52 protein-coding genes and 1 pseudogene (2 of these 53 only partly in view) are annotated in these 55,418 nt (G+C 73.0%); 30 read left to right on the plus strand and 23 right to left on the minus strand.

The window, feature by feature from the left end:
- Positions 1 to 2,289 carry the 3' portion of an AAA family ATPase gene (locus ACZ44S_RS05185; RefSeq protein WP_466924561.1) on the plus strand. Its footprint begins 300 nt before the window's first position, so 2,289 of the gene's 2,589 nt are visible here — the last part of the coding sequence; its start codon lies off the left edge, out of view; it ends in the stop codon at positions 2,287 to 2,289.
- 69 nt (positions 2,290 to 2,358) lie between these two features.
- Here the strand turns inward: ACZ44S_RS05185 and ACZ44S_RS05190 are convergent, their stop codons facing one another.
- The gene (locus ACZ44S_RS05190; RefSeq protein WP_466924564.1) at positions 2,359 to 4,392 is read right to left on the minus strand and encodes a LuxR C-terminal-related transcriptional regulator; all 2,034 of its coding nucleotides are present in this window, start codon (positions 4,390 to 4,392) and stop codon (positions 2,359 to 2,361) included.
- Positions 4,393 to 4,937: 545 nt separating this feature from the next.
- Positions 4,938 to 6,509 carry an IucA/IucC family protein gene (locus ACZ44S_RS05195; protein ID WP_466924567.1) on the minus strand — a complete coding sequence of 524 codons (1,572 nt, stop codon included), beginning with the start codon at positions 6,507 to 6,509 and terminating at the stop codon, positions 4,938 to 4,940.
- 103 nt (positions 6,510 to 6,612) lie between these two features.
- Between ACZ44S_RS05195 and ACZ44S_RS05200 the strand changes: the two genes are divergently transcribed.
- Genes ACZ44S_RS05200 through ACZ44S_RS05210 form a run of 3 tightly spaced genes read left to right on the plus strand, consistent with a single transcriptional unit; the run spans position 6,613 to position 10,241 of the window.
- Positions 6,613 to 8,118, plus strand: coding sequence for an IucA/IucC family protein (locus tag ACZ44S_RS05200; protein ID WP_466924569.1), 1,506 nt, complete (start codon positions 6,613 to 6,615; stop codon positions 8,116 to 8,118).
- A 45-nt stretch (positions 8,119 to 8,163) separates the two neighbouring features.
- Entirely contained in the window at positions 8,164 to 9,438 is a 1,275-nt protein-coding gene (locus ACZ44S_RS05205) for a VWA domain-containing protein (RefSeq protein ID WP_466924572.1), read from the plus strand.
- Positions 9,438 to 10,241, plus strand: coding sequence for a hypothetical protein (locus tag ACZ44S_RS05210; RefSeq protein WP_466924575.1), 804 nt, complete (start codon positions 9,438 to 9,440; stop codon positions 10,239 to 10,241). The genes ACZ44S_RS05205 and ACZ44S_RS05210 overlap by 1 nt, the downstream gene beginning before the upstream one ends.
- Positions 10,242 to 10,289: 48 nt before the next feature.
- Here the strand turns inward: ACZ44S_RS05210 and ACZ44S_RS05215 are convergent, their stop codons facing one another.
- On the minus strand, positions 10,290 to 10,919 hold the full coding sequence (locus ACZ44S_RS05215) for a winged helix-turn-helix transcriptional regulator (RefSeq protein WP_466924578.1): 630 nt from the start codon (positions 10,917 to 10,919) through the stop codon (positions 10,290 to 10,292).
- 80 nt (positions 10,920 to 10,999) lie between these two features.
- Between ACZ44S_RS05215 and ACZ44S_RS05220 the strand changes: the two genes are divergently transcribed.
- Together ACZ44S_RS05220 and ACZ44S_RS05225 are read left to right on the plus strand one after the other, a co-directional pair.
- Entirely contained in the window at positions 11,000 to 12,208 is a 1,209-nt protein-coding gene (locus tag ACZ44S_RS05220) for a pyridoxal phosphate-dependent aminotransferase (protein ID WP_466924581.1), read from the plus strand.
- A 36-nt stretch (positions 12,209 to 12,244) separates the two neighbouring features.
- Positions 12,245 to 12,571: a hypothetical protein gene (locus tag ACZ44S_RS05225; protein ID WP_466924584.1), complete on the plus strand. Its 327-nt coding sequence runs from the start codon at positions 12,245 to 12,247 to the stop codon at positions 12,569 to 12,571.
- 31 nt (positions 12,572 to 12,602) lie between these two features.
- On the opposite strand, the gene ACZ44S_RS05230 is transcribed toward ACZ44S_RS05225, so the two are convergent.
- Entirely contained in the window at positions 12,603 to 13,472 is an 870-nt protein-coding gene (locus ACZ44S_RS05230) for a helix-turn-helix domain-containing protein (protein ID WP_466924587.1), read from the minus strand.
- Between the two features lie 185 nt (positions 13,473 to 13,657).
- Here ACZ44S_RS05230 and ACZ44S_RS05235 point away from each other — a divergent pair, with 185 nt between their 5' ends.
- Positions 13,658 to 14,605 (plus strand): MBL fold metallo-hydrolase, encoded by a 948-nt coding sequence (locus ACZ44S_RS05235; RefSeq protein ID WP_466924590.1) that lies wholly within the window; start codon positions 13,658 to 13,660, stop codon positions 14,603 to 14,605.
- A gap of 22 nt (positions 14,606 to 14,627) precedes the next feature.
- The gene (locus ACZ44S_RS05240) at positions 14,628 to 15,119 is read left to right on the plus strand and encodes an SRPBCC family protein (RefSeq protein WP_466924592.1); all 492 of its coding nucleotides are present in this window, start codon (positions 14,628 to 14,630) and stop codon (positions 15,117 to 15,119) included.
- Positions 15,120 to 15,144: 25 nt separating this feature from the next.
- Here ACZ44S_RS05240 and ACZ44S_RS05245 read toward each other — a convergent pair whose 3' ends face one another.
- Entirely contained in the window at positions 15,145 to 16,050 is a 906-nt protein-coding gene (locus ACZ44S_RS05245; RefSeq protein ID WP_466924595.1) for an oxidoreductase, read from the minus strand.
- Between the two features lie 142 nt (positions 16,051 to 16,192).
- On the opposite strand from ACZ44S_RS05245, the gene ACZ44S_RS05250 reads away from it, so the two are divergent.
- The 6 genes from ACZ44S_RS05250 (at position 16,193) to ACZ44S_RS05275 (ending at position 20,729) form a co-directional block, all read left to right on the plus strand.
- Positions 16,193 to 17,065 carry a helix-turn-helix transcriptional regulator gene (locus ACZ44S_RS05250; RefSeq protein WP_466924598.1) on the plus strand — a complete coding sequence of 291 codons (873 nt, stop codon included), beginning with the start codon at positions 16,193 to 16,195 and terminating at the stop codon, positions 17,063 to 17,065.
- Complete coding sequence (locus ACZ44S_RS05255; RefSeq protein WP_466924601.1) at positions 17,062 to 17,694, plus strand: hypothetical protein; 633 nt, start codon at positions 17,062 to 17,064, stop codon at positions 17,692 to 17,694. Before ACZ44S_RS05250 ends, ACZ44S_RS05255 begins: the two co-directional genes overlap by 4 nt.
- 63 nt (positions 17,695 to 17,757) lie before the next feature.
- Positions 17,758 to 18,180: an acyl-CoA thioesterase gene (locus ACZ44S_RS05260; RefSeq protein WP_466924603.1), complete on the plus strand. Its 423-nt coding sequence runs from the start codon at positions 17,758 to 17,760 to the stop codon at positions 18,178 to 18,180.
- A 239-nt stretch (positions 18,181 to 18,419) separates the two neighbouring features.
- On the plus strand, positions 18,420 to 19,304 hold the full coding sequence (locus ACZ44S_RS05265; RefSeq protein WP_466924605.1) for a lysozyme: 885 nt from the start codon (positions 18,420 to 18,422) through the stop codon (positions 19,302 to 19,304).
- 104 nt (positions 19,305 to 19,408) lie between these two features.
- Positions 19,409 to 20,065 carry a peptidoglycan recognition protein family protein gene (locus tag ACZ44S_RS05270; protein ID WP_466924608.1) on the plus strand — a complete coding sequence of 219 codons (657 nt, stop codon included), beginning with the start codon at positions 19,409 to 19,411 and terminating at the stop codon, positions 20,063 to 20,065.
- A gap of 64 nt (positions 20,066 to 20,129) precedes the next feature.
- On the plus strand, positions 20,130 to 20,729 hold the full coding sequence (locus tag ACZ44S_RS05275) for a 3'-5' exonuclease (RefSeq protein WP_466924611.1): 600 nt from the start codon (positions 20,130 to 20,132) through the stop codon (positions 20,727 to 20,729).
- Here ACZ44S_RS05275 and ACZ44S_RS05280 read toward each other — a convergent pair.
- From ACZ44S_RS05280 to ACZ44S_RS05325, 10 genes are all read right to left on the minus strand, one after another.
- Complete coding sequence (locus ACZ44S_RS05280) at positions 20,698 to 22,083, minus strand: nucleobase:cation symporter-2 family protein (RefSeq protein ID WP_466924614.1); 1,386 nt, start codon at positions 22,081 to 22,083, stop codon at positions 20,698 to 20,700. The two genes, ACZ44S_RS05275 and ACZ44S_RS05280, sit on opposite strands and share 32 nt — an antisense overlap.
- A gap of 220 nt (positions 22,084 to 22,303) precedes the next feature.
- Entirely contained in the window at positions 22,304 to 23,683 is a 1,380-nt protein-coding gene (locus tag ACZ44S_RS05285) for an 8-oxoguanine deaminase (RefSeq protein WP_466924616.1), read from the minus strand.
- A gap of 138 nt (positions 23,684 to 23,821) precedes the next feature.
- A complete protein-coding gene (pucL, locus tag ACZ44S_RS05290) occupies positions 23,822 to 24,745 on the minus strand; it encodes a factor-independent urate hydroxylase (protein ID WP_466924618.1) in 924 nt (307 codons plus the stop codon).
- 6 nt (positions 24,746 to 24,751) lie between these two features.
- Positions 24,752 to 25,159 carry a hydroxyisourate hydrolase gene (gene uraH, locus ACZ44S_RS05295; protein WP_466924621.1) on the minus strand — a complete coding sequence of 136 codons (408 nt, stop codon included), beginning with the start codon at positions 25,157 to 25,159 and terminating at the stop codon, positions 24,752 to 24,754.
- Between the two features lie 5 nt (positions 25,160 to 25,164).
- Positions 25,165 to 25,680, minus strand: coding sequence for a 2-oxo-4-hydroxy-4-carboxy-5-ureidoimidazoline decarboxylase (gene uraD / locus ACZ44S_RS05300; RefSeq protein ID WP_466924624.1), 516 nt, complete (start codon positions 25,678 to 25,680; stop codon positions 25,165 to 25,167).
- Between the two features lie 144 nt (positions 25,681 to 25,824).
- A complete protein-coding gene (locus tag ACZ44S_RS05305) occupies positions 25,825 to 26,193 on the minus strand; it encodes a helix-turn-helix domain-containing protein (RefSeq protein ID WP_466924627.1) in 369 nt (122 codons plus the stop codon).
- The gene (locus ACZ44S_RS05310) at positions 26,190 to 26,441 is read right to left on the minus strand and encodes a YkoF family thiamine-binding protein (RefSeq protein ID WP_466924630.1); all 252 of its coding nucleotides are present in this window, start codon (positions 26,439 to 26,441) and stop codon (positions 26,190 to 26,192) included. The genes ACZ44S_RS05305 and ACZ44S_RS05310 overlap by 4 nt, the downstream gene beginning before the upstream one ends.
- Positions 26,442 to 26,597: 156 nt before the next feature.
- Positions 26,598 to 28,241 (minus strand): type 1 periplasmic-binding domain-containing protein, encoded by a 1,644-nt coding sequence (locus ACZ44S_RS05315; protein ID WP_466924632.1) that lies wholly within the window; start codon positions 28,239 to 28,241, stop codon positions 26,598 to 26,600.
- Positions 28,238 to 30,499, minus strand: coding sequence for a hypothetical protein (locus ACZ44S_RS05320; RefSeq protein ID WP_466924633.1), 2,262 nt, complete (start codon positions 30,497 to 30,499; stop codon positions 28,238 to 28,240). Before ACZ44S_RS05320 ends, ACZ44S_RS05315 begins: the two co-directional genes overlap by 4 nt.
- Entirely contained in the window at positions 30,496 to 31,302 is an 807-nt protein-coding gene (locus ACZ44S_RS05325; RefSeq protein ID WP_466924634.1) for a hypothetical protein, read from the minus strand. The genes ACZ44S_RS05320 and ACZ44S_RS05325 overlap by 4 nt, the downstream gene beginning before the upstream one ends.
- A 195-nt stretch (positions 31,303 to 31,497) precedes the next feature.
- On the opposite strand from ACZ44S_RS05325, the gene ACZ44S_RS05330 reads away from it, so the two are divergent.
- The 6 genes and pseudogenes from ACZ44S_RS05330 (at position 31,498) to ACZ44S_RS05355 (ending at position 35,783) form a co-directional block, all read left to right on the plus strand.
- Positions 31,498 to 32,328, plus strand: a complete 831-nt coding sequence (locus tag ACZ44S_RS05330; protein ID WP_466924637.1) for a TIM barrel protein — start codon at positions 31,498 to 31,500, stop codon at positions 32,326 to 32,328.
- Positions 32,329 to 32,357: 29 nt separating this feature from the next.
- On the plus strand, positions 32,358 to 33,248 hold the full coding sequence (locus ACZ44S_RS05335; protein WP_466924639.1) for a 2-hydroxy-3-oxopropionate reductase: 891 nt from the start codon (positions 32,358 to 32,360) through the stop codon (positions 33,246 to 33,248).
- Positions 33,249 to 33,338: 90 nt separating this feature from the next.
- Positions 33,339 to 33,686 (plus strand): annotated as a pseudogene (locus tag ACZ44S_RS05340) (catalase-related domain-containing protein); the annotation flags it as partial.
- 334 nt (positions 33,687 to 34,020) lie between these two features.
- Complete coding sequence (locus ACZ44S_RS05345) at positions 34,021 to 34,257, plus strand: hypothetical protein (RefSeq protein WP_466924642.1); 237 nt, start codon at positions 34,021 to 34,023, stop codon at positions 34,255 to 34,257.
- Between the two features lie 160 nt (positions 34,258 to 34,417).
- Positions 34,418 to 35,107, plus strand: a complete 690-nt coding sequence (locus ACZ44S_RS05350) for a TIGR04222 domain-containing membrane protein (RefSeq protein WP_466924645.1) — start codon at positions 34,418 to 34,420, stop codon at positions 35,105 to 35,107.
- A 121-nt stretch (positions 35,108 to 35,228) separates the two neighbouring features.
- A complete protein-coding gene (locus ACZ44S_RS05355) occupies positions 35,229 to 35,783 on the plus strand; it encodes an HAD-IA family hydrolase (RefSeq protein WP_466925171.1) in 555 nt (184 codons plus the stop codon).
- Between the two features lie 60 nt (positions 35,784 to 35,843).
- Here the strand turns inward: ACZ44S_RS05355 and gcl are convergent, their stop codons facing one another.
- On the minus strand, positions 35,844 to 37,628 hold the full coding sequence (gene gcl, locus ACZ44S_RS05360) for a glyoxylate carboligase (protein ID WP_466924647.1): 1,785 nt from the start codon (positions 37,626 to 37,628) through the stop codon (positions 35,844 to 35,846).
- A 203-nt stretch (positions 37,629 to 37,831) separates the two neighbouring features.
- On the opposite strand from gcl, the gene ACZ44S_RS05365 reads away from it, so the two are divergent.
- Genes ACZ44S_RS05365 through ACZ44S_RS05375 form a run of 3 tightly spaced genes read left to right on the plus strand, consistent with a single transcriptional unit; the run spans position 37,832 to position 39,553 of the window.
- The gene (locus ACZ44S_RS05365; protein ID WP_466924650.1) at positions 37,832 to 38,503 is read left to right on the plus strand and encodes a hypothetical protein; all 672 of its coding nucleotides are present in this window, start codon (positions 37,832 to 37,834) and stop codon (positions 38,501 to 38,503) included.
- Between the two features lie 43 nt (positions 38,504 to 38,546).
- On the plus strand, positions 38,547 to 39,092 hold the full coding sequence (locus ACZ44S_RS05370; protein WP_466924653.1) for a GNAT family N-acetyltransferase: 546 nt from the start codon (positions 38,547 to 38,549) through the stop codon (positions 39,090 to 39,092).
- Positions 39,089 to 39,553, plus strand: coding sequence for a GNAT family N-acetyltransferase (locus ACZ44S_RS05375; protein ID WP_466924656.1), 465 nt, complete (start codon positions 39,089 to 39,091; stop codon positions 39,551 to 39,553). The genes ACZ44S_RS05370 and ACZ44S_RS05375 overlap by 4 nt, the downstream gene beginning before the upstream one ends.
- An 82-nt stretch (positions 39,554 to 39,635) precedes the next feature.
- On the opposite strand, the gene ACZ44S_RS05380 is transcribed toward ACZ44S_RS05375, so the two are convergent.
- Both ACZ44S_RS05380 and ACZ44S_RS05385 read right to left on the minus strand, forming a co-directional pair.
- A complete protein-coding gene (locus ACZ44S_RS05380; protein WP_466924659.1) occupies positions 39,636 to 41,249 on the minus strand; it encodes an AMP-binding protein in 1,614 nt (537 codons plus the stop codon).
- Positions 41,246 to 42,919 carry an AMP-binding protein gene (locus tag ACZ44S_RS05385; protein ID WP_466924662.1) on the minus strand — a complete coding sequence of 558 codons (1,674 nt, stop codon included), beginning with the start codon at positions 42,917 to 42,919 and terminating at the stop codon, positions 41,246 to 41,248. The genes ACZ44S_RS05380 and ACZ44S_RS05385 overlap by 4 nt, the downstream gene beginning before the upstream one ends.
- Positions 42,920 to 43,059: 140 nt before the next feature.
- On the opposite strand from ACZ44S_RS05385, the gene ACZ44S_RS05390 reads away from it, so the two are divergent.
- The 3 genes from ACZ44S_RS05390 (at position 43,060) to ACZ44S_RS05400 (ending at position 47,845) form a co-directional block, all read left to right on the plus strand.
- Positions 43,060 to 43,890 carry a helix-turn-helix transcriptional regulator gene (locus tag ACZ44S_RS05390; RefSeq protein ID WP_466925174.1) on the plus strand — a complete coding sequence of 277 codons (831 nt, stop codon included), beginning with the start codon at positions 43,060 to 43,062 and terminating at the stop codon, positions 43,888 to 43,890.
- Positions 43,891 to 44,046: 156 nt separating this feature from the next.
- Positions 44,047 to 46,863, plus strand: coding sequence for an ATP-binding protein (locus ACZ44S_RS05395; protein WP_466924665.1), 2,817 nt, complete (start codon positions 44,047 to 44,049; stop codon positions 46,861 to 46,863).
- A 190-nt stretch (positions 46,864 to 47,053) separates the two neighbouring features.
- Positions 47,054 to 47,845, plus strand: coding sequence for a S1 family peptidase (locus ACZ44S_RS05400; protein ID WP_466924667.1), 792 nt, complete (start codon positions 47,054 to 47,056; stop codon positions 47,843 to 47,845).
- A 99-nt stretch (positions 47,846 to 47,944) separates the two neighbouring features.
- On the opposite strand, the gene ACZ44S_RS05405 is transcribed toward ACZ44S_RS05400, so the two are convergent.
- Positions 47,945 to 49,036, minus strand: a complete 1,092-nt coding sequence (locus ACZ44S_RS05405; protein ID WP_466924670.1) for a winged helix DNA-binding domain-containing protein — start codon at positions 49,034 to 49,036, stop codon at positions 47,945 to 47,947.
- A gap of 266 nt (positions 49,037 to 49,302) precedes the next feature.
- Between ACZ44S_RS05405 and ACZ44S_RS05410 the strand changes: the two genes are divergently transcribed.
- The 4 genes from ACZ44S_RS05410 to ACZ44S_RS05425 all read left to right on the plus strand — a co-directional run bounded on the left by ACZ44S_RS05410 (position 49,303) and on the right by ACZ44S_RS05425 (position 51,234).
- A complete protein-coding gene (locus ACZ44S_RS05410) occupies positions 49,303 to 49,662 on the plus strand; it encodes a hypothetical protein (RefSeq protein ID WP_466924673.1) in 360 nt (119 codons plus the stop codon).
- Positions 49,663 to 49,682: 20 nt separating this feature from the next.
- Positions 49,683 to 49,865: a hypothetical protein gene (locus ACZ44S_RS05415; RefSeq protein WP_466924676.1), complete on the plus strand. Its 183-nt coding sequence runs from the start codon at positions 49,683 to 49,685 to the stop codon at positions 49,863 to 49,865.
- Between the two features lie 87 nt (positions 49,866 to 49,952).
- A complete protein-coding gene (locus ACZ44S_RS05420) occupies positions 49,953 to 50,843 on the plus strand; it encodes a polysaccharide pyruvyl transferase family protein (RefSeq protein ID WP_466924678.1) in 891 nt (296 codons plus the stop codon).
- 70 nt (positions 50,844 to 50,913) lie between these two features.
- Positions 50,914 to 51,234 (plus strand): DUF3040 domain-containing protein, encoded by a 321-nt coding sequence (locus ACZ44S_RS05425; protein WP_466924681.1) that lies wholly within the window; start codon positions 50,914 to 50,916, stop codon positions 51,232 to 51,234.
- Between the two features lie 267 nt (positions 51,235 to 51,501).
- On the opposite strand, the gene ACZ44S_RS05430 is transcribed toward ACZ44S_RS05425, so the two are convergent.
- From ACZ44S_RS05430 to ACZ44S_RS05445, 4 genes are all read right to left on the minus strand, one after another.
- Positions 51,502 to 52,398, minus strand: a complete 897-nt coding sequence (locus tag ACZ44S_RS05430; protein ID WP_466924684.1) for a glycosyltransferase family 2 protein — start codon at positions 52,396 to 52,398, stop codon at positions 51,502 to 51,504.
- Entirely contained in the window at positions 52,395 to 53,276 is an 882-nt protein-coding gene (locus tag ACZ44S_RS05435; protein WP_466924687.1) for a glycosyltransferase family 2 protein, read from the minus strand. Before ACZ44S_RS05435 ends, ACZ44S_RS05430 begins: the two co-directional genes overlap by 4 nt.
- Positions 53,277 to 53,538: 262 nt before the next feature.
- On the minus strand, positions 53,539 to 54,516 hold the full coding sequence (locus ACZ44S_RS05440) for a glycosyltransferase family 9 protein (RefSeq protein WP_466924690.1): 978 nt from the start codon (positions 54,514 to 54,516) through the stop codon (positions 53,539 to 53,541).
- Positions 54,513 to 55,418, minus strand: partial view of a glycosyltransferase family 9 protein gene (locus ACZ44S_RS05445; protein WP_466924693.1) — the 3' portion only. The gene runs 87 nt beyond the window's last position; 906 of the gene's 993 nt are visible here — the last part of the coding sequence; its start codon lies off the right edge, out of view; its stop codon occupies positions 54,513 to 54,515. The genes ACZ44S_RS05440 and ACZ44S_RS05445 overlap by 4 nt, the downstream gene beginning before the upstream one ends.

A 55,418-nucleotide genomic window follows, 5' to 3' on the forward strand; every position in this document is an offset into this window, starting at 1 on the left:
TGGCTCATGGACCGGATCGGTGAGCTGGTCGGGGACGCGGCGCGCAGGCACCCCCTGGTGATCGTGCTGGACGACGCCCATCGCATCGACGACGTCAGCGCGCTGGCCCTGCGGGAACTCGTCCGCTCGCTCGCCTCGTCCCCGGTGCTCTGGCTGCTGGCCCGCCGGCCGGTGCCCGCGTCGGCGCTCGCCCAGCACGCCTTCGACTGGCTGGTCGACCACTGTGCGGTCCGGCTGCACGTGGGGACGCTGGACGACGAGGCGGTGGTGGAGCTGTGCACCGGCGTCCTCGGCGCCAAGCCCGATGCGTCGGTGCTCCGGTGGGCCGACCGCTGCCAGGGCAACCCGTGGTTGCTGAAGAACGTCCTGCGCGCGCTCATGAAGGCCGGACAGGTCGTCGTCCTGGACGGCACGGCCTCGGTGCTGACCGAGCGCGTGCCCGTGGGCGTCCGTACGGCGGTCGACAGGCTGCTGGCCGGCATGCCGCCCGCGGTCCGGCGGCTCCTGGAGCACGGTGGGCGGTCCGGCCGTCCGTTCACGGCCGAGCACGTGGCGGGCCTGCTGGGCGAGCCGGCCACAACGCTGTCCGCGGCCGCCACGGAGGCGGTGCAGGCGGGCCTGCTGCGCGGGGAGGGCGAGGAACTCGCGTTCACCCACGAGGTGATCGCCGAGGCGCTCCGGCTCGGGGGGTCCCCGGGGGACGAGTCCGCCGGGCGCTCCCCCGCCGTGCGGTCCTCCCGGTCCGGCACGCAGGACGTCCGCCCCGGTCCGCCGGCCGTCCCGCCCGCCGTGACGGGACAGCCGTCACCGCCGGAGAAGCGGGACGCCGTCATGGCGGCCCGGGCCGTCGCGGCACTGGCGGGTCACGGCGACGACGCATCCGGGGCACTGGCGCGCGCACTGCGTCTGCTCGTCACGGTGGGCCGGGACGCCGAAGCCTCCCGGCTCCTGGACATCGCCGTGCACCCCGGACCCGGCGCGCCGGCGGAGACGCGGCACGTGCTGGAGCTGGCGCAGAAGCTGCGCGGCGCCGACGGCCACGACCTGTCCGCCGTCCTGACGCGCCGGACGTCCGCACGGCAGGACGCGTGCCGGCCGGACCACGTGGGGCCGGACCGGACGGTCGTGGCCGCGCCTCAGCCGGCCCCCGGGGAGAGCCCGTTGTGGACCTGGCTGGTCCGGGCCCTCGTCGCGGTCGACCAGTTCGATGAGGCGGATGCCGTTCTCCGCGCTCTTGGTGAGGAGGCGGACCGCTTCGGCGAGGCCTGGTCGCAGTCACTGTGGCACGGCCACCGGGCCGAACTGATGGCGGCGGCGGGCAGGCTGGAGGAAGCACGCGCCGAGGCCGAGAGCTCGCTGCGGTCGGCGGAGCGGTCGCCGTCCGGGCACGTGGTGGCCGCGCGTCTGGTCCTGGCCCGCATCAGTACGCAATGCGACGACCTGGCCACCGCCAGCGAACAGCTGCGCGTGGTCGAGCACCTGGTGCCCCGGGATCCGGCAGCCGACAGGACCCGCCTGGACTGGGCGCTCGCACAGTTCCACGCGGCCAGCGGGCGCCCGGCCATGATGGTCCGCACGCTGATCGACGACGAGGTACGGACCTCGCCCGACCCGTTGCTCTTCGCCGAGGCTCACACCGCCGCCGCGACGCTCGTCCGCCAGGCCAGGCAAGCCGGACTGGGCGCGGAGGCCGAGCAGGCGGCAGCGTTCGCCCGGCGCATCGCCGAGCGCAACCCGGGGGTGCGGTCGCTGCGCGGCGGCGCCGAGCACGCGGAGGGCGTCCTGCGCGACGACGCGACCGCGCTGCACCGCGCCGCGGAGCTCCACCGGCTCGCCGGGCGTCCGCTCGCGGCGGGCAACGCGCTGGAGGACGCGGCACGGGTGGACCAGGGCACCGGGGACGGAAGCCGGGCGGTCCAGCTCCTCGAGTCCGCCCTCGACCTCTATCTGGACTGCGGGGCGACGCGTGACACGGCACGCGCGCAGAAGAAGCTGCGCCGTCTGGGCGTGCACCATGTACGCCGGCTCGGCGCCGGCCGGCCCAAGTCGGGCTGGGAGAGTCTCACGAGTGCGGAGTTGCGCGTGGTACGGGCGATCGTCGACGGCCGGACCAACCGTGAGGCGGCGAGCGTGCTGTTCCTGTCGCCCCACACCGTCGACAGTCACCTGCGGCGGGTGTTCTCGAAACTGGACATCAACAGCCGCGTCGAGCTGACCCGGCACTTCTTCGCTCACGAGGCCCCTGCCCCGGTGCCGGCCGGCGCCGCACGGTCCGGATCCACGAGCTGAATCCGTCCCCTGCCCGGCACCGGGCCGGCACGGTCATGCCCATGACCAATAAGGTCATGACACGTCGGATCAGAGGGCGTTCTCCTCACCGTCCATCGAGTAGACGGCGGCCCCACTCGAATAGGTAGCCGCCTGGCGCGCCAGCTCGACGCGGGTGTTGATCCCCAGCTTCCGGTAGATCTTCCGGAGGTGGTAGTTCACGGTGTGGGCCGACAGGTGCACCCGCCTGGCGATCTGGCGGTTCGTCAGTCCGACGCTCACCAGGTAGGAGATGCGCTGCTCCATCTCCGAAAGGCGTGACCAGCAGGTGAATTTCTGGAGCGACGAGGTGTCCTCGGACGAGGAAATCCTCTTCCGCCATTGCGCCGGGGCCTGGGCCGCGTACAGCTTGGCGAGCTCCTCGGTCGCCAGGGCGACGGAAACGGGGTCCGGGGATTCCACGATGATGTGTGCCAGCGCGGTCGTGTCGCCGTCGGCCAGTGCATTGGCGTGCATGGCCGTGAGGCCGACGATCGAGAAACCGGGATTGTCGCCCGCGAGGCCGTCCACGGTGTCGAGGACGGTGCGTCTGAGGTCGCTGTCACCGACATCGCGCGCCAGGCGGACGAGAAATGCCGCGGCGCTCGGATCCTCGATGTAGAGGGATCTCTGCGTCGGCAGATGACCGTAGGTGCCGGAGAGCAACTCGACAGCCGCCCGGGGTCCGTCCTTCTTGGCCGTGACCAGGATGTCCGTCCACGCGTACTGGGCGGACAGCAGCACGGCCTGACAGCTCGCCAGGTCGGCGTGCATCCGCTCCACGTGCTCGATCGCCGCGGGCAGGTCCCCCAGGTACAGGGAGATGGTGCCCAGCACGGAGGACGCCAGCGGCCGGAGCATGGGAACGGCCTCCCGCTCCCACGCGACGGTCGCGGCTTCCGCCTGCTGCCGCGCGTCGCCCAGCCGCTTGGCCTGGAGATGCACCCGGGCCCGCATGGCCGCGGGCGCGGCCGTCCAGACCGGTGCGGCCATGTCCCGCAGACCGGCCTCCGCGGCATCGAGCAGTGATTCGGCCCTGTCGAATTCCCGAAGGTTGGCGAACTTTCCGGCCAACGCGAGCTTCAGATGGAGCCCCCACACGGGGTCGACCTCATCGCCGTAGCGTACGGAGGTACGTCCGAGACTGAGCCCCTCGGACAGTTCCCCGGCTCGCCAGCGCATAGTGGAGAGAGTGGAGAGCGCCATCAACGCGGCGACGTCACCCGGCCGGGTGCCGCGCTCCCGAAGAATGCGCTCGGAGAGCGTGACGGCTTTTTCCTGCCCGAGCAGAAAAGAACCCAGGATCACCGACGCCTCGGCGTCGACCCGTTCCGCGTGCGAGATTCCCGGATCGGCGAGAACACTCTCCGCGAGGCGTACGCCGGCGACCGCGTCGCCATTCATGATCAGGCTGTGCGCCCTGGAGCACCGGCCATCGGCCCCGGCTCCGGCGCGTAATTCCGCCGGCCCACCGGCCGTCCCGCCGCGCACGTCGTTCTCCTGGGTGCGCCGAGAAAAAGCGCCTCTCGCCTCACGCTGCAACGCGCCGCGCGCAGCCGCGGGAATGGACTCGAAGACTCCTCGGAAGTGAACATCGCTCTGGAAAGCCAGTCGCTGTTCGGCCTCGACGACGAATCCGGAGACCAGAGCCTCGTCCAAGGGGGCGAGCAGACTGGCCGAGGACCGGTCCAGCATCCTGGACACGTCCTCCAGCATGAACGACCTGCCGAGCACCGCCGCGACCTTGAGGAACTGCTGACAGGCCGGGCTCAGCTCGGCCAGCTGACGGCTCACCGCGGTCAGCACACGACGCGGCACCCGGCGCACCGTGCACCGGACGACACCGTTGCGCCGCTCGACGAGCCCTTCCTCCGCGAGGCCGAGCGCGAACTCGACCAGCAGATGGGAATCTCCGCCGACACCCGCCGCGAATTCGATCAGTTCGTGGCCGACATCAGCCCCGAGAATCTCGGATAACACTTCCCTCCGGGATTCTTCGTTGAGCGTTTCCCTCGCCCACCGCCCGCTCGCGACGCACGTTGTCGCGTCCGATTCCCGGTACGTGCTTGTAGATTTCACCGACATGACCCAACCCCGATCACACTCGTGCAACTGAAAAGAACATGTCGAAATCGTTCAGCCGCGGCACATGAAAAGCGCTACGGAATTACGATCCCGAACGTCGAGTTCATCAATTGGTAGCGAGGACGCGCGATCAGCGTCGGACCGGTTCAAGGTATGCCATCGCCTGCCATGACTCACCCCCGTATACCGTCCGGCCCCCATGAGGACCGGAGCTCCAGCGCAGCCGTTTCTTACTCGGCAGTACTATTCGACTGAGTGTCAACAGCGACAGGCAGAGGCCTGCACCCTTCTACTCAAGACGGGCATTTGCGACTATCCACAGCTTGCCAACTATAGCACGGTGCAACGTTTCGGCCAGCTTTCCCGTAACGATCAATCCCGCACCGCGCGACGCTTCAACTGTTTACCGGAGAACCGGAGAGCCTGTGGTTTGCAAAGGCCCACTCCATTACTTTTTCGGCCGACGCCGCACGGGATACGACATGTCATGGAGAGACCGAATTGCGGTGACCTGCCGGAGTGCGGGGCGACCGCGGTCGGAGCGCTCACCCTCCGGTCGCGAGCGGGCTGGGCAGCGGGACATAGCGGGCGTCGGCGCCGTCCGCCGCGGTCCAGCGCAGGAGGAGGTTGGTCTTGGCGGGGAGGGTCGGGGCGGCGAGGAGGGCGGGGATCTCGGGGAGGTCGTGGCGGGCCAGTTCCCGGCGCACGGCGGGCCAGGGGTCGAAGCCGGGGTGGCGGTCGGCCAGGGCGGCGGCGATCTCCATGAGGTGATTGACGACCAGGCAGTACACCAGGCGTTGCCAGCCGGCCTCCCGGGACACCGGGGACACGGATACCGCGCCCACCGCGTCCGGGAGGAGTTTCACGCCCTCGGCGTCCCGGAACAGGGCCTGCACGGGCATCCCGTCGGGGTCCACCGCGATCAGCGTGTTCTGCAGGTGCGCCTCCAGGACGACCCCGTGCCCGGCGAAGGCCGTCAGCGCCGGGGGCACCACGCGGGACAGGTACGCCTCCCACCACGCGTCCGGGCGGGAGGCGCCGGCGAGCGGGTCCCCGGGGAAGCCCTCGGCGAGCGCGGCCGCCAGGTAGCAGGTGGTGCCGGGTGCCAGATGCCCGCGCAGTCCGTCGCGCACGACGACGGCCAGCTGTTCGAAGGCGAAGTCCGCGGTGCGGTGGCCCCGGTCGCTCAGCCAGGCCGGGGCCGCCGGGCCGTGGTGCGCGGCGAAGGCGGAGCGCACGGCCCGGTCCGTCGCACGCAGTCTCAGCAGGTCGTGGCGCCACAGCCGGCGGATGTCGTTGGTGATGCGCACATCGAGGCTGAACTTCAGGAACAGGTCGTCCCCGGGCGCGTACACGGTGCGGATCGCCGCGGTGGGCCAGACCGGGAAGCCGGTCGTGCCCAGCCGGATCAGCCGGCCGTCGGCGAAGGCGGGGGCGAGGTCGCGGGCCGCGAGGTCCAGTTGCCAGGGGTGCGCGGGCAGCAGACGGTAGCCGGGCGGGGCGGTGCCCAGACGGTCGAGGGCCGCGGTGTCGCCCTCCTCCACCACCGTGTCGGCGCGCACGCCCAGCAGCGCCAGCGGGAAGCGGGCGTGCGCCTCCGGCGCGTACGGCAGCCAGCCGGCCGCGGGGCCGCCGCCCCTCGCCTTGGGGGCGGGGTGGTGGGTGTGGCCGGTGAGCAGCGACTGCTCGGAGCGCAGATAGGCGTCGTCCGGCGGGGCGGCCCGGGCGCGGGCGTCGAGCAGGGCGGCCACGGCGTCCCGGCTGTCGAGCATCTCCGCGGGCAGTTCGTGATTGGACAGGCCGGTGTGCCGGCGCAGTTCCTCGGCGACGAGTTTCACCAGCTCCGTGTGGCCGACCCGGTGCCAGCCGCCCGCCGTGCGCACCTCGGGATCGGCGGGGCGGCGGGTGCCGCGCACCCGCAGCAGCCGGTCCACGCCGGGGAGGCGGTAGGTCCGGTAACCGTCGTGGGCCGGCCGGTCCGCATCGGGCAGGGGCCGGGCCACTTCGCGCAGCAGGCAGTTCAGCAGCGGTGCGGCCGCGTAGGCGTCGGCGCGCCCGGCGAGAAGGGCGCGGCTCGCCGCCGCGTCGTCTTCTGCGGGCGGGGGGATGAGGTCCACGCGTTCTGGTTCCCTACGGTCTGTCCGGCGGAGACGATCAGTATGTCTGTCATCGTCCCCCCCCCATACGTTCCATCCCGTGGGTACCCCGAGGAGTCCGCCCGTGCACCGTTCCCCCAGCGCCGAGGCCGAGATCGCCGCCGAGCTGACCGACGTACGGCCCGGTCTCGTGCCCGGGTACACGCGGGAGCTGCCCGGTGCCCGCGCGTCCGTCCTGACCCGGCTGTGGCGCGGTCTGGCCCATGAGCCGCTGCCGTGGATCGGGCGTCGCGAGGTGGTGGGCGGGGGGCTCACGCTGCGGCTGACGGACGGGCGGCGGCTGCGCGGACCACGGGCGGACCCCTATGCGACCGGCGCGTATGTCAAGGAGGTGCGGCTGGAGGGGACGGCGTACGGCGATCCGGTGCGGCTGATGACGGATCTCGCCGTACCGCACTCGGCGGCCTTCGCGGCCGAACTGGGGCACAGTGTCGCGTCGTTGGCGCTGTCGCGGGCGGAGCGGCGGATTCACCCGCAGGAGTGGCCCGGGCGGGACTGGGAGTGGGAGCAGCGGGTGGTGGACGGGCATCCGTTCCACCCCAACTGCCGTGCACGGCCCGGCTTCTCGGTGGCCGAGCAGCTCGCCTACGGACCCGAGCACGGGTCCCTCGTGGAGTTGGGGCTGGTGCCGGTGCCGGCCGGGGAGTGCCTGGTGACGGGCGTGTGGCCGGAGTGGCTGCGGGAGGCGGGACGGGTGGTGATCCCGGTCCACCCCTGGCAGGCGGCGCATGTGCTGAAGCGGACGGCCGAGCAGCGGGTCGCGGCACATCCGCTGATGGCGCTGCGCACCCTCGCGCTGCCGGACGGACCGCACGTCAAAACGGCACTGAGCGCCCGGCTGACGTCCTCCGTGCGGGACATCTCGCTCGGGTCGGTCGCCGCGTCGGCCGTGCTGTCGGACTTCGGTGAGGCGGTGGCGGCACGGACGGACGGGCTGCTGCACATCACCCGCACGCTGGGCGCGGTCGCGGCGGGGTCACCCGATCTCGCCGCGGTGCTGCGCGAGTCGCCCGAGGAGTACGCCCGGCCCGGCGAGCGGGTCGTCCCGGTGGCGGCGCTGGCGACCACCGGACTGACCCGCTCCGAGGCGTGGCTGGCGCGCTTCGCCGGGCTCGCCCTGAGCGTCGGACTGCGGCTTCTGGAGCTGGGGGTGGCGCTGGAGGCGCACGGCCAGAACCTGCTGGTGGTACTGGCGCCGGACGGGGATCCGGTGCGGCTGGTCTATCGCGACCTGGCCGATCTGCGGGTCGGTCCGGCCCGGTTGGCACGCTACGGCATCCCGCTGCCCGAGCTGCCCGCGCGGATGGTCACGGACGACGAACGCACGCTGCGCCGCAAGCTGTTCGGCTCGCTCGTCGCGGGCGCGCTGGCGGGTACGGCGGGTTCCGGTCCCGTCCTGCGCACGGCCCTGGAGAGTGCCGTACGGGATCTGCCGCGCACTCCGGACCTGGCCGCGCTGCTGCGCGAGCCGCTGCCGGCGAAGGCGCTGACGCTGATGCGACTGTCACCGCGGACGGCCGGTGACCAGTGGGCGGAGCTGCCCAATCCACTCCGTGACGGCCTCCTCTGACACCCCGTTTTGAAGCGCGGCACTCCTGATCAATAGGATCCGCCGATGATCAGAAGAAAACGGCCGGTGGCAGGCGTGTGCGCCCTGCTCGCCGCACTGACGGCCGGGCTCGCCCTCCCTGCCGGGGCGGCCGCCGATGAACCCACGGGCCAGGACGCGCCCAAGGTGAACCTCGTCCTCGATGTGAGCGGCTCGATGCGGGCCAAGGACATCGACGGGCAGTCCCGGATGGCGGCGGCGAAGCAGGCCTTCAACGAGGTGCTGGACGCCACGCCGGAAGAGGTCGAGCTGGGCATCCGGACGCTCGGTGCCGACTACGCCGGCGACGACCGCAAGGAGGGCTGCAAGGACACCGCGCAGCTCTACCCGGTCGGTCCGCTGGACCGTACGGAGGCCAAGACGGCGGTGGCCACGCTGGTGCCGACCGGCTGGACCCCGATCGGCCCGGCCCTGCTCAAGGCGGCGGACGATCTCGAGGGCGGCGACGGCTCCAAGCGCATCGTGCTGATCAGCGACGGTGAGGACACCTGCGCCCCGCTCGACCCGTGCGAGGTGGCCCGGGAGATAGCCGCCAGGGGCATCGGCCTGACCATCGACACCCTGGGCCTGGTGCCGAACGCCGAGCTCAGCCGGCAGCTCAGCTGCATCGCCGAGGCGACCGGCGGTACGTACACCTCGGTCGAGCACCAGGACGAACTCACCGACCGGGTCAACGAGCTGGTGGACCGCGCGGCCGAGCCGGTGGTGACACCGGTGGCGACGCAGGGCGCGGACTCGTGCGCGAAAGCCCCGACGCTGACGTCCGGTCTCTACACCGACCGTGAGGAGTTCGGCCAACAGCGCTGGTACCGCGTGGAGGTGCTGTCGGGACAGGAGCTGCGTGCCTCGGTGAGCGTGGCGGCGGACCGGGCCGTGCGGCCCGATCACGGCGTGCTGCTGCGTGCGGTCACGGTGCACGGCCGCGAGATCGTGCGCGGCGAGGCGGCGGGCAACGGCCGTACGGACATGCTCTCCACCGGCCTGCGTTACCCGAAGCCCGAACGGGACGACGACGACGGCGGCAAGCCCGCGGCCGAGGTCGTCTGCCTGGTGGTGACCAACGCCTTCTCGGCGGACTCCGGGGTGCAGACCACGCCGGGCCTTCCGCTGGAGCTGACCGTCGACGTCGTGGACGGTCCGGACGGCGCGGACGACGTGGCCTCCTTCGGTCTGGGCCGGGGCTGGTGGCTGCTCGGCGCGCTGATCCTCACCGGTTTCGTCGCCGGTCTGCTCTGGGGTTGGCTGTCCCGCTGGCGGTTCGCTGTCTGGAGGACCAACTGATGCGTGCCGTACGTGTACTGAGTGCCGCCCTGCTCATCCTCGGGCTGGCCGCGGCCCCCGCCGCGGCCGACCCCTCCCCCTCCCCCGGCGCGTCCGGGGACGACGGGGCGCCCACCCGCGCGGGCACCTCCTTCCGTACCGCGGCGGAGGTCGGGCAGGGGCGGACCGCCACCGCGCGTGCCTCCACGGGCGACTATCTGTACTGGTCGTTCCCGGCCGACGCAGGGCAGCGTCCCACCGTCCACGCGACGGTGAAGCTGCCGGAGAGCCACGCGGCGGAGACCTGGCAGATCGACGTGTACGACGGTCTGCGCCGCCGCCAGGCCTGCCAGTACGGCGCGCAGACCCGCACGGCCGGGACGGACGCGGCCTCCGTGGAGCTGGAGTGCGTGCTGCGCACGGTCCGCGCCTGGTCGGAGCCGTGGGCCGACGATCCGCTGCCGGGCACGTACTACGTCCGGCTCACGGCGCTGCGGCTGTCCACGGCCGACCTGGGCCAGCCGGTGAACGCCGAACTGCGCGTCGAGTCCCAGGACATGGGCGGCGCGGCGGCGGTGGACGGCGCGCTGTCCGAGCCGCTGGTGCCGGGCATCGCCTCGCGGCCGGAGGCGGAGTCCGACGACGACTCGCCGTCGGCCGTCCTGGCCGGTCTGGAGCCGGAGGACGGCTGGGCCTCCGGCTGGTGGTCCGACCGCTGGACGTGGACCGCAGTGGGCGGCGTCCTGGCCGCCCTCGCGGGCATCGCCGGCTACCGCCTGACCCGCGGCTCCGGACGCCCGCCCGGGGTACCGCCGACCGCGTGACCCACTCCCGGAAGGCCCGCCCCGTGCGGGCCTTCCCCCGTTTCCGGGTCAGATCTCCCGGAGGGCCTTGGCGAGCGGGCCCTCGCCCGTCACCTCGACGCGTCCCTCGCGGATCGCGGCGGTCAGGGTCAGTTCACCGCGGCTGACGGCCGTGCAGGTGGCGGTGTCCAGGCAGAGGAGGGCGTCCGGCTCACCGGGGGCGGGGCCGTCGCCGTAGACCGGGCCGGCCGTGGCGCCGGAGCGCAGGTGGAACCTGCCTTCCTCCAGGTGGACCTCGACGAGACCCGTTTCACCGTCCAGGGCCCGCAGCAGCGGCAGTGCGAACCAGTGCGCCCGTACCGCGTCCGTGGGGCGCCTCTCGCCCAGTTCGGGCTCGCCCCAGGCGCCGAGGGCCTGGAGGACGGGCAGCAACGCGGCGCCGCGCGGGGTGAGTTCGTAGACGTAGGCGGCGCCGGGCGGAGGGAGGCGGCGGCGGGTGGTGAGGCCGTCGCGTTCCATGTCCTTCAGCCGTGAGGCCAGTACGTCCGTGCTGACGCCGGGCAGGTCCGCGTGCAGGTCCGTGTAGCGCCGCGGGCCGGCCAGGAGCTCCCGGACGATCAGCAGGGTCCAGCGGTCGCCGACGACGTCGAGCGCGCGGGCGGCGGAGCAGTACTGGTCGTAGCTTCGGCGAGGTGGCATGCCCGCAGTCTAGACATGTCGTTGGACTTTCCAAGCACCCACTTGGTAAAACCAAGCAACACCAGAAACCGGAGGGACGCATGGAGTTCCGGCAGTCGAGCAAGCTCAGCGAGGTCTGTTACGAGATCCGCGGCCCGGTGATCGAGCACGCCAACGCGCTGGAGGAGGCGGGGCACAGCGTGCTGCGCCTGAACACGGGCAACCCGGCTCTGTTCGGTTTCGAGGCGCCGGAGGAGATCCTCCAGGACATGATCCGGATGCTCCCCCGGGCGCACGGCTACACGGACTCGCGGGGCATCCTCTCCGCCCGCCGCGCGGTGGCCCAGCGCTACCAGACGCTGGGCCTGGAGGTCGACGTGGACGACGTCTTCCTCGGCAACGGCGTCTCCGAGCTGGTGTCGATGGCGGTGCAGGCGCTGCTGGAGGACGGCGACGAGATCCTCATCCCCGCGCCGGACTTCCCCCTGTGGACGGCGGTGACCACCCTCGCCGGCGGCAAGGCGGTCCACTACCTGTGCGACGAGCGGTCCGACTGGTACCCCGACCTGGACGACATGGCCGCGAAGATCACGGACCGTACGAAGGCCGTGGTCGTCATCAACCCCAACAACCCCACCGGAGCGGTGTATCCGAAGGAGGTCCTCGAGGGCATCCTCGATCTGGCCCGCCGGCACGGCCTGATGGTGTTCGCCGACGAGATCTACGACCAGATCCTCTACGACGACGCCGTGCACCACTCGACCGCCGCGCTCGCCCCCGACCTGGTCGTCCTCACCTTCTGCGGTCTGTCCAAGACCTACCGCGTGGCGGGCTTCCGCTCCGGCTGGCTGGTGGTCACCGGCCCGAAACAGCACGCGAAGGACTATCTGGAAGGCCTGACCATGCTGGCCTCCATGCGGCTGTGCGCCAACGCGCCCGCCCAGTACGCCATCCAGGCCGCGCTCGGCGGCCGGCAGTCCATCCGCGAACTGACCGCGCCGGGGGGAAGACTGCGTGAACAGCGGGACGTGGCCTGGGAGAAGCTGAACGAGATCCCCGGCGTGAGCTGTGTGAAGCCGAAGGGCGCCCTGTACGCGTTCCCGCGCATCGACCCGGCGGTCCACAAGATCCACGACGACGAGAAGTTCGTCCTCGACCTGCTGCTCCGGGAGAAGATCCAGGTCGTCCAGGGTACGGGCTTCAACTGGCCGGCCCCCGACCACTTCCGTATCCTCACCCTGCCCCACGCCGACGATCTGGAGGCGGCCATCGGCAGGATCGGCCGGTTCCTGAGCGGATACCGGCAGTAGGGAACCACCGGCGGGGCGACCGCGTCGGATCATGACATGAGGGAACACGGAACCGGCTGTGCCGGCCTGCTCCTGGCGGCCGTGGGTGCCGTCACGGCCGTGCTCGTGTGGGCGCCGCGGGCGCGGGTCAGCGTCCACGGCGGGTTCGAGGGCATGCACCGCGACTGGAGTGTGTTCTACGTCGACCTGCCCCTCATCGCCGCCGGCGGGGCGCTCGTCCCGCTCGCCGCCTGGCTGCTCACCCTGCGCGTGCTGCGCCGCCCGTGGCTCGCGGCGGTGATCGCGTCGGGTGCGCTCGCGCTCGGGATCTGGGGGCTGCTGAGCTGGTGGACGCCCTACGAGCCGCCGGAGTACACCGGCTAGCGGTACGGCCGCCGGGCCGGGACGGGTCGGATCACGCGTTTCCCCCGCCGATGCCGCAGGCCTGGTGCAGTACCGTCAGCGCCGTGGAGGAGGCGGATCCGGGCTCCACGGTGAAGGCGACCAGGGACTGGTGCGGTTCCTGCGGGATGTGGAACGTCTGCTGGGTGACGGTCAGGTCGCCGACGACCGGATGGGCCAGGTCGTAGACGTCGCGACTGCACGGCTCCACGGTGTGTTCGGCCCACAGCTCGGCGAACTCGGGGCTGTGGATGGCCAGTTCGCCGACGAGCGCGGCGAGGGGGCCGTCATCGGGGTTACGGGCCGTCAGGATGCGCAGGTTCCCGACCACGGCGCGGGCCTTGGCGGGCCAGTCACGGTAGAGGGCGCGGGTGTGCGCGTCCAGGAAGACCAGCCGGGACAGATTGGGCCGGGTGTCCGGGTCGTCGGGCGCGGCGGGTTCCAGGTGTCCGGCGAGCAGGGCGTGCCCGGCCCGGTTCCAGGTGAGCACGTCGTTGCGGCGGCCCACGACGATGGCGGGCACGTGGCCCATGGCGGACAGCAGGATCCGCAGATCGGCGGAGGCGTGCTCCTTCGGGGGCGTGGCCCCTCTGTTCCGCTGACCCGTCGTCGTGGACAGCACGTGCAGGTGTTCCCGCTCGGCCGGGGTCAGGTGCAGGGCCGCCGCGATCGCGTCGAGGACCTCGGCCGAGGCGTTGAGCGACTGGCCCTGTTCGAGCCGGGTGTAGTAGCCGGCGCTGACCCCCGCGAGCATGGCGAGTTCCTCCCGGCGCAGGCCCGGCACCCGGCGCCGCTCCCCGTACCGGGGCAGGCCGACGTCGTCCGGACTCAGCCGTGCGCGCCGCGCCATCAGGAACTCGCCGAGCGGTGATCTGCGGTTCATGGGTGCCAGTATGCGCGGCCGCGGAGCCCGCCGCCTGTACCTGTCAGGGGTAGGCAGGAGCAGGTCTGGTCCCCCGTGGCGGCCGCCTCCAGAGTCGGTCGCAGGGAGCACGGCGAACGGCGGGAGCCACTCCGTGCCCCTGCTCACGCGCCGTCCGCGGCACCACCGATCGACGAGGTAGACACATGCCCATCCCCCCGCCGGAAACGGCCGGCCTCACCGCGCCCCTGGTCACCACGATCCGACTGGGCGACGTCGAGATCACCCGCGTCATGGAGTTCTCGGACATCTCGCCGATGACGACCGACGTGTTCTTCCCCGGCAGCACGCCGGAGGAGTGGCAGCGCCACGCCGCACTGCTGGATCCGCACCACTGGGACGCCCGCACCGACCTGACGCGCGTCGCCACCCAGACCTGGGCGCTGCGCAGCGAAGGCCGGGTCATCCTGATCGACACCGGAGCGGGCAACGGCAAGTACCGCCCGCTGCAGCCGATCTGGTCGTACCTGAACACGAACTACCTGGACAATCTCGCCGCGGCCGGCATCGCGCCGGAGGACGTGGACGTCGTCGTCAACACCCATCTGCACGACGACCACGTCGGCTGGAACACGCGGCTCGACGGACGCGACTGGGTGCCCACCTTCCCGAACGCGACCTACCTCATGCCACGGCCCGACGTCGAGTACTGGCATCCGGAGAACCTGCCGCGCACCCGGTTCGGCCGGGGGAACCAGAACGTCTACGAGGACAGCGTCGACCCGGTGATCGACGCCGGGCTCGTGAAGACCTGGGACGACTCCCATGTCATCGACGCCAACCTCCGGCTCGAAGCGGCTCCCGGGCACACCCCGGGCTCGTCGGTCGTCCACCTCGCCTCCGGGGGCGACCGGGCGGTCTTCGCCGGTGACCTGCTGCACGGCGCGATCCAGGTCCACGAACCCCACCTCAACAGCTGCTTCGAGGAGGACGAGGACGCCGCCCGCGCCGCCCGGGCACGGATGTTCGCCCACGCGGCCGACCACAACGCCCTCGTGCTGCCCGCCCACCTGCCCGGCCACGGCGCCTTCGAGATCAGGCGCGACGGCGCCGGGTTCGCGCTCTCCGGCTGGGCGCCCTTCTCCCTCACCTGATCCTCCGACTCGAAGGAACCCCATGTCCCGTACGACGCTCGACGTCTCCTCCTACGGGTTCACCCGGCACGTCCGGGTGGCAGCCCGCCCGAACCAGGTCTACGACCTGGTCAGCACGGTGTCGAACATCAGCAGATGGAGCCCCAACGCCCTGCACGCCGAGTACGAGGACGGCGCCGGGCCGCGTGAGGGCGCCTGGTTCCGCGGCCGCAATCGGAGGTCGGACCGGGAATGGGAGAGCCGTTCCCAGGTCACCGTGGCCGAACCCGGCGCCGCGTTCGCCTTCACCGTGCTCGGCTCCGTCCCCGTGCCCGTCGTGGAATGGCGCTGGACGTTCACCGCGCACGGTTCGGGAACCCTGGTGGCGCAGAGCTGGCAACTCCTCGCCGCCGACCCGGTCCTGGGCAGCACCTACGAGGACCTCGACCGGCTGCGCGACGCCACCGTCGACAGCGTCGAGGCCACCCTGACGTCGCTCGCCGCCTGGGTGGCCGGCACGATCACGGCCCGGTGACCGGCAGGAGCCGCTCGGCGACCGGTCACGGATACCCGACGCCCGTCAGTTCCTCGGCCACCGCCCAGAGCCGCCTGCCCACTGCCGGATCGGCCGCCTCCCGGCTGAGACGGGCCTCGCTGACCCGGCCGCGTGTCTCCCCGAACCCGGACGGGCCGAAGAACTGACCGCCCCGCACGCCGGGATCCGTCGCGGCGCGCAGTTGCGGCAGGGCGCCCTGCTCCACCGGCTGCGTGACCAGCAGGCCGGCCCGCGCGATCACCCGTCCGAGCCGGCCGCGGTGCTCCCAGGCGCGCGGAGTCAGGTTGGTGCGGGTGAGACCGGGGTGGGCCAGTGTGCTGACGACCGGTGATCCCGCGGCGCGCAGCCGCCGGTCCAGCTCGACGCCGAAGACCGTGGTGGCGAGCTTGGACCGGCCGTAGGCGGAAGCGGCCCCGTAGCCACGCTCCGACATCAGGTCGTCGAAGTCGAGGTGCGCGTTCCTGTGGGTGATCGAGCTGAGACTCACCACCCTGGCTTCCTTCGCCGCCTGCAGCCGGTCGAGCAGCAGGCCGGTCAGGGCGAAGTGCCCCAGCATGTTGGTGCCGATGTGCAGCTCGAAGCCGTCGGCGGTGGTGCGGCGCGGGCCGAGCAGCACCAGGCCGGCGTTGTTGACCAGCAGGTCGACCGCCGGATGGTCGCCGGCCAGGTTCGCGGCGAACGCGCGGACGGAGTCGAGCGAGGCCAGGTCCAGCTCGCGCACCTCCACGTCACCGCCCATCCGACGGGCGGCCTCCTCACCGGCGGCCGTGTTGCGGACCGCGAGCACGACACGGGCGCCGTGACGTGCCAGTTCCGTGGCGGTGACCAGGCCGAGGCCCGAGTTCGCGCCGGTCACGACGGCGATCCTGCCCTCCTGGTCGGGGATGCGGTCGGCGGTCCATCCGGCCATGGGCTGCTCCTGAGGGTGTCGGCGGGGTGGCGGCTGGGTGCACCGACGACGCTAGGAGCGGTGCGGGCCCGTTCGGTCGTTCCGGTTTTCCTGGGTCTGCGGGACCTACCCTGGAGGCCCGGCGGGCGGACACACTGGGGGCATGACCCATCCGTACGCCCGTGAGCTCGGAGATTTCCTGCGCGCCCGGCGCGCCCGGCTGCGCCCGCGCGACGTCGGTCTGGAGCCGGGCGGGCGACGCAAGGTCACCGGGCTGCGGCGCGAGGAGCTGGCCCTGCTGGCCGGGCTGAGCACCGACTACTACCAGCGGATGGAGCAGGGCCGGGAGGTACGCCCGTCCGACGACGTCCTGGACGCGCTGGCGGGCGCGCTCGGCCTCGACGACGCGGAACGCAGGCACCTGTTCGGCCTGGCCCGTGCCGCCCGCCGTCCGGTGCCCGCCCGGCCGGACCGCGGTCCGGAGAAGGTACCGGACAGCACACGGCGGCTGCTGCGGGTGATGGACACCCCGGCGGTGGTGCTCGGCCGTCACCTCGATCTGCTCGCCTGGAACCCGATGGCGGAGGCGTTGCTCGGCAGCCCCGACAGCTACCCGCCCGACCGGCTCAACATGCTCCTCCTGCTGTTCGACGACGTACTGACCGGCGAGCGGAGCTGCCCGGACTGGGAACGGCAGGCCCTGGACTACATCGGCATGATGCGCGCCGCCGTCGCCACCGACCCCACCCACCCGCGTGCCACCGCGATCATCGGCGAACTGAGCATCCGCAGCGCCGAGTTCCGGAGGCTGTGGGCACGGCACGACGTACGGGTCTCGGTCAGCGGCACCAAGACCTTCCGGGTCCCCGAGGTCGGCGACGTCGTTCTGGACTGGGACACCTATCCGCTGCCCGGCCGGCCGGGTCCGGTCATGCTGGTCCTCACCGCCGAGCCGGGCAGCGCCGACGCGGACCGGCTGCACCTCCTGGCGTCGCTGCGCGCGGGCCGCGCGGACGGGAAGGCGCCACGCCGATGACCCGACCGCTCACCGCCGCGCAGCGTCGCCTCATCGACGCCGCCGAGCCCGGCACCGGGCGGCTGCGGGGTACGCCCGCGCAGCTCGCCGCGCTGGTGAAGCGCGGGCTGGCGTTCCGGCATCCGAGGCCGCCGCACGATCACTTCCTGACTCCGGCAGGGCACCGGGCCCGGGAGGCGGGAACGGAGACGGAGGCCGGGACGGCGCCGGAGCCGGCCCCGACCGGGGTGTTCGCCGCGCGGGTCGGCGGCGATTCCTCCGCGCCCGAGGGGCCGGCCCGGCTCAGGGAGGTGCGCGGTGCCTGGCAGGGGATGCTGGAGCTGCGCCGGATGACCAATCCCGACGGTGCCACCGACCGGCCCTGCGGCTGGGAGCGTGCGCATCTGGTGCAGGCCGCGGCGCTCGCCCTGGAGGCCGCCGGGCACCGGCCGGCCGGTGCGGACGACGGGGTCGGCGGCTACCGGGTGCGGGAGACGCCGCAGCCGGAGGCCGTCGCCGTGTACGAGCCGGACGGCGAGGCGCTGCGGGCCTGCGCGGTCACCCTGGAGGGGGCCGGCTGGCAGGCCGGGGAGTACACGGAGCCGAGGACGCGGAGGCGATATCTGCTGGCCTCCCCGCGCCGGGTGTGAGGCGCATGCCAGGATCGGCGGGTCGGGCAGCGACACCGAGCAGGCGTGAAGGGGACAGACGCAGTGAGTGAGCCGTTTTCCGTCCGGGTGACCGTGCGGGGGTACGAGACCGACGTGCAGGGCCACCTCAACCAGGCCGTGTATCTCAACTACGCGGAGCACGCGCGCTGGTCGCTGCTGCAGGCGGCCGGGATCACCCAGTCCGGTCTGATCGCGCAGGGGGTGGGACCGGTCGCCCTGGAGACCACCATCCGCTACAAGCGTGAACTGCTCGCCGGGGACGAGGCCGATGTGACCTGTGTCTTCACCTGGAGCGGCGGCAAGGTCTTCACCATCGAGCAGACGATCACGAAGGCCGACGGCACCGTGGCGGCCGAGATCACGGCGGTCGGCGGGCTGCTGGACCTCGAGCGGCGCAAGCTCGTGCCGAACCCTCAGGACGTCTTCCGGGGCCTGGCCAAGGACCCTGGCCTGTTCGGACTGTGACGGGCTTTCACTCTCTGAAAGTTTCCTCCGCCGGGTTGCCAAGTTTCCAGGCCATCCGCTCCTACAGTGGACCAGACCACCAGCAAGGAACGAAGGCTCTTTACAGCCCCGGAATCTACGTGCGTAACTAATGACGCGCGCACGTCAAACAGCCCGGAGCAGCACGGAACTGCCCAGGTGGCAGCGGCCGACGTCACCTCCTTCGCTCATCCCCACAGGTGTCAGGAGGAAGTCCCCCCATGTTCTCTCTCCCCAGATTCCCGGCCGGTCCCCGCAGACGGACCGCCACGGCGCTCGGCGTCCTCGGCGCCGCCCTCGCCCTCACGGCCACCACCGCCGGCGGCGCGTCCGCGTCCCCCGAGCCCGGCCGGGACCGGATCGACGTGAAACCCGGCGAGGCGTACATGGGTGTGGGCACCCGCATCCATGAGGGCGTACCGGCCGGAGAGCCGTCGACGGGCATCCTGGCCCCGACCGACGGTGTCCAGGGCATCGACGTCTCGCACTGGCAGGGCGGCATCAACTGGACCTCGGTGCGCGGCTCCGGGATCCAGTTCGCCTGGATGAAGGCGACCGAGGGCACCAGCTACAAGGACCCGAGCTTCAACACCAACTACCCCGCCGCCCACCGCGCCGGCGTGATCCGCGGGGCGTACCACTTCGCCCGCCCCAACGTCTCCAGCGGCGCCACCCAGGCGAACTACTTCGTCAACAACGGCGGCGCCTGGTCGCGCGACAACCTGACCCTGCCCGGCGTCCTGGACATCGAGCACAACCCCTACGGGGCCATGTGCTACGGACTGACCACCACGCAGATGCGCAGCTGGATCAACGACTTCTACACCACCTACACGTCGCGCACGAGCCGTGATGTCGTCATCTACACGACGGCGAGCTGGTGGAACACCTGTACCGGCAGCTGGACCGGCATGTCCGCCAAGAGCCCGCTGTGGGTGGCGCACTGGACCTCCGCGTCGTCCCCGACCATCCCCAGCGGATTCCCCACCTGGACGGTGTGGCAGTACACCAGCACCGGTTCGGTCGGCGGTGTCGCGGGCAACGTGGACCGCAACAAGTTCAACGGCTCCCGCGACCGGCTGCTGGCGCTGGCCAACAACACGTGACGGGGTAGGCCCCGGCACCTACGCGATCACATGGTGGAGCCGGCGGCCGCCCGCCGCGGGTTCCACCGCCTCCCCCACACCCCCACCCTCCACGAGGAGCGATCGTGCAACCCGAGAACGCCCTCCGGCGCCGACTCCTGATCGCCGGTGCGGCCGGTCTGGCCGCCACCGCGCTGCCGGGCACCGCGCACGCGCGGGACGCCGACGTGGTCGAGCCGGACATCGACGGCACCGCGGCCTGGGGCGCCCGTGCCCCGCAGGGCACCATCAGCGTGCTGCGGTACCGGCCCAGCAGGATCGTGATCCACCACACCGTGAGCACCAACTCCGCCGACTTCTCCCGCGCCCAGGCGCACGCCCACGCCCACTGGGTCCAGGACCTGCATCTGGACAAGAACGGCTGGGTGGACACCGGCTACCACTTCCTGGTCAGCCGGGGCGGCTGGATCACCGAGGGCCGGCACGGCAGTCTGCGGGCCCTCACCGGCGGGACGGCCTTCGTGCTCGGCTCCCACACCTCCGGGCAGAACGACCAGGCCGTCGGCATCGCCTGCGAGGGCGCCTACCACGCGGGCGCGGTACCGCCGGACGCCCAGTGGGAGGTCCTGGTGACCCTGTGCGCCCACACCTGCGCGCAGTACGGCATCCCCTCGGCGCAGATCCACGGCCACAAGGACTACGGCTCGACGCTCTGCCCGGGCGTGTACCACGACATGCTGCCGCGACTGCGGGACGAGGTGGCGGCGGCGCGGTCGGCGTGACACCGCCCGCCCGGCACCGAATTCGGATGCGGGAGCCCACCCCGGCCTGCGATCCTTCCGTGCCATGGCCCCACGACGCATCAGACCCAGCCTGTACATCTCCGTCGACATCGAGGCCGACGGTCCCATCCCCGGGCCGTACTCCATGCTGAGTCTGGGTGCCTCGGTGGCCGGTGTGCAGGACGCCGAGGGCTTCCGGGCGGCCGATCCCGAGGAGCGTACGTTCTACCGGGAACTGCGGCCCATCAGTGCGGAGTTCGTGCCCGAGGCGCTCGCCGTGAGCGGACTGGACCGGGACCGGCTGGGCGCCGAGGGCGCCGAGCCGGTCCGGGCGATGCGGGAGTTCACCGACTGGGTGGGCGAGGTGGGGGCGGGCGCCCAGCCGGTGATGTGCGGTTACCCGGCGTCGTACGACTGGACGTTCCTGTACTGGTACCTGATCCGCTTCACCGGTTCCAGTCCCTTCGGGCACTCGGGCTGTCTGGACATGAAGACCCTGTACGCCACCAAGGCGGGCCTGCCGCTGCGGGCGGTCGCGAAGGGCACCATGCCGCGCGAGCTCCTCTCGCGGCGCCGGCACACACACCATGCCCTGGACGACGCCATCGAGCAGGCCGAGCTGTTCGCCAACCTCATGGCGTGGCAGTGGCCTTCGCGCCCGTGAGCTCCTCGCCCGGTTCCATCGGATGGGTGACGTCGGCCGCCTCGCGACGGCCGTTGCCGAGGTGGTTGAAGACGAAGTTCAGCAGGACCGCCACCACACAGCCCGTGGAGATGCCGGAGTCCAGGACGATGCGGGCCGTCTCCGGGAACGAGTGGTAGAACTCCGGCGCGCTGATCGGGATGATGCCGACCGCCAGTGACACGGCGACGATCAGCACGTTGTTGTCCTTGTCCAGGCCCGCCTTGACCAGGGTCTGGATGCCGCTGGCCGCGACCGAGCCGAAGAGGACCACGCCCGCGCCGCCGAGCACCGGGCGCGGTACGACGGCGATCAGTGAGGCGGCCATCGGGCACAGTCCCATCAGCACCAGGAAGCCGCCGCCGGTGGCGACGACGTACCGGCTGCGGATCCTCGTCATCGCGACCAGGCCGATGTTCTGGGCGAAGGCGCTGCACATGAAGCCGTTGAAGAGCGGGCTGACCGCGGAGCCGAGGGTGTCGGCGCGCAGGCCGGCCGCGATGGTCCGCTCGTCCGCCGGGCGGTCGACGATCTCGCCCAGCGCCAGCATGTCGGCGGTGGACTCGGTCATGGAGACCACCATCACCACGCACAGCGAGAGGATCGCGGCGAGCTGGAACTGCGGTGCGCCGAAGTGGAACGGGGTCGGGAAGCCGACGATGTCCGCCTCGGCCACCGGGGAGAAGTCGGTGACGCCGAACGGGACGGCGAGGAGGGTGCCGGCCACCATGCCGAGCAGGACGGCGATCTGCTTGACGAAGCCGCGGGTGAAGCGGCGCAGCAGCAGGACGATGACGAGGGTGGCGCCTGCGAGGCTCAGGTTGGTCGCCGAACCGAAGTCGGGGGCCGCGGGGCTGGATCCTTGCGCCCAGCCGAAGGCGACCGGCAGCAGCGAGACGCCGATGAGCGTGATGACGGTGCCGGTGACGACCGGTGGGAAGAAGCGGACGGCCTTGCTGAAGAAGGGCGCCGCGAGGAAGCCGAGGAGTCCGGCGACGATCACCGCGCCGAAGATGACCGGCAGGGCGTCGTTCTTGTCGTCGGTGGAGGCGACGATCGCGGTCATCGGGGCGACACCGGCGAAGGTGACGCCGTTGACGAAGGGCAGCCGGGCTCCGATCTTCCAGATGCCGAGCGTCTGGAGGAAGGTGGCGAGGCCCGCGGTGAACAGGCACGCACCGGTGAGGAAGGTGAGTTCGGTGCCGGTGAGACCGATGGCCGCGCCGACGATCAGGGGTGGGGCGACGACGCCCGCGTACATGGCGGCCACGTGTTGCAGGCCGGTCGTCGCCATCTTGAGCGCGGGAAGTTTCTCGTCAACGGGGTGGTCGGCCACTGCGGCTCTCCTCCGGTCGGGTACACGGCTGGGTCGGGGACTGCCGTGGGTGTCAAGGAGGTGGTGCTTGTGGTCGTGCGGGACCGGCGGACGGTGGGTGTGACCGTCCCGGGGCGCACGCGTCCACGCGCGCCCCGGAGACGGCCTCCGCGGCCCCGGAAACGGGGTCCGCGATCACCGGCCGGGAGCCGTCCCTCCCGGCCGGTGACATCTACGGGATTCAGTTCTGCGCGGCGATCCGTGCCAGCCGCTGCGCCTCGGCGCGGGTGGCGCGGGCGATGTCGTCCTCGTCGGCCGTGAGCAGCCGCCCGTTCTCCACGATCTGCCGGCCGTTCACGAAGGACGCGGTGACCGGGGCCGCCGCGCCGAGGACCAGCGCGGTCACCGGGTCGGCGATGGAGGCGTGGGCGAGGGTGTCCATCCGCCACAGCACCAGGTCGGCGAGCTTGCCCGGCTCCAGCGAACCGATCTCGCCCGCCCGGCCGAGCACCTGGGCGCCGCCGTGGGTGCCGAGCCGCAGCGCCTGCCGGGCGTTCAGGGCGGCCTCGCGGTGGGGGCCGAGACGGTTGACGAGGAGCGCGTTGCGCAGTTCGGTGTGGAGTTCGCCGGACTCGTTGGACGCGGTGCCGTCCACGCCGAGGCCGACCGGGACTCCGGCCGCGAGCATGTCGGGGACGCGGGCGATGCCGGCGGCGAGCCGGGCGTTGGAGGACGGGCAGTGGGCGACGCCGGTCCGGGTACGGGCGAAGGCGGCGATGTCGGAGTCGTTCATGTGGACGCAGTGCGCCATCCACACGTCCTCGCCGAGCCAGCCGGTGGACTCGAAGTAGTCGGTCGGGCCCATGCCGAACAGCTCGTGGCAGAACTTCTCCTCCTCCACGGTCTCCGAACCGTGGGTGTGCAGCCGTACGCCGAGCCGGCGGGCCAGCTCGGCCCCGTCGCGCAGCAGCTCCGTGGAGACGGAGAAGGGCGAGCAGGGAGCGACGGCGACCTGCGTCATGGCGTCGAAGGAGGGGTCGTGGTGCCGGCGTACCGTCTCCTCGGTGGCGGCGAGCGCGTCGTCGAGGGGCTCGACGGCGAAGTCCGGGGGCAGTCCGCCGTCCTTCTCGCTGCGGTCCATGGAGCCGCGGGCGAGGGTGAAGCGCACGCCCATGTCGCGGGCGGCGCCGATGATGGCGGCGGACAGGTCGCCGGAGCCCTGCGGGAAGACGTAGTGGTGGTCCATGGCGGTGGTGACGCCGCCGCGGGCCATCATCGCGAGGGAGCCCCGGGCCGCGGCGTGCACCATCGGCTCGTCGATGCGCGCCCAGGTCGGGTAGAGGGCGACGAGCCAGTCGAACAGGTTGTGGTCGGTGGCCAGGCCCCGGGTGATCCACTGGTAGAAGTGGTGGTGGGTGTTGACCAGGCCGGGGGTCGCCAGGTGCCCGGTGGCGTCGATCCGGCGTTCGACGTTCTCCAGGCCCGCGGGGGCGGGGCCCGCGCCGAGCGTCTCGATGCGGTTGCCGGTGAGGACGAGGTGTCCGGAGGCGTACTCGGTGTCCTTCGCGTCGACGGTCGCGATCGCGCAGTTCTCGATGACGATGCGCCGGTCTGCTGCCATGGTTCGTCCTTTTCACGTACGTGGAGTGGGCACGGCAGGACCCTGGGAGATTTGAGTGCCGTGGCCGGGGTGGTTCGGGTGGTGATTCGCTTCCCCTGTGTTCCCCGGCCACGGGTGCCGATATGTGGTGCGGTGCGGTCAGAGGTTGGTGAGGTCCACCGGGATCCGCGCCTCGCAGCCGTCGCGCAGCACGGTGCCCTCGATCAGGCCGTAGGGGCGGTCGGCGGCGAAGTACACCTCGTTGTCGTTCTTCAGCCCGAACGGCTCCAGGTCCACCAGGAAGTGGTGGCTGTTCGGGAGGGAGAACCGGATCTCGTCGATCTCGCTGCGGTTGTCGATGACCCGCGCGCCCATCTGGTACAGCGTCTGCTGCAGGGAGAGCGAGTAGGTCTCGGCGAAGGCCTGGAGCATGTGCTTCCTGACCTGCTCGTAGGACTTCTCCCAGTTCGGCATCTCCTGCTCGTCGTCGGTCCAGTTGAACCGCCAGCGGCCGGAGACCGAGGTGGCGAGGATCCGGTCGTAGGCCTCCTTGAGCGTCGTGTACTTGTCCTTGACGTAGCCCCAGAACTCGGAGTTGGTGGAGTTCATCACCGTGAGGTCCTTGAGTCCGGAGACGACCTCCCACCGCTCGCCGTCGTAGGTGATCTGCGTCAGCCGGGTCTCCTGGCCCTTGCGGACGAAGGAGTGCTTGACCTCGTCGGCGCCGATGAACGTCGAGTCGGCGTCGGAGGTCGCGATGCGCTCCCAGGCGTACTCCTCGATGCGGATGCGCGCCCGCTGGATGGGCTCCTGCGAGGTGACGAAGTGGCGGGCGAGGTGGATGCCGAACTGTTCGGCCGACTCGATGCCGTGCTCCTTGGCGAAGGCGAACACGGTGTTCTTGGTGGTGTCGGTCGGCAGGACGTTCGCGTTGGAGCCGGAGTAGTGGACCTCCTCCATGGCTCCGGAGAGGGCGACGGAGACGTTCAGGTCCTTGATGTGATGGGTGGCGCCGTCCCGCGTGATCTTTACGACTCGGTTCTCGGCCTTGCCGTACTGGTTCTGTCCCAGGATCGTGGGCATGGTGTGCTAGCTCCCTCGGTAAACGGAGTAGCCGAACGGGTTGAGCAGCAGCGGTACGTGGTAGTGCTCGCCCGGGACGACGGCGAACGTGATCGCCACCTCCGGGAAGAACACTCCGGCGCCGCTGTCCCGATTCGCGGGGGCGTCCTGCTGCGCATCGGCTTGCTGGTTCGCGTCTTTCTTCTCGAAGTACGGCTCCACGGCGAAGTCGAGCCGTACATGGGTGGTTCCCTCCGGCAGGGCCGGCAGGTCCTTGCACCGCCCGTCCGCGTCGGTCGCGGAGCCGCCGAGTGCCCGCCAGTCCGCGTCCCGGCCCGTGCGGGCAAGGAGGTGGACGGCGACGCCCTCGGCGGGGCGGCCGGCGCTGGTGTCCAGGATGTGCGTGGACACGGAGGCGGTGGTGTCGGTGCTCATGTGCGTCAGTCCTCTTCGGCGTCGACGAGACGGGCCAGGCGGATGCGGTTGATCTTCCCCAGTTCCGTGCGGACGATCTCGCGCTCCTGCTCCGGCCCGTTGCCGAGGCGTTCCTTGACGGCGTCGCGCATCTGCTCGCCGGTCCGGCCGGTGGCGCAGATGAGGAACACATGGCCGAACTTCTCCTGGTAGGCCAGGTTCAGTTCGAGCATCTCGGCCTTGAGCCCGTCCGGGGCGCCGGCCATGCCGCTCTGCTCCCGGGCGGAGGTCGGGTCCCCCGGTTTCGGGCGGCCGATCGGCGGGTGTCCGGCCATCGCCTCGTCCAGATCGGCCGGGGTCAGCTCGGCCGTGGCGGCGTCACTGGCGGCGTACAGGTCGTCGGCGGTGGCGAAGGGCCGGGCGGCGAGCAGCCGCCGTCCCCAGGCAGTGGAGGCGCAGGCCTCGTGGAGCGCGGCGAGCGCCGTGTGCTCCTCCAGGGCGTTGAAACGGGCCAGGCCCGGGGGCGTGGAAGTCGACGTCACGGGAGCCTCCGTGGCCGCGAGCGGCCGTGTGCTGCGAACGGGCGTGCCGACAGTGAACGCCGTCACGGACCACTCGTCAACAGTTTGTTGAAAATTCGCGCGTACACAGGGGAGCGGCCGCCGGGACGAGGGGCCGTGCGCGGGTCAGGCGCCCTTCTCGCGGTTGAGGTAGTTGTAGACCGTGAAGCGGCTGACCCCGAGCGCGCTCGCGACGGTCTCCACACCGTGCCGCACGGCGAAGGCGCCGCGCGCCTCGAGACTGCGTACGATCTCCTGCTTGGCCCTGCGGTCCAGGTCCGCGAGCGGCATGCCCTTGCGGCGCTCCAGGGCCGCGAGGATGTGGTCGAGGGAGTCCGCGAGCTGCGGCAGGCGTACGGCGACGGCGGGCGCGCCCTCCCAGGAGAGCACCACGTCGTCGGTCCCGGCCTCGTCCGGCGGGACCATCTCGCCGCCCATGGCGTCGACCAGCGGTTTCACCGCCGCGATGAAGGCGTCCTCACCGGTGCCGCTCACCGGTCGCCCTCCTCGACCACGTTGACCTGGAGCGAGACACGGGTGGCGCCGGCCGCGAGGCTGCGGCGCAGCAGCGCGTCGACGGCGGTGAGCACCGCGTCGGCCCCTCCCTCGGCGGTGTTGCCGAACGGTCCGACGTCCACCGCGTCCAGTTCGGCCGCCTCGATGACCTCCCGGGCCACCACGGCGTGCGCGGGTGCCTCGTCGAGGTCGAAGGGTTCGGTGGTGAACTCCACTCTCAGTCGCACTGTGCCCCCATGGCGTCGGCGGTGCCGGCGTACCCCGGTCGCTGCGACACGACCTTAACGGACTCCCCGCCGCGAACAGCAGGGATGCACGGGGCCGCGACGCCGACCGGGGCCGTCGCGTGGCGGCCGGGACCGGTGCGCGCCTCGGCCGGCCGGTCAGGGGCGCGGGCAGGTGTTCTCCCCCGGTTCCTGGTAGGTCCGGTACAGCGGGGACCTGTCGTGGCGTTCCTCGGGGAAGGTCACCACGGGGACCGGTTTGCAGACCGGCCACAGCCCCGCCGCGCGTTCCGTTCCGGCGCCCTCCCGCGCGCCGAGGGCCTCGTCGGCGAACGTGAAGACGCCGCTCGCGCCCGGCACGCAGCCGGCGGCGCAGTGCTCGAGGGGGCTGCCGCGGCGCAGTTCGTCGTAGACGTCGTTGTGGGTCACGGTGTCGATGTCGCTGTCCCGGGCCGCCGCCACGGCGGTGCCCACGGCGGTGAGCGCGTCGTGGTACATCACCGCGTAGCCGTCGTTGAGGGCGTCGGGGGCCTCCTCGGTGAAGGCGTCCTCGTAGGAGCCGGTGAAGCGGGCGAAGGCCTTCGGGACCTGTTCGTCGCCGTCGGCGGCGGCGCGCCAGCGGGGTGCGTCCACGGCGGCGGCGACGACGATCTCGATGTTGTTGCGCTCGGCGATCCGGCGCATCCCGGCGGTCTCGGTGACGGGATCGCGGCCGGTGCTGACGCGCAGGATGCGCAGCGGTTCGTCGTCCGGGCCGCGGTCGCAGGAGCTGGTGCGGTCGATGGTCTCCAGGAAGGGCGGCAGGTCCGCGTCGCGGCCCGCCAGGAACACGGTGCGGGCGTCGACCGCGCACATCGCGGACACCGCCCGCCGGAAGATCTGCGGGGTGCCCCGCGCCGGGCCCTTGATGCCCTGGTAGGTCTCGGTGCGCCGCTCCACCTCGTCGGGGGTGATGCCGTAGCGCGCGCCGAACTCGCGGCGGAAGACGCGGCGCAGATTGGCGACGTAGTTGTCGTCCCGGTCGTCGGCGATCATGAACGTGTTCCTCCGGTCGACCTCGTTGGCGCCCACGTAGCGCTGGAGCGCGTCGACGAACTGGTCGGTGGAGGGCGAGACCTTGAACAGGTAGGGGTGCTCCATGTCGCGGGAGCTGAGCACGGCGCTGACCGCCGGGATCCGCGCGGGGCCGAGGCCCTCCCGGACGGCTGCGAGGGTGGCGTCGTCGCTGTTGGGGAAGCCGACAGCGGCGACGACGGGCGCCTCGCCGCGGCGCCGCGCGGCCAGCTCGTCGGTCACGGGACGCCAGTGGCTCAGGTCCTCGCCCACGTTGGCGAAGAGCAGCTGGACGGCGGTGTCGCCGGTGGCGGGGCCGTGGTTGTGGGCGCGCTGGGCGACGTAGGCGCCCTGGAGGGAGTGCCGGATCAGCTCCTTCGACATGGCAGCGCCGGGGTCGCGCGAGGTGTACGGCATGACGACGGCGACGCTCACCACCGGCTTGCCCGAGCTGCGCGCGGCCCGGTTCTCGGACGCGATCCGGCCGAGCACGTCGTCGAGGCCGGGGGCGAAGGGGTACGCCTCCGCCGTGACGCCGACGCACTCCCGCCCCGGTCCGGTCCGGCGCAGCTGCCGGTCGTCGGTGCAGTAGTCGCGGTGCTGCCGGTAGCTGTCCAGGCCCCACCAGGTCCCGGCCGTGAGCAGGGCGGCGACCAGCGTCCACAGGGCCACCACGTCGACCAGGCCGAGCACCCGGAAGCGGAGCCGCCCCGGCAGCCAGCTCCAGGTCCGCCGGTCCAGCGGCCTCACCGGGCCGCTCCCGCGCCGGGCCGTTCGCCCTGCCAGCGGTGGTCCAGGGGCCAGTCCTCGCCGTTCCTGACCGAGCGGGGCCAGCGGACGGCGGCCTGGGCGAGCACCGCCCGGCCGGTCAGGTGCTGGGCGGACAGGAAGGACAGGTCCTGTCCGATCCGGTCGACCAGGGGCCGGTCCGCCTCGGCGAGTTCGTCCGCCGCGTACCACAGGGCGTGCAGCAGCCGGTTGACGGCCTGTTTCTCCAGGCCCGCGCCGGGGTCGGCGCGCAGCTGGACCAGGTCCCGGCTGCCCCGGGCGACCTCCTGGCACTGTTCGAACCAGGCGTCCCCCGGAGGTCGGGGAGCGTGGGCGACGGTGCGCAGGACGTGCAGCCAGTCGAAGGCGTCGCCGTCCTGGCGGAGGAACTCCGTGTGCAGCCGGTCGACGACCTCCCGCGTCTCGCCCGCGGCCAGCCTGTGCCACAGGAAGCGGGAGCGTTCGTCGCGTGCGGCGCGGCCGGTACGGCCCTCGGCGCGCTGCCGGTGGTGCTCGGCGAGCAGGGCGTGCGCGCCGGACCAGTCGACGCCCCGGCCGCCGCGGCCGCTGCGCATCTGGTGCACCAGCAGGGCGCGCAGGAAGCGGTCCGTGATGAAGGGCCGGCTGCCCGGTCCGCGCGACCAGCGCTCCCGTTCCAGCCGGGCGGCGGCGCCGTCGGCCGCGGGCAGTCCGTCGATCCGGCGGGGCACCCACCGCTCGGCCAGCCGCTCGGCGGCCTCCCGGTCCCAGGCCAGGGAGAACAGGCACAGCTCGTCGTGGTTCTCGCTGCCGACGAGGGTGTCGAGCAGCCGCCAGACGACGGACTCGCCGGCACCTCCGGGATGAACCAGATCGAGCAGTTCCTCGGCGGCCACCCACTCCTCGGTTCGGGCCCGGTCGACCACCGCCTCGCACAGTCTGCGGGCCCCCATGGGGTGGCCCCGGGTGAGGTCGTGCAGGGCGGTCGCGATGTAGGGGTCGAAGGAGGCGTGGTCGTCGCGCCGGAGCATCCGTTCCAGGTGCTCGCACTCCAGCGGCGGCAGCGGCAGGAGCAGCACGCCGGCGGAGGGCGCGGCGGAGGCGCGGGTCCAGCCGGAGTCGGTGCCGATGCCGGGCAGGGGGCGCCGTGCCGCCTCCGGGTAGGGGGCGTCCTCTCCGTGGGGGCCGTCGCCCCGGGGGTCCTCCGCGCTGTCGTCGCCGTGCAGTTCGGTGGCGATCACCACCGTCCGGTCGCGGGCTCCACCCGCCACGGCCCGCTGTTCCAGGAGCAGTTCGAGGAAGTCGCGCCCGGCGTCGGTGTGGGCGTTGTCGAGGAGCACCAGCGGGCGCGGGGCCCGGTTGGCGCGGCGGAGGGGGCCGTAGCGCACGTCCTCGAGGAAGGCGGCCGCGAGCATGCGCTCCACACCGCGCCGGAAGCCGCGGCCCTGGTGGAACTCCTGGCAGAGCCGGGCCACGAACGGTGCGCGTTCGGCCGCCGGTACCGGCCGGGGCTGTCCGGAGGCGCCCGGCGGCAGGCCGCGCAGCCGGTTGTCGGCCTCGCTGCGGTAGGTCTCGTACCAGGCGGTCAGTTTCCGGGCGGCGAGCGGGCGGCGCTGTCCGCCGAGGAAGGCGCGCACGGCCGCCTCGGGGAACCGGGCGGGGTCGGGCGAGCCGCCGTCGGGGAGTCCGGGCAGGGCGGGGCGGAAGAGCGCGTCCCACGTCGGGCGGGGGTGTGCGTCCGGCGGGACGCCCATCAGGGTGGCCGCGTGCCGGTCGGCCACCCGCAGTTCGCCGTCGTTGCCGGGGCGCCGGGCGGACACCACGGCGAGCAGTCCGGCGGTGGTGCGGGGGAAGCGCAGCCGTCCGAAGCCGGCGACGGGCCGGGAGAGCTGGGCGACGAGTTCGACGAGCATCTCCACAGCGTGGGAGTTGTTGGACGTCTCCGGTCCGACGCCGGCCCGCTCCTGCAGTTCGGCGCAGTTGATCCGGGCGAACGGCACCCGTGGCCCGGGCCAGGGACCGGTGTCGGGCGCGTAGGCCTGCTGGAGGTCGTCCAGCATGGCGCTCTTGCCGGTGCCGTGGCGGCCGCTGAGCAGCACCACGGGCAGGTCGTCGGCGAACTCGTGGTGCGGGACCCTGCGGTGGTGGTCGCGGCTGAGACCGACCAGTCGCGGCACCAGCCGGCGCAGCACGGGCTGGCGCGCGTACACCTCCGGTATCTGGTTGTCCCCCGTCGGGGCGGGGGCGTGGGGACCGGTCATCCCAGCCTCAGCATGGAGCTGATGATGTCCGAGACGATGCCGGACGCCATGTCCCTGCTCATGGAGCCCACCGACCTCGAGCCCGCCTGGGCGAGGTCCCGGCTGTGCCGCAGGAAGCGCTCCACGGTGCCGGCGTCGGGTGCGGCGCCGCCGCGCGAGGCCTCGGTGAGCGCCGCGGCGAGCTCGCGCACCTGCCGCACCTCGCTGTCGCTCTCCGACAGGTCGGGGCGGGACGCCTGCACCAGTCCGGCCAGCTGCTCGAAGGAGAGGAAGACCCCGGCGCGGTTCTCCATGACGCCGACGTGCACGGGAGCGGGCAGGTCCAGGTGGTCCCTGGCGTACTCCAGGTCCTCCAGGGCGAGTTGCCGTCCGCAGTAGAACGCCTCCGGGGCCCAGAGGAAGTCCTCCGCGCCGGATCCGCCGTCGTGGTACTGCCCGGCCCGGTCCCACCAGGCGAACAGGGCGGCCTTGGCGTAGCGGCGCCGGGCCTCGCGGTCGGCGTACGCCTCGTCCCAGGCGTGTGTCTCGGCGAGCCCGGTGGGGGTGGGGCTGACCAGGGGCGGCACGGCGCCGGAGTCGTTGTGGACGGCTGTCCAGCCGAGGGCGGTGAGGCGTTCCACGACGTACTCGACCAGTTCCAGGGTGCAGCGCTCGTGGTGGGCGTAGGCGGAGGCGGCCACCCGGCGTCCCTCGGCTCCCCCGGTTTGCTCGCGCAGCCACAGCAGGAACCTCGCCGACGCGGCACCCGTCTCGTCGTAGACCGGTGAGAGCCCGTTCGTCGGCACCGCTCTGGATCTGATCATCGCCGTCCCCCAACTCCCGTGACCAGCCATGGGCGTTCGCCTTCCCAGAACGGCGATGTCAAACACGTCATCCATGGCGTCGGGCCGCCGTCCTCTTGACAGCCGCTCCCCACCACGGGCAATCTTCCAATAAGCAGAAACGAACTTCCGCGATACGAAATACTCGAGAAGCCACCAGGAAGGAGCGCGACCCCGATGGGATCCGCAGAGCAGCGCTTCACCGTCAACCTGTCGATCCTCTTCACGGAACTCCCGCTCCTGGAGCGCCCCGCGGCCGCCGCCGCGGCCGGCTTCACCGCCGTCGAGCTGTGGTGGCCGTGGACCGACTCCCCCGCCCCCGAGCGGGCCGAGCAGGACGCGCTGCGGAAGGCGGTCCAGGACGCGGGCGTGCGGCTCACCGGCCTGAACTTCTACGCCGGACGGCTGCCCGGACCCGACCGCGGCGCCCTGTCCGTCCCCGGCGAGGAGTCGGAGCGGTTCCGCGCCAACATCGACGTGGCCGCCTCGTTCGCCGAGTCCCTCGGCTGCACGGCCCTCAACGCGCTGTACGGCAACCGGGTCGACGGCGTGGACCCGGCCGAGCAGGACGCGCTGGCGCTGGAGAACCTCACCCTGGCGGCCCGGGCGGCGGAGGGGATCGGCGCCGTCCTGCTGATCGAGGCGCTGAACAAGCCCGAGTCGCCGCTGTACCCGCTGGTGTCGGCGCCGGCCGCGATGGACGTCGTGGACAAGGTGAACGCGGCCACCGGACTGGACAACGCCCGGTTCCTGATGGACCTGTACCACCTGGCGATGAACGGCGAGGACCTGCCCGCGGTGATCGACCGGTACGCCGGGAGGACCGGTCATGTGCAGATCGCCGACAGCCCCGGCCGCGGCGCGCCCGGCACCGGTTCGCTGCCCCTGGAGGACCTGCTGGACCGGCTGCGCGAGGCCGGTTACGACGGCCTGGTCGGCCTGGAGTACAAGCCCGGCGACCGTCCGAGCGCCGAGGCCTTCGACTGGCTGCCCCGCGAGGCCCGCTGACCACACCCCCTTTACCGAGAGGCACCCTCATGAGCACTCTTCCCAAGGTCTCCTGGATCGGCCTCGGCATCATGGGCTCCCCCATGTCCGAGAACCTGATCAAGGCGGGCTACGACGTCACCGGCTTCACCCTGGAGCGGGAGAAGCTGGACCGGCTGACCGCCGCCGGCGGCACCGCGGCCGGTTCGGTCGCCGAGGCGGTGCGGGACGCCGACGTGATCATCACGATGGTTCCGGCGTCCCCGCAGGTCGAGGCGATCGCCTACGGCCCCGACGGCATCCTGGAGAACGCGCGGTCCGGCGCCCTGCTGATCGACATGTCCTCGATCACCCCGCAGACCTCCATCGACCTGGCCGCGGCCGCGAAGGACAAGGGCATCCGGGTCCTGGACGCCCCCGTGTCCGGCGGCGAGGCCGGGGCGATCGAGGCGGTGCTGTCCATCATGGTGGGCGGCGAGCGCGCCGACTTCGACGAGGCGAAGCCCCTGTTCGAGGTGCTGGGGAAGACGATCGTGCTGTGCGGCCCGCACGGCTCGGGGCAGACCGTGAAGGCGGCCAACCAGCTGATCGTCGCCGTGAACATCCAGGCGTGCGCCGAAGCCGTGGTCTTCCTGGAGAAGTCGGGCGTGGACCTGACGGCGGCGCTCGATGTCCTGGGCGGCGGGCTGGCCGGCTCCACCGTGCTGACCCGCAAGAAGGACAACTTCCTGAAGCGGGACTTCCAGCCGGGCTTCCGGATCGACCTGCACCACAAGGACATGGGCATCGTCACGGACGCCGCGCGCACCGTCGGTGCGGCGCTGCCCGTCGGCGCGGTGGTCGCCCAGCTGGTGGCGAGCCTGCGCGCCCAGGGCGACGGCGGCCTGGACCACTCCGCGCTGCTGCGCGCGGTCGAGCGGCTGTCCGGCGCCCGGGTCTGACCCACCCCTGAAGTCCTCCGGGCGGCGCCGGCGCCGACACCTGTCCTGTCGCGCCCAAGGCGGCGGCGCCGCCCGGAACCCGTCCTGCCCATGGCCGCCAACGCCCAGGGACGGCACGCCAAGAAATACGAGCCGAACTCCTACGACGGGCCCGTCGAGACCGGCTGCCCGCTGTCGGCGCCGCTCGCAGTGCACGGCCACACCGGCACGCACGAGGCGCCGCTGCACACCAAGGACGACGACTCCTTCCAGGCGGGCGAGCCGTACCGGCTGATGTCGGCGGACGAGCGGGCCCGGCCGGCCGCCAACATCGCCGGCGGCCTGTCCCGGGTCTCCCGCGACGACGTGATCGAGAAGAACCTCGCGCACTTCCACGCCGCCGACCCCGAGTACGGCCGGCGCGTGGAGGAGGCGGTGCGCGACCCGCGCGAGGACTGAGCACGACGACTCGCGCACGGCCCCTGACGGGAGGTCGGGGCCGTGCGCGCAGCCCGCGGCGACGCCGTACGGCCCGGATGAGGGGTGACCGTACGGACGCGGCGGGCGGGACGAGGGCGCCGCGGCGGCGTGCGAGCCAGTGCGGTGGTGAAAGCGGCGGGACCCCTTCTTCGACCTGAGGGGAGGGGCTCCGCGGCCGTCGCCGCCGCCGCGGTCCCTCGGCCGACAGGGCAGGGCCCCTGCCTTCCGGCGCCCGGATGCGAACGGTCCCGCATCCGGGCGCCTTCCGTTCCGCGGGGGTGCGGATCCGCCCGGTGCGCAGCAGCCTGGGGACATGGCACATCCAACGGAGCATCCGCACATCGTGGTGCACTCCCCGGCGCTGGACGGCTCCCGGCGGGTCACCTCGGACGACGAGACGCTGGGCATCGCCACGCACGTCGACGACGTGGGCGAGATCCTGCGGCTGGCCGACCTGTACGTCACGGACGTCGAGGAAACCGACCTCATCGAGTGGCAGGGCGGCGGCCCCGACGACTGGCCGGGGCTGTCGGAGCACCACGAGCACTGAGCGCGGGTACGGCAACGGCCGTAGGGCGGCTACGGCACCCTCAAATGAAGCTCTGAAGACGGCCCCGGGAGGCTTCGGCCGGTGCCGTGGGCGGGCACACTCCTCTCACACGGGGCCCGCCGGCACGGGGGCGGCGGGCCCCGGCCGAGGGGGTGCCGTCATGGCCGACACCGCAGGCGTCCGGGGGACGCCGCACGAGCTCGCCCTGCTCGCCGGAGGTCCGCGCGCCGCGGTCGTCGTCGCGGTGGTCTCGCTGCACCTGCGCGGCGCCGTCGAGGCGGGCGCACCGGGCACGCTGCGGGCGGTCGACGGGGACGCGGGGCGGGCCCTGCCGCCGCTTCCGCCGTTCGAACGGCTGGAGCAGGAGGGCGTACCGGACGACCTGCGGGCGACGTACCTGGAGAGCGCGGTGTACCACTGCCTGGACGAGCCCTCGGACCTGCGCTATCTGCTGCGGCACGTCGATGTCCGCTGGGCGCTGGCGGAGGTCCGCGTCGGGCTCGCGGAGGCGGGGATGCTGCGGTATCCGCTGCTGCTCGGCCCGACCACGGCGGCCCGCAGACGGCTGAGGACACTGCGCAAGGCGTTCCCGCTGCCGGCGAGCCGGCGCGGTCTGCCGGACGAGCGGCAGCTCATCGCCATCGCCCTGCACGGCGAGCCGGCGCTGCGCGCGCTCGTCCCCCGCTTCGCCCTCCGGGCGGGGCTGACCGAGCGGGTGAGCCTGCGGGAGAAGAGCCTGATCCGCCACTCACCGCGCGGCGGCACCTACGGCAGCGCCGGCCACCTCTACTGCGGAGGCGGCGGTGGCGGCTGCGGAGGTGGAGGCGGCTGCGGAGGCGGCTCGAACTGAGGCGCCGCCCGGGCCGGGCGGAACGCTGTGCTATCCAGGGCCGGTGACGACTTCCGGAATCTCCGCCAGGCCGTTCGACGCGGTGCTGTGCGACCTCGACAACGTGATCCGCTTCTACGACATGGCTCCGGTGGCCGAGCTGGAGCGTGCCGTGGGACTGGCCGAGGGCACCACGGCGCGGGCGGCCTACTCCCCCGAGGTGGACCTGCCGCTCCTCCTCGGCCGGATCACCACACCGGAGTGGGTGGACTCCATCGCCTCCGCGCTCTCCGACCGGGTGCCGCCGGCGCGCGCCCGGGAGCTGGGGCAGGCGTTCGCCGACGCCCCGTTCCGCGCCGACGACGTCGTGGTGGACCTGCTGCGCCGGGTACGGGGTCACATGCCTCTGGTGCTGGTGACCAACGCGACCCTGGAGCTGGAGGGCGACCTGGTGTCGATGGGGCTGGCGGATCTCGCGGACGACGTGGTCAGCAGCGCCCGGGTGGGAGTCGCCAAGCCCGACCCGGCGATCTACGAGATCGCGGCCGAGCGGGCGGGGACGGCCGCCCACCGGTGCCTGTTCGTGGACGACCGGCTGGAGAACATCGAGGCCGCCGTCGCGCTCGGCATGTCCGGTGTGCACTACCGCACGCCCGCCGACCTCCACAAGGTGCTGCACTTCCTGCCGGGCGCATGAGGGCGGGCAGGGGCGGTCCGTCACCGGGACGGGCCGCCCCTCGAAGGGGCGCGCGGCGGGTCAGGCCTTCAGGGGCCTCACCGACGTCGGGGCGTGGCCCGGCTCCGTCGCGAGGGGCTCGAACTCCACGACGTCGCCGATGTCGTTGGTCGTCGACATGGAGATGTTGGTGACGCGTTCCAGGATCGCCTCGACGACGACCGGCACGCGGAACTCGGCCGCGAGTTTCCTGGCCTGCTCCAGCGCCGCGCCCAGTTCGTTCGGGTCGGTGACCCGGATCGCCTTGCATCCCAGCCCTTCGGCGACCTTCACGTGGTCGACGCCGTAGACCCCCAGCTCCGGTGCGTTGACGTTCTCGAACTCCAGCCTGACCTGGAAGTCGATGTCGAACGCCCGCTGCGCCTGCCGGATCAGGCCCAGGTAGGCGTTGTTGACCAGGACATGGACGTACGGGATCCGGTGCTGCGCCCCGACCGCCAGTTCCTCGATCATGAACTGGAAGTCGTAGTCGCCGGAGAGGGCGACGACCTGTGCCTCGGGGTCGGCCTTCGCCACGCCGAGCGCGGCGGGGACGGTCCAGCCGAGCGGGCCTGCCTGACCGCAGTTGATCCAGTGCCGCGGCCGGTACACGTGCAGCATCTGCGCGCCGGCGATCTGGGAGAGGCCGATGGTGGAGACGTACCGGGTCTCCGGCCCGAAGACCTTGTTCATCTCCTCGTAGACCCGCTGCGGCTTGATGGGGATGTCGTCGAAGTGCGTACGGCGCTGGAGCGTGGCGCGCCTCTCCTGCGCGGCGGCCGCCCAGGCGGAGCGGTCGGGCAGGGCGCCCTCGGCCTTCCGTTCCCCGGCCACCTCGACGAACAGTTCCAGCGCGGCGCGCGCGTCGGAGGCGATGCCGTAGTCGGGGGCGAAGATCCTGCCGATCTGGGTGGGTTCGATGTCGACGTGCACGAAGGTGCGGCCGGCCGTGTAGACGTCGAGCTTCCCGGTGTGGCGGTTGGCCCAGCGGTTGCCGATGCCGAGGACGAAGTCGGACTCCAGGAAGGTCGCGTTGCCGTAGCGGTGCGAGGTCTGCAGGCCGACCATGCCGGCGTTGAGCTCGTGGTCGTCCGGGATGACGCCCCAGCCCATGAGGGTCGGAACGACCGGGACGCCGGTCAGCTCGGCGAACCGGACGAGCAGGTCGGACGCGTCCGCGTTGATGACGCCGCCGCCGGCGACGATCAGCGGGCGTTCGGCGGCGTCGAGCATGCCGAGCACCTTCTCGATCTGGGCGCGGGAGGCGGCGGGCTTGTAGACCGGGAGCGGCTCGTAGGTGTCCGGGTCGAACTCGATCTCCGTCAGCTGCACGTCGATCGGCAGGTCGATCAGGACCGGTCCCGGGCGGCCCGAGCGCATGAAGTGGAAGGCCTGCTGGAAGACGCCGGGGACCTGGGCGGCCTCGAGGACGGTCACCGCCATCTTGGTGACGGGCTTGGCGATGGAGGCGATGTCGACGGCCTGGAAGTCCTCCTTGTGGATCACCGCGGTCGGCGCCTGGCCGGTGATGCACAGGTTCGGGATCGAGTCGCCGGTGGCGGAGTACAGGCCGGTGATCATGTCGGTGCCGGCCGGGCCGGACGTGCCGATGCAGACGCCGATGTTGCCGGGGTGGGTGCGGGTGTAGCCCTCGGCCATGTGCGAGGCGCCCTCGACATGGCGGGCGAGGGTGTGGGTGATGCCGCCGGACGCCTTGAGGGCCGCGTAGAAGGGGTTGATCGCGGCGCCGGGGACACCGAACGCGTCGGCGACGCCCTCACGCTTGAGGATCTCAACTGCCGCGCGGGCAGCGGTCATTCGAGCCATCGAGTACTCCTGCTCCGACTGTCGGATTCGCACTCCCGTCGCGCCCCGCGGTGAGCGTTTTCCGTATTATGGAATATGACTTCTACCAAGCGGAATGAATGTAGGCCGGGCGGCCGGAGCGCGTCAAGAGAAGGGCAAGTGCCGGACACGGGCCCGCCGGTGGAGGACGATGGGCGGCGCCTCGAGAACACGGGAGTGGGGTCATGGCCCAGAGCGTGCCGGTGCGCTGTCCCGCCTGTCGGCGCTCGCACCGTTTCACGGCACCGTCGTACCCCTGCGCCTGCGGGGCGCCCGTCACCCCGCCGCTGGACCTGGACCAGGTGCCCGGCACCGTCGACCACCGGACCTGGCGGGAGGAGTGGGTGGCGCTGCGCTGCGGGGGCTGCGGGCTGCGCGGCGAGTGGCCCCGGCCCGAACTGGGCTGCCCCTGCGGGACGGTGCTGCGGATCCCGGTGGCGGGCGAGGAGGCCGCCGTCCCGGCCGGCCGGCCCGGGCGCCCCGCTTTCCGCCCGGTGCCGATCCGCACCGAGCGGGACGCGGTCACGGCGGCCGTGCTGTATCTGCGCCGGCTCGGCTACGAGGACATCCGGCGCGCGGACCAGCGGCCCCCGTCCGGCATCGGCCTGGCCGGGCGCGGCGTGCTCGCCCAGGTCGACCCGTCGGCGCGGCCGGCCACCTCGCGGGACGTGGAGTGCCTGTGGCTGACGGCGATGACGGAGTCCGCGGGGTGTGTGTACTTCTCCCTCGCCGGGTTCGCCGAGGAGGCCCGGGACCGCGCCGACACCCTGGGCGTTCCGCTGTTCCTGCTGGACCTCACGGGCACCCCGCAGCCCCTGAACGGCTTCGCGGACACGCTGGACGCCGACGGGTCCTGAAATCCCGGCGACGCGCACGCCGGAGGCGTCCGATACTCGTCGGATGCGCATCCGTCCCGCCGCTCCCGGCGAACTGCCCGCCCTCCAGGACATCGAACGGGCGGCCGGCGCCCCGTTCCGCGATGTCGGCATGCCGGACGTCGCCGACGACGAACCGCCCGCCCGTGACGTGCTGGAGCGCTACCGGCGGGCCGGCCGCTGCTGGGTCGCGGCCGGCGAGGAGGACGACCGGCCCGTCGCGTATCTGATCGCCGAACCGGTGGACGGCGCGCTCCACGTGGAGCAGCTCTCCGTCCACCCGGACGCGGCCCGCCGGGGCGTGGGCCGGGCACTGCTCGCGCACGCCGCGGTGCGGGCCCGCGAGGAGGGCCTGTCCGCGCTGACGCTGACCACCTTCGCCGACGTCCCGTGGAACGCCCCGTACTACGCGCGCCTCGGCTTCAGAACGCTGGCCGTGCCCGAACTCACCCCGGGGCTGCGCCGGATCCGCGCCGAGGAGGCCGCGCACGGGCTCGACCGGTGGCCGCGCGTGTGCATGCGCGTCGACGTGCCGCACAGCGGCGGGACGATCGCCGGGGCGTCGCAATGATGATCAGACCGGCACGCGAGCATGACCTTCCGGGCTTCCTGGGCCTGGCGGCCCAGGTCGAACAGTGGTTCGGACCGATGGTCGAGGAGCCCGGATTCCACGACGCGGTGCGCGCACACATCGCCGACGGCACGGCGCTCGTCGTCCCGTCCCCCGGACCGGACCTCCTCGGCGGACTGCTGTTCGGGGCCGAGGCGCCGACGTACCACGTGCACTGGCTCGTCGTCTCGGGCCGGGCGCGCGGCACGGGCGTCGGCCGCGCGCTGATGGCGGAGGCGATACGCCGGTGGGTGCGCGGCCCCGGCGAGATCGAGGTGGTCACCTTCGGTACCGACCACCCCGGGGCCGTCACCAGCGGCGCCCGCGTCTTCTACGAGCGGCTCGGCTTCACGCCGGCCGAGCCCACCGCTGCGGGCCCGGAGGGCGGCTCCCGGCAGATCTTCCGGCGAACGGTCGCCTGACGCGGGGCGCGCCAGGTGGTGTCCGACACATGAGCGCGGGAGAAGGAACGCCGCGACGCCGCGGGCATGTGCCGGACACCCCCTAACCCGACGCGTACCGCTCCCGCAGTTCCACCTTGCGCACCTTCCCCGACACCGTCATCGGGAAGGTGTCCAGGAGCCGGAGCCGGCTCGGGATCTTGTAGTGGGCCAGGCGGCCGTCGCAGAAGGCGCGCAGTTCCTCCAGGGTGAGCGGGTCGGCAGGGTCACGCGGGATGACACAGGCGAGCACCTCCTCGCCGTAGCGCTCGTGCGCCACCCCGACGACCTGGACGTCCGCGATCTTCGGGTGGGCGTACAGGAACTCCTCGATCTCGCGCGGGTAGATGTTCTCCCCGCCCCTGATGATCATGTCCTTGATCCGGCCGACGATCTCCACGTACCCGTCGTCCCGCATGACCGCCAGGTCCCCGGTGTGCATCCAGCGCGCCGCGTCGACGGCCTCGGCGGTCCTCGCGGGCTCGTTCCAGTAGCCGAGCATGACGCTGTAGCCCCGGGTGCAGAGTTCGCCGGAGGTGCCGCGCGGCACGGTGACGCCGGTGGCCGGGTCGACGACCTTGACCTCGATGTGCGGCAGCACCCGGCCGACGGTGCCGGTGCGGTGCTCCAGGTCGTCGTCCATCCGCGTCTGCAGGGAGACGGGGGAGGTCTCGGTCATGCCGTAGCAGATGGAGACCTGCTCCATGTGCATCTCGGCGACCACCCGCTTCATCACCTCCACCGGACACGGCGAGCCCGCCATGATGCCGGTGCGCAGCGAGGTGAGGTCGTACGAGGCGAAGCCGGGCAGGTTGAGCTCGGCGATGAACATGGTGGGCACGCCGTAGAGCGAGGTGCAGCGCTCCCGCTGGACGGCCTCCAGCGTGGCCCCCGGCTCGAAGGAGGGGGCGGGGATCACGATGCAGGCGCCGTGCGAGGTGGCCGCCAGGTTGCCCATGACCATGCCGAAGCAGTGGTAGAAGGGCACCGGCAGGCAGACCCGGTCCTGTTCGGTGTAGCCGATGGTGCGGCCCACCCAGTAGCCGTTGTTGAGGATGTTGTGGTGGGAGAGCGTGGCCCCTTTGGGGAAGCCCGTCGTGCCCGAGGTGTACTGGATGTTGACCGGGTCGTCGCAGCTCAGTCCCGCTGCGATGTCCGCGAGCCGGCCGGCGTCGACGCCCGCCGCGGCCTCGGTCAGCGCGTCCCAGGACGGGTCGCCGATGTGGACCGTCTCCCTCAGGTCCGGGCAGGACCCGCGCACCTGGTCCACCAGCGCCCGGTAGTCGCTGCCCTTGTGGGCGAGCGAGGCCACCAGCAGCGAGATGCCGGACTGCTTGAGCACGTACTCCAGCTCGTGCGCGCGGTAGGCCGGGTTGATGTTCACCATCACGGCGCCGATGCGGGCGGTGGCGTACTGCACGAGGACCCATTCGGGGCAGTTGACCGCCCAGATGCCCACCCGGTCGCCCGTCGCGACGCCCTTCGCCAGCAGCCCGCGCGCCACCTCGTCGACGGCGGCGCCGAACTCGGCATAGGTCCAGCGCCGTCCGGAGTCCACGTCGACCAGCGCCTCACGCCCGGGCCAGGCGGCGATCGCGCGGTCCAGGTTGGCGCCGATGGTGTCGCCCAGCAGGGGTGTCGCGGCGGTGCCGTGGGTGTACGACAGGGGTGCGGTCACCGGAAGTCCTCCTCGCGGTACTCGCCGGCGGAGCCGGCCGCCGTGGCCTCGCGCAGTTCGATGCGTCGGATCTTGCCGGACACCGTCTTGGGCAGCTCACCGAACTCCAGCCGGCGGATCCGCTTGTACGGGGCGAGCGCCTCGCGCGCGTACTCGAAGAGCACCTTCGCGGTGTCCGGGCCGGGCTCGAAGCCGTCCGCGAGCACGATGTACGCCTTCGGCACGGCCAGTCGCAGCTCGTCGGGGGCGGGCACCACGGCCGCCTCGGCGACCGCCTCGTGCTCCAGCAGGACGCTCTCCAGCTCGAAGGGGCTGATCTTGTAGTCGGAGGCCTTGAAGACGTCGTCCGCGCGCCCGACGTAGGTGATGTAGCCGTCCTCGTCGCGGGAGCCGATGTCGCCGGTGCGGTAGTAGCCGCCCGCCATCGCCTCGGCGCTGCGGTCCGGGTCACCGTGGTAGCCGGTCATCAGGCCCACCGGGCGGGCGGAGAGGTCGAGCGCGATCTCGCCCTCGGCGACGCCGGGCGCGCCGGAGACGGGGTCGAGCAGTTCGACCCGGTAGCCGGGGCTCGGGCGGCCCATGGAGCCGGTCTTGAGCAGCTGGCCGGGGCTGTTGGAGACCTGCACCGCGGTCTCGGTCTGCCCGAAGCCGTCCCGGACGGTGACGTTCCAGGCCCGCCGGACCTGCTCGATGACCTCGGGATTGAGGGGTTCGCCGGCGGCGACGACCTCGCGCGGCGGGGTGCTCAGCCGGGTGAGGTCGGACTGGATGAGCATGCGCCACACGGTCGGCGGGGCGCAGAAGGTGGTGACGCCGGCCCGGTCCATCTCGGTCATCAGGCGGGACGCGTCGAAGCGCGTGTAGTTGTGCAGGAAGACGGTCGCCTCGGCGTTCCACGGCGCGAAGAGGTTGGACCAGGCGTGCTTGGCCCAGCCGGGCGAGGAGATGTTGAGGTGCACGTCGCCGGGGCGCAGGCCGATCCAGTACATGGTGGCCAGGTGCCCGATCGGGTACGACGTGTGGGTGTGCTCGACCAGCTTGGGACGGGCGGTGGTGCCCGAGGTGAAGTACAGCATCAGCGGGTCGTCGGGGAGCGTGGGCCCGTCGGGCGTGAAGCGCCCGTCGGCGCCGTGGGTGTCGGCGTACGGCACCCAGCTCCCGCCCGCCGCCTCCCCCACCGCGATCCGCGTGTAGTCGCCGGGCACCTCGTCGAACTTCGCCGTGTCCGCGCCGCGGGCGATCACATGCCGGACGCGTCCGCGGTCGACGCGGTCGCGCAGATCGGCCGGACCGAGCAGCGGGGTGGCCGGGATGACGACGGCGCGCAGCTTCATCGCGGCCAGGGCGGTCTCCCACAGCTCCACCTGGTTGCCCAGCATGACCAGCACCCGGTCCTCGGCGGCCACGCCCCGCTGCCGCAGCCAGGTGGCGACCTGGTCGGACCGGCGGGCGAGCTGGGCGAAGGACAGCCGGGTCTCGTCGCCGTTCTCCTCCACGAGGTGCAGGGCCGTGCGGTCGTTCCCGTCGGCGATCGCGTCGAACCAGTCGAGCGCCCAGTTGAACCGCTCGGGCCGGGGCCAGGCGAAGTCCCGGTAGGCGGTGGCGTAGTCCTCGCGGTGTTCCAGCAGGAAGTCCCGGGCCCTGCGGAACTGCTCCGTCGCCGTCGTCATCTGTCCTCCTCGGTGCCGGACCTTGCCGGGCGGCTCCACGGCATCGTGTAATCCGTGATGCAGGTCTCACTACCCCCGAACGGGGGTGTGCGTCCGCACAGGAGCCGCGGTGAAGGGGCGAACAGGTGACAGCTGACCCGATGGGGGCGGACGGCGCGGCGGAGATCCGCGGGGCGCTGGTCCGGCTGCGGCGCGCCACCGGCCTGCCCGTGGCGTTCGGCGGACTGGTGGAGCCCGGGCGCCGGCAGGTGCGCATCAGCGAGCTGAGCGGCACCGCGACGCCCGCGCTCAGCGCGCTCGCGGTGACGCCGGGCAACGGTCTGGGCGGCAAGGCGGTGGCGCTCGCCCGGCCGTGCGCGGTGACGGACTACTCCGTCTCGCGGCAGATCAGCCACGAGTACGACGTCCCGGTCGCCGCCGAGGGTCTGCGCGCCGTCGTCGCCGTACCCGTGGTCGTACGGCGACGGGTACGGGCGGTGCTCTACGGCGCCCTGCGCGCCGCCCAGCCCCTGGGCGACCGTACGCTCGGCGAGGCGGTGCAGACCGCACGGGACGTGGAGCAGGCCCTGGTGGTCCGGGAGGATGCGGCGGACCTGCTGGCGGCGGTCCGTCCGCAGCCGGAGCCGGAGCGGGCCCGCGGGGCGGCCCGGGAGCAGGTGCGCGAGGCGCACGCGGCGCTGCGGGCGCTCGCCCCGCGCATCGCGGATCCGGCGCTGCGGGCCGAGCTGCTCGCGGCGTGCGCCCTGCTCACCGCCGAGAGCGCTCCGCCCACGGCGGTGCGGCTCGCCCCCCGCGAGGTGGACGTGCTCGCCTGTGTGGCGGCCGGGGCGACCAATGGCGCGGCCGCCGAGCGACTGGGGGTGACGGCGGAGACGGTCAAGGCGTATCTGCGCTCCGCGATGCGGAAGCTGGGGGTGCGGACCCGGGGGCAGGCGGTCGTCGAGGCCCGGCGGGCGGGGTGGTTGCCATAGTTTTGTGATGGTTTTCCCACGCCGGGCATTACCACCGGTACTCGTTCGGTTTTACCGTTGCCGCGCCGGCTGTAATTTGCCTCACTACACCGTCCGTCCGGAATTAAGGAGCCTGTTGCCTAATATTGGCCAGGACACGCCACACGGAGGGGAGCGGTGACCGTGCGACGGGACTTCAAGGAGCCTGCCAGGTACCGCCCCGACCTGGTCATCGGCCGGGAGGAGCTGTTCTCCGACGCGCGGGAGCAGCTCGCCCGAGGGGGCAGCGTGCTGCTCCACGGGCCCGCCGGAATAGGAAAGTCGACCGTGCTGCGGGCACTTGCGGCCGAAAACGCCGGTGCGGCGCGGACGGTGTTGCGCTGCTCGGCCACGGAGTCCGAATCGCATCTTCCGTTCCTGGCGCTGGCGGACCTGTTCGGTCTGGTCCTCGACGAGGTGGCCGCCCGGCTGCCCGCCGCCCAGCGCACCGCGCTGGAGTCGGCGCTCACCGGGCGCGGCGAGTCCACGCTCCAGCGGGACGGGCTCGCGCTGCGCCTCGCGGTGCTGTCCACGCTGCGCGCGCTGGCCGCCGAGGGCCCGGTGCTCGTCGTCGCCGACGACCTGCAGTGGCTGGACCCGGCCAGCGCCGAACTCCTCGGTTTCGCGGCCCGGCGGCTCGGCGACAGCCCGGTGCGGATGCTGTGCGCGGTGCGCACGGACGGTGAGGAGTACGACCACGACCGTCATCTGCGCGCCTGCCCGCCGGACACGCTCGCGGTGCGCCTGGGCCCGTTCTCCCGCACCCAGGTGTCGGCGCTGCTCGACCACCGGGGCTACACGGGTCTGTCCCGCTCCACGGTCCGCGACATCCACCGCACCAGTGACGGCAACCCGCTGTTCGCGCTGGAGCTCGGCCGCGCCCTCGCGGAGAGCCCCGCCCGGCCCCGCCCCGGCGAGCCGCTGCCGGTGCCGACGTCGCTGCGGGCCCTGGTCCTCAGCCGGCTGGAGATGCTGTCGGACGAGGCGCGCCGCACCCTGCTGGTGGCCAGCGCCGGCGCCCGTCCCACCCTGGCGCTGCTGCACGCGGCCGGCCGGGACAACGCCGAGGCCGAGACGGCCCAGGCCGCCGCCCTGGGGCTGCTGGCGACGGATGCGGAGGAGCCGGCCCTGCGCTTCGCGCATCCGCTGATCTCGGCCGCCCTGTACGCGGAGGCGCCGGCGCAGGAGCGCCGGGCCGTGCACACGGCGCTGTCCACGGCGGCCTCGGACCCCATCGAGCGGGCCCGCCATCTGGCGCTCGCCGCCACCGGAGCCGACCCGGAGGTGGCGGCGCGGCTCGCGGAGGCCGCGGCGCTGGCCCGGGACCGCGGGGCGCCCTCGGTCGCCGCCTCGCTCGGGCTGCTCGCCGCCCGGCACACCCCGGCCGACGGCGAGCCGGGTCCGGACGAGCGGCGGCTCCAGGCCGCCGAGGACGCGATCACCGCGGGCGAGGCCGACCTGGCCCGGGACATAGCCCGGGAGGTGCTGACGCGGGCGACGGTGCCGGCGGAGCGGGTGCGGGCGTGGATGGTGGTCATCGAGGCGGCCGGGCAGGCGCTCGGCGAGGTCGACGCGGTCTTCCCGCAGGTGCTGGCCGACGCCGGTGACGACCCCCGGCTGCTCGCCCTGGTCCACTACCAGCTGGCCTGGCGCGAGGTGGTGGTGGACGGCGACTTCGCCACGTCACGCCAGGAGGCCGCCCACGCGGCGGAGCTGGCCGCCCGGGGCGGGGACCGGCGCACCGAGCTGATGGCGCTCGCCTTCCAGTCCTCCACCGAGACCCTGATGGGCCACCCGGACGCTCCCGCCACGATCCGGCGGGCACTCCAGGAGCCGCAGGACCCCGATGTGGCCAGCCACCACAACGGCGCCGCGATGGCGAGATTCCGATGGCTGCTCATGAGCGACCAGCTGCCGGAGGCCCGTACGGCCATCACCGCGCTGCTGCGGGAGGCGCGGCGGCGCGGCATGGTCGAGAGCGAGGTGCACTTCTCGCGTCTGCTCGCCGACACCGAGCTGCGCTTCGGGCACTGCGGCCGGGCGCTGGACCTGGCAGGCGAGAGCCTGCGGCTGGCCCGGGACTCCGGGATCGGTGAGAGCGCCTCCGCCATGCTGGCCTCGCTCACGGAGGCGTCGGGCGGGGACGTGGAACGGGCGCTGGCGCTGGCCCGGGAGTCCGCGGACCACGCGGAGGTCGACGGCGACCAGCTGTACCTCTCCCTGGCCCTCGCGGCCCTCGGCTACGCCCAGTTGGTGGCCGGGGACGCGCAGGCGGCGGTCCGTTCGCTGCGCCGCGTGCGGGAGTTGGAGCACGGCATGGGCGTCAACGACCCGGCGCGGGGCCGCTGGCAGGGCGACCTCGCCGAGGCGCTGGTGCGGATCGGTGAGCCCGGCGAGGCACAGGAGCTGATCAACGTCACCCGGGTGCACGCGCTGCGGCTGAACCGGGCGAGCGTGCTGGCGGTGCTCGACCGCGCGGAGGCGCTGGTGCGGGCGGCGCGCGGTGAACACCAGGCCGCGCAGACGCAGTTGACGTCGGCTCAGGAGCGGCTCGCCAAGCTGGGGTTCGGTCTGGAGGAGGCGCGGGCGGCCTTCGCGCTGGCCCGGCTGCGTTCCCGGGGCGAAGGGCCGGGCGGGTACGAGGAGGCCGCCCGGCTGTTCCGGCGCTGCCGGGCGCTGCCGTGGCTGCGGCAGGTGGAGCGAGCGGTGGCCGCGGGGCCGGCGGAGGCGGATCCGGTACCGGCCTCCCCTCCGGCGGTGCTGGACGGACTCGCCTCGATGGAGCGTCAGGTCGCCGCGCTGGTCATGGAGGGCGCCACCAACCGGGAGATCGCCGGGCGCCTGTTCATCAGCGTGAAGACCGTCGAGGCGACGCTCACCCGGGTCTACCGGAAGCTGGGCATCCGCTCCCGCGTCGACATCGTCCGCCTGGCAGCGGGCCGCCGGACACCGTAACGCCGGTTCTCGTCATGCGGGGGACCGAGGGTTATCCCTGCCCCAACTCCCTTAGGGGGTTCCCTCATTGGGGAGCCGACGCCACCGGTCGTAGCGTGAACGCGTGCCGCTCGCCGGACACACGGAGGCCGCAGCCCTCGTGCTCGGCCCCCGCCCGCGCGACCCCCCACCGGCAACCCCGAGGAGACCCATGTCCGGGCTCACCCGCGCAAGACAGGCCGCCGCCTCCCTCGCTGCCGCCGCCGCAGCCGCCGCGACCGCGCTGATCGCCGCCCCCTCCGCCGTCGCCGCCCCCCAGCCGATCGTCGGCGGGACGACGACCACGACGTCCTCGTACCCGTTCATGATGCAGATCACCGACGCCTCGCAGGACCAGTTCTGCGGCGGCACCCTCGTCTCCCCCACCAAGGTGGTCACGGCCGCGCACTGCATGGTCGGCGAGAGCACGAGCAGTGTGCGCGTGGTCGGCGGGCGCACCTACCTCAACGGCAGCGACGGCACGGTCGCCAGGGTGAGCAGGATCTGGATCCACCCGGACTACCGGAGGGTCACCCGCGGCGACGACGTGGCCGTGCTGACCCTGTCGGCGCCCATGCCGTACGCCACGGCGCCGTACGTCTCCGCCTCGGACACCTCGGTGTACGCGGCCGGCACCACCGCCCGCATCCTCGGCTGGGGCACCACGTCGTCCGGCGGTACCTCCTCCAACCAGCTGCGCACCGCCACCGTCCCGACGGTGTCCGACTCCAGCTGCGCCGGCTCGTACCGCAACCGGTTCGTGCAGAGCGACATGGTGTGCGCCGGGTTCACCGCAGGCGGCGTCGACACCTGCCAGGGCGACAGCGGCGGGCCGCTGCTGATCGGCGGCCGGCTGGCGGGCATCACCTCCTGGGGCGACGGCTGCGCGGCGGCCGGCTACCCCGGCGTCTACACCCGGCTGACCACGTTCTCCGACGAGGTGAGAGCCCAGGTCGGCGGCTGAGCCGCCCCATGAGTTCCTGAGGTGACCCTCAGGCGCTGAACCAGGGGGCGTTGCGGGCTTCCACGAGCAGCCCGCAACGCCCCCTCTCCATGCCCGGGTTCATCCGCGCACCGTCCCGAAGCGGATGTCGTACGCCGTCTCCGGGTGCATCACCTTCAGCATCCGCTCCCCCTCCGCGGCGACCTCCTCCCGCTGCCCGCGGCCGAGCCGGCCGAACGGCTCGATGACGAGGGCGTCCTCGTCCAGCCGCCACAGACCGGCCAGGAATCCGTCGACGAGGAAGGTGCGGTAGGCGATGTTGCCCTGCCAGCTGCGGCCCCGGAACTCGGGCGGGACGACGCGGGTGCGGTCGGCGTGGGACAGGAGCAGGTTGTCGAACTCGGGCAGGAAGCGGGGCGGGGCCGGGGTGCCGGCGTCGGGCCGGGGTGCGTCCGGGAGGTCGAACAGCTCGGTGCCGGCCTCGTCCCGGAAGGTGACGAGCCGGGGACGCAGACGCTCGAAGGCCTCCCGCAGCCGGGTCAGTCCGGCCCAGGTCTGCATGTCCTTGACGGAGGCGGGGCCGAAGGCGGCGAGGTAGCGCAGCACGGTCTCGTCGGGGGTCGTCGGGGACGGCTCCGCGGGGCGTCCCAGCCAGTGCTGGGCGGTGGTGAGCACGACCTGCCCGCTGCGGCCCCACAGTCCACGCGGGGTGATCTGCACGAGGGGCAGCTTGCAGCGGGCGGCGACGGCGAGGGCTCCCGGGTCGGCGTCCGGCCACTCCTTCAGCAGCTCCTCGCGCAGCTGCTTCATCGTGCGCGGCTCGGCCTCGACGAGGTCACGGGCGAGGGCCGCGAGCCGGTCCAGGTCGACGCCGGTGAGCCCGGTGCGGAACTGGGTCAGCTCCCGGTCCCGGGCGGGCTGCACCAGCGGCCGCAGCGTGAGGCAGTCGTGGGCGGTGTGGGTGTGGATGGTCGAGCGCATGGTGACGATGCGGACGACCTCACGGTCGGCCATCGGCCGGGACAGCGCCTCGGGCGTGAAGCCGTCGAGGCGGGCGGCGAGCGCGTAGTACGGCGGCTTGACGTTCTGCGCCTGGAGACCGAGCAGGTGCCGGACCGCGTCCTGCGCGGACATCGGTGACCGGCGCAGCAGCAGTTGCCGTTCGAGCGTGGCCCGGTTGAGTGCCCGGGTGCCGAGCTTCGTCGTCGTCATGCCTGCACGCTAGCGGCCGTTGCGGTCAGGTTCCGTCCGCGATGCTGTCGCGACGGTGGCGGCGGTTCGTGGTGACGGGGTCGCGTATGACCCTTCCGATAGGCAGGAAAAGAATGCCGCGCACACCCATGTGAGCACCTTCCCGAATACCTGCGCATATTCGGGACATCCCTCGGAGGCGTGTAACACCGCGACGGCCGGACAGCGCTGAGTTCTATGAGCGGCCCGCCCTGCGGCCCGCATACGCGACGACAGAGGGAAATTCCATGAGTCATATCGACCCGACACCAGGGCAGTACCCACCTGACCCGCATGCGCACGCCCCCTACCAGCGGGAGCCCCGCCGGACCGATGGCGCCCGCAGGGCCGCTCTCACCATCCAGACCGTCGCCGACATCGCGGCCGGCTTTCTGATCCTGTGGATTCTTCTCCATCTCCTCGACGCCAACGAGGCGAATGTCTTCGTCGAATTCGTGCACGGTTCGGCTGAATTGCTGTCCTGGTGGTCACAGGACATTTTCACCATGGACACGGAAGGCCTTCGGGTTCTCCTCAATCATGGTCTGCCTGCCCTCGTCTACCTGGCGGTCGGCCATGGCGTCGCCGCGCGCCTGAACCGCGCATGACCGGCGAAGGAGCAGCCCCCATGACGTCCTCTCCCCCCACCGGCGATCACCTGCCGGTCTACGACGGCCTGGTGCGCGAGCGCGGTGACGTCGTGGCCGAGGCGCGCGAGGTGGCCGAGCGCGCACAGCACCAGGCACGACAGGCGCTGACCGGCCACCCCGGCGTGCGACGGGAGCCACCGGCGCGGCCCCGCACGCACTGACGCTCCGGGCCGATTGCTTTCCGCCGGAGCGGGGCACTCGGTGGCACTGTGTACGAACGAGAGAGCTCGGGACCGCGAAAAGTCCTGTTGACCGGGTGGTTCAGCTTCCGCGACGGGGAGGCGACCGCCGGGGACGTGCTGGCGCTGCGCCGGGTGGAGGAGGTGCTGCGGGCGTCCGGGACGCCGTACGACGTCGTGTGGAGCCCCGGCTTCCTGCCGGACGCCCTGCACCTCGACAGCGTGCGGCCCGGCGACTACACCCATCTGGTATTCGTGTGCGGGCCGCTGCACGGGCCCCAGGTCGAGGAGCTGCACCGGCGCTTCGCCCACTGTGTGCGGATCGCCGTGGGAACGTCGGTGATCGACCCGGACGACGCCGCCGCGACGGGTTTCCACCGTGTACTGGCGCGGGACGCGCCGGGCCGCGAGCCCTCCGAGGACCTGGCGGCCCGTGCCCCGGCCGTGCCCGCGCGGCCCGTGGTCGGGGTGATCCTCACCCACGGACAGCTGGAGTACGGGGAGCAGCGGCGGCACGGTCAGGTCGCGGACCGGGTGACGCGCTGGCTGGCCGGCAAGGACTGTGCCCGGCTGGAGCTGGAGACCCGGCTGGACACCCGGGACTGGCATCTGAGCGCGACGCCCGCGCAGGTGCAGTCGGTGCTGGCCCGCCTCGACCTCGTCGTCACCGACCGGCTGCACGGGCTGGTGCTCGCCCTGCGGGTGGGCACGCCGGTGCTGGCGGTGGACCCGGTGGCGGGCGGCGCCAAGGTGAGCGCGCAGGCCCGTGCCTGCGGCTGGCCCGCGCTGCTGTCCGCGGAGCAGCTGGACGAGCGGCGGCTGGAACGGTGGTGGGACTGGTGTCTGACCTCGGGCCGGGTGGCCGCACGGCAGGTCCGCGACGCGTTCCGGGACGGCAGGGTGCCGGACGGCGCGGACCGGCTGATGGAGGTCCTCGCGCCCCGCGCCACCGCCGGTTAGCCGGGGGGTTGTCCGGGCACTCGGGGGTCCTCGCGTCCCCCGTCCGCGCGGTCGTCCTCGGAGGAGAAACGTGTCCATCGGTCGGCTCCCCGAACACGAACAGCACATCCTCGACGAGATCGAGCGGACGCTGCGCCGCGACCGCCGGCTGAACCGGCGGCTGCGCACGCTGAAGGTGCGCCGGGGCCCCGACCTCACCCGTCCGCTGACGCGCGTGGCGGCCTACCGGCCGCACGGGTGGACGGTGGCCGCGTTCCTCGCGGTGTCCCTCACGCTGATGGTCACCGGCATCGTCACCTCGGCCCCGTGGGCGATCTGGGCGTTCGCCGCGGTGTGGCCGGTCACGCTGTTCGCGGCGTTCCGGCTGCTGTGCCGGTGGTCCGGCGGCTGAGCGTCTGCCGTCGCGCGGCGGCGGGGACCGGTGCCGTCGAGGACGTGATGGTCATGCCCGAACCCGCCGGCAGGAATACGTCGTTCGCCGGGCCCGGCCCCGCGAGGACGCCAAAGGATCCGGGGTCTCCGGCCAGGAGACCGGCGCCGCCGCCGACGAGGAGTCGCAGAAAGGCGAGGGACGGCGCAGCCGCGGCCCGCGCACCGAAGCACGGACGCGGACCGAAGGGGGAGCGCCCGGGCGGCACGGACTGAGCGCGGACGCGGATCAGCCGGTGTAGCGGCGCGCCGTGGACGTGCGCTGGGCGGGTTCCAGCAGACGCAGCCGGGACTCCACCTCGTGGGGCAGGACTCGGCGTTCGCGCAGGACCCAGGGCAGGGCGGCCGCCGCTTCGGCGAAGGCGAGCAGGGAGACGGTGTCGCGCGGGACGGTGCGGGCCAGGTTCAGGGTGCGGCGCAGGGCGGGGCCGGCCGGGCGGCGCAGCCAGGTGAACCACAGGGTGTTGCGGATGCCGTGCCTGCGGCGCAGCGTCGGGTCCCGGGTCGTCGAAGCCTGGTGGTGAACCGTCAGGTGGTCGGCGTAGGTGAGCCACCAGCCGTCGGCCGCGAGGTCGGCGGCGAGCAGTTCCTCCTCGCCGCCGAGCCAGAGCCGGGGGTGGAAACCGCCCGCCGTGCGGAAGGCGTCGGTGCGCAGGACGGTGGCGGCGGCCAGGAACGAGCCGAGGGCCGGTCCGGGCAGCCAGGACGGGCCGGGCAGGGGGGAGTCGCGCAGTTCGCGGACGATCGGGTCCTCGGTGCCGTCCGGCTCGACGACGATCCGCGCGGTGACCGAGCCGAGCGCCGGGTGCCGGTCCAGCAGGTCCGCGGCGCCGGCCACGGAGCCGGGCGACCACCATGAGTCGTCGTCGCAGAACGCGACGTACGGCGTACGGACCTCGCGTACGGCCAGGTTGCGGCCGACAGCGCCGAGGTTGCGGCCGGGGCGCAGCAGCCGGACGTCGGGATGGTGGCGGGCCACGGCCTCCGCCGTGCCGTCGGTGGAGCCGTTGTCGGTGACGATCACGCGTGGCCGCTCCGGGAGCGCGGCGAGGCGGCGGAGGGTGCGCAGCAGTTCGGGGCGCCGGTTGTGGGTGATGACCACGACGGTGGCACGGGGGTCGGTCATGTGGCGGTCCCCTCCAGCAGCCGGGCGGCCCTCTCCACCTGCGGCGGCAGGGGCCTGCGGTGGCGCAGGGCGGCCGGCAGCCGGACGAGGGCCTCGCGCAGGGCGCGCCGTGCCTGGTGGTCGACCCGGGCCTCGGCGGCGAGGGCGCGGGTGCGGGCGAGGGCGTACGGGACGGGGCGGCGCAGCCACGCGGTCAGCACGGCGTTGCGGTGCTGGAGGGCCGGGCGGCCGGTGCGGGGTACGGGGGCCGGGTGGTGGTGGGCGACGACGTCGGGGCAGTGGGTGACGCCCCAGCCGCGCGCGGCGAGGTCGTAGGCGAGCAGGGTCTCCTCGCCGCCGAAGAACAGCAGCCGGTGGAAGCCGCCGACGTCGAGGTAGGCGCGGCGGCGGACGACCGCTCCGCAGGCGAGGAAGCCCAGCACCTGGGTGCCGGGGAGGTCGGTGGCCGGTCCGAGCGGGGAGCCGGCCAGGACGTCGTTGAGCGGGTCGGGCTCGGCGGCCGGGCCGACGAGGGTGCGGGCGGCGATCAGACCGAGCCGGGGATGGGCGTCGAACAGGTCGGCCGCCCGGCCGAGGGCGCCGGGCGCCCACCAGGAGTCGTCGTCGCTGAACGCCACGTACGGGGTGCCGAGGGCGCGGGCTCCGTGGTTGCGGGCGAGGGCGCCGTGGTTGACGGGGAGGGCCAGCACCCGCACTTCGGGGAAGTCGCGGGCGATCATGGCGCGGGTGCCGTCGGTGGAGGCGTTGTCGGCGACGAGAATGTCCGGCCGCTCGGGCAGCTCCAGCAGGTGCCGGAGGGTGACGGGAAGCCGCTCGCACCGGTTCCGGGTGGCGATGACGACACCGAGGGGACGGTGTCCTGGGACGGGAACGCTCATTGCCGGCTCACCTCCGCCGCCACGGCCGGCAACGGGCCGGGCAGACGGTCTCTTTCGCCCCCGCCGCCCTTTCCCGTCCCGGCCCTGGGGGGCGGCGCCCCCAGACCCCCCTTCGGCCCTTCGGGCCTCGTCCTCAAGCGCCGGACGGGCTCACTTCCAGCCCCTCCGGCGTTCGAGGAGCGGGGGTCCGGGGGCAGCGCCCCCGGGTCGGGACGGGAAAGGGCGGCGGGGGCGAGCGCCACGCGGCGGACGACGGCGTCCCTCATCGCGCGCTCACCCCCGACGCCGGCCGCGGGCCGGAGGGGAGGCGGGTCAGGGCGTCCAGGACCTCCGCCGGGGTGATGCGCAGAAGGGCCGGGTCGGGGCGGTGGCCGTGGGGGTCGCCGGGCGGGCCGTGCCACAGGGCGATGTGACGCGGGTGCGGGGGCGGACCCCAGCGGTCGGGCGGGACCGGGCCGAAGAGGGTGACGGTCGGGGTGGCGTGGGCGACGGCGAGGTGGGCGATGCCGGTGTCGCCGCTGACGACGGCCTGGGCGTCCGCGACCAGGGCGGCGAGCCGGTCGAAGGGGAGGCCCCCGGCGAGGACGTCGGTGCCGGGCATCCCGGCCTGGGCGGCGAGGCGGGCCACCAGGTCGCCCTCGTCCGCTCCGCCCGTGATCACGACCCGCCGGCCCTGCGCGCGCAGCGCGGTCGCGACGGCCGCGTACCGCTCGGTGGGCCAGCAGCGGGCGGGGGCTCCCGCACCGGGGTGCAGGACGACGGCGCCGGGGGCGGGGGACGGGGCCGTGGGGCGGGGCAGCAGCAGGTCCGTGGGGTCGGCGTCGATGCCGTACGAGCGGAGCAGCCGGCACCAGCGGTCCCGTTCGTGTTCCTCCGCGTACCAGGGCGGGCCCTCGATCCCGGGGGTGCCGGGGTGTGCGAAGGCCAGCAGGCGCAGGGGGCGCAGGGACTGCAGCAGTCGGTGGCTGGGGGGTCCGTTGCCGTGCAGGTCCACCGCGACGTCCGGGGGCGGGCCGGTCCAGTCGAGGGTGCGCGGCACCGCGCGGGAGGGTGCGGAGGCGGGCAGCAGCCGGTCGACGGCGCCGGTGGCCACGGCGACCGGCGCGAGCTCCGCGGGCGCGGCGAGCACGAGCTCGTGGCCGGGGAAGGCCCGGCGCAGCGCCCGCAGGGCGGGAACCCCGGCGAGCAGGTCCCCCAGGCCGAGGGCGCGCAGCACGAGCAGACGGGGCCGGTGGCTCACCGGACGACCTCCACGAGCTTGTCGACGGCGGCGACGACGTCGTACGCGGTGACCTCCTCCAGGCACGGGTGGCCGGGGACGGGACACTGCCGGGCCCTGGTGCCGGCGCAGGGTGCCTGCTGGTCGCCCAGCAGCAGGTACGGAACGCCGTACGGCCGCCACCGCTCGGCGGGTACGACCGGCGCGAACAGGGAGACGACCGGGGTGCCGACGGCGGCCGCCAGATGGGCGGGGCCGGTGTTGCCGGTGACCACGCAGTCGGCGCCGGCGAGGACGCCGGAGAGCTGCGCGGCGTCGGTGCGGCCGCCGAGGTCGACGGCCCGGCCGCCGGCGACGTACGCGGTCAGGTCCCGCTCCCCCGCGCCGCCGGTGACCACCACCCTGCGCCCGGCCGCGGTGAGCTCGCGGACCGCCTGGGCGCACCGGCCGGGGCTCCAGGCACGGGCGGGCACGCTGGCGCCCGGGTGGACGACGACGTATCCGCCGGGCCCGGTCAGCGCCTCGGCCGCGGGCGGTGCGAGGACCCGCAGCCGTCCGTCGTCGGGCCGGGGGAAACCGGCGGCCTCGGCGAGGTCGAGCGCGGCCTCGGCCTCGTGGGCGTGCGGTGCGCGGTGGTGGCGTACGTCGAGGAGGGAGCCCGGGTGGTCCTCGCTGTCGGCGGCGATGAAGCGGACCCCGGCCAGGCGCAGCAGCAGGGCGGTGGGCAGGGCGGACTGGTGGAAGGAGGTGAGGATCAGCGCGGTGTCCGCGTCGACGGCGTCCACGAGCCGTTCGATCTCCTCGCGGCTGACCTCGGGCGGCTGGAACCCGGTCCAGGGCGAGTCCCACACGAGCACCTCGTCCACGCCCAGCAGCAGCCGCGCCGCGGGCGCCCCGTGCGGCCCGCACAGCAGCGTGACGCG

This window comes from Streptomyces malachitofuscus, from assembly GCF_055571035.1.

Coding starts and splice junctions, on each gene's coding strand:
- ACZ44S_RS05205 (WP_466924572.1), top strand. CDS start 8,164: ATGATCAGAAGAAAACGGCCGGTGGCAGGCGTGTGCGCCCTGCTCGCC.
- ACZ44S_RS05230 (WP_466924587.1), bottom strand. CDS start 13,472: ATGAACCGCAGATCACCGCTCGGCGAGTTCCTGATGGCGCGGCGCGCA.
- uraH (WP_466924621.1), bottom strand. CDS start 25,159: ATGAGCACCGACACCACCGCCTCCGTGTCCACGCACATCCTGGACACC.
- ACZ44S_RS05370 (WP_466924653.1), top strand. CDS start 38,547: ATGCGCATCCGTCCCGCCGCTCCCGGCGAACTGCCCGCCCTCCAGGAC.
- ACZ44S_RS05405 (WP_466924670.1), bottom strand. CDS start 49,036: ATGACGACGACGAAGCTCGGCACCCGGGCACTCAACCGGGCCACGCTC.
- ACZ44S_RS05385 (WP_466924662.1), bottom strand. CDS start 42,919: ATGACGACGGCGACGGAGCAGTTCCGCAGGGCCCGGGACTTCCTGCTG.
- ACZ44S_RS05245 (WP_466924595.1), bottom strand. CDS start 16,050: ATGGCCGGATGGACCGCCGACCGCATCCCCGACCAGGAGGGCAGGATC.
- ACZ44S_RS05375 (WP_466924656.1), top strand. CDS start 39,089: ATGATGATCAGACCGGCACGCGAGCATGACCTTCCGGGCTTCCTGGGC.
- ACZ44S_RS05235 (WP_466924590.1), top strand. CDS start 13,658: ATGCCCATCCCCCCGCCGGAAACGGCCGGCCTCACCGCGCCCCTGGTC.
- ACZ44S_RS05285 (WP_466924616.1), bottom strand. CDS start 23,683: ATGGCAGCAGACCGGCGCATCGTCATCGAGAACTGCGCGATCGCGACC.
- ACZ44S_RS05390 (WP_466925174.1), top strand. CDS start 43,060: ATGGGGGCGGACGGCGCGGCGGAGATCCGCGGGGCGCTGGTCCGGCTG.
- ACZ44S_RS05435 (WP_466924687.1), bottom strand. CDS start 53,276: ATGAGCGTTCCCGTCCCAGGACACCGTCCCCTCGGTGTCGTCATCGCC.
- ACZ44S_RS05225 (WP_466924584.1), top strand. CDS start 12,245: ATGAGGGAACACGGAACCGGCTGTGCCGGCCTGCTCCTGGCGGCCGTG.
- ACZ44S_RS05325 (WP_466924634.1), bottom strand. CDS start 31,302: ATGATCAGATCCAGAGCGGTGCCGACGAACGGGCTCTCACCGGTCTAC.
- ACZ44S_RS05345 (WP_466924642.1), top strand. CDS start 34,021: ATGGCACATCCAACGGAGCATCCGCACATCGTGGTGCACTCCCCGGCG.
- ACZ44S_RS05320 (WP_466924633.1), bottom strand. CDS start 30,499: ATGACCGGTCCCCACGCCCCCGCCCCGACGGGGGACAACCAGATACCG.
- ACZ44S_RS05190 (WP_466924564.1), bottom strand. CDS start 4,392: ATGTCGGTGAAATCTACAAGCACGTACCGGGAATCGGACGCGACAACG.
- ACZ44S_RS05415 (WP_466924676.1), top strand. CDS start 49,683: ATGACGTCCTCTCCCCCCACCGGCGATCACCTGCCGGTCTACGACGGC.
- ACZ44S_RS05265 (WP_466924605.1), top strand. CDS start 18,420: ATGTTCTCTCTCCCCAGATTCCCGGCCGGTCCCCGCAGACGGACCGCC.
- ACZ44S_RS05330 (WP_466924637.1), top strand. CDS start 31,498: ATGGGATCCGCAGAGCAGCGCTTCACCGTCAACCTGTCGATCCTCTTC.
- ACZ44S_RS05400 (WP_466924667.1), top strand. CDS start 47,054: ATGTCCGGGCTCACCCGCGCAAGACAGGCCGCCGCCTCCCTCGCTGCC.
- gcl (WP_466924647.1), bottom strand. CDS start 37,628: ATGGCTCGAATGACCGCTGCCCGCGCGGCAGTTGAGATCCTCAAGCGT.
- ACZ44S_RS05255 (WP_466924601.1), top strand. CDS start 17,062: ATGACCCGACCGCTCACCGCCGCGCAGCGTCGCCTCATCGACGCCGCC.
- ACZ44S_RS05215 (WP_466924578.1), bottom strand. CDS start 10,919: ATGCCACCTCGCCGAAGCTACGACCAGTACTGCTCCGCCGCCCGCGCG.
- ACZ44S_RS05210 (WP_466924575.1), top strand. CDS start 9,438: ATGCGTGCCGTACGTGTACTGAGTGCCGCCCTGCTCATCCTCGGGCTG.
- ACZ44S_RS05355 (WP_466925171.1), top strand. CDS start 35,229: ATGGCTCCGGTGGCCGAGCTGGAGCGTGCCGTGGGACTGGCCGAGGGC.
- ACZ44S_RS05220 (WP_466924581.1), top strand. CDS start 11,000: ATGGAGTTCCGGCAGTCGAGCAAGCTCAGCGAGGTCTGTTACGAGATC.
- pucL (WP_466924618.1), bottom strand. CDS start 24,745: ATGCCCACGATCCTGGGACAGAACCAGTACGGCAAGGCCGAGAACCGA.
- ACZ44S_RS05410 (WP_466924673.1), top strand. CDS start 49,303: ATGAGTCATATCGACCCGACACCAGGGCAGTACCCACCTGACCCGCAT.
- ACZ44S_RS05275 (WP_466924611.1), top strand. CDS start 20,130: ATGGCCCCACGACGCATCAGACCCAGCCTGTACATCTCCGTCGACATC.
- ACZ44S_RS05240 (WP_466924592.1), top strand. CDS start 14,628: ATGTCCCGTACGACGCTCGACGTCTCCTCCTACGGGTTCACCCGGCAC.
- ACZ44S_RS05430 (WP_466924684.1), bottom strand. CDS start 52,398: ATGACCGACCCCCGTGCCACCGTCGTGGTCATCACCCACAACCGGCGC.
- ACZ44S_RS05250 (WP_466924598.1), top strand. CDS start 16,193: ATGACCCATCCGTACGCCCGTGAGCTCGGAGATTTCCTGCGCGCCCGG.
- ACZ44S_RS05335 (WP_466924639.1), top strand. CDS start 32,358: ATGAGCACTCTTCCCAAGGTCTCCTGGATCGGCCTCGGCATCATGGGC.
- ACZ44S_RS05350 (WP_466924645.1), top strand. CDS start 34,418: ATGGCCGACACCGCAGGCGTCCGGGGGACGCCGCACGAGCTCGCCCTG.
- ACZ44S_RS05365 (WP_466924650.1), top strand. CDS start 37,832: ATGGCCCAGAGCGTGCCGGTGCGCTGTCCCGCCTGTCGGCGCTCGCAC.